46 protein-coding genes and 2 pseudogenes (1 of these 48 running past the window's edge) are annotated in these 55,082 nt (G+C 71.1%); 25 read left to right on the top strand and 23 right to left on the bottom strand.

What is annotated here, in order from left to right:
• The 5 genes from ACF07B_RS26620 to ACF07B_RS26600 form a co-directional block, all read left to right on the top strand.
• A partial coding sequence (locus ACF07B_RS26620) for an alpha-glucosidase C-terminal domain-containing protein (protein WP_392180777.1) occupies positions 1 to 330 on the top strand: 330 nt, incomplete at its 5' end.
• 654 nt (positions 331 to 984) lie between these two features.
• The gene (locus tag ACF07B_RS26615; RefSeq protein ID WP_392180776.1) at positions 985 to 1,590 is read left to right on the top strand and encodes a signal peptidase I; all 606 of its coding nucleotides are present in this window, start codon (positions 985 to 987) and stop codon (positions 1,588 to 1,590) included.
• Between the two features lie 127 nt (positions 1,591 to 1,717).
• Positions 1,718 to 2,266 (top strand): hypothetical protein, encoded by a 549-nt coding sequence (locus ACF07B_RS26610; RefSeq protein WP_369485676.1) that lies wholly within the window; start codon positions 1,718 to 1,720, stop codon positions 2,264 to 2,266.
• Positions 2,267 to 2,484: 218 nt separating this feature from the next.
• Positions 2,485 to 2,982, top strand: coding sequence for a hypothetical protein (locus tag ACF07B_RS26605; protein ID WP_392180775.1), 498 nt, complete (start codon positions 2,485 to 2,487; stop codon positions 2,980 to 2,982).
• Positions 2,983 to 3,130: 148 nt separating this feature from the next.
• Complete coding sequence (locus ACF07B_RS26600) at positions 3,131 to 3,790, top strand: hypothetical protein (protein WP_392180774.1); 660 nt, start codon at positions 3,131 to 3,133, stop codon at positions 3,788 to 3,790.
• Positions 3,791 to 3,994: 204 nt separating this feature from the next.
• On the opposite strand, the pseudogene ACF07B_RS26595 reads toward ACF07B_RS26600, so the two are convergent.
• Positions 3,995 to 4,252, bottom strand: a pseudogene (locus ACF07B_RS26595) (IS200/IS605 family accessory protein TnpB-related protein); the annotation flags it as partial.
• Between the two features lie 211 nt (positions 4,253 to 4,463).
• On the opposite strand from ACF07B_RS26595, the gene ACF07B_RS26590 reads away from it, so the two are divergent.
• Together ACF07B_RS26590 and glgB are read left to right on the top strand one after the other, a co-directional pair.
• Positions 4,464 to 5,870 (top strand): phosphotransferase, encoded by a 1,407-nt coding sequence (locus ACF07B_RS26590; RefSeq protein WP_392180773.1) that lies wholly within the window; start codon positions 4,464 to 4,466, stop codon positions 5,868 to 5,870.
• A 46-nt stretch (positions 5,871 to 5,916) separates the two neighbouring features.
• Complete coding sequence (glgB, locus tag ACF07B_RS26585; protein WP_392180772.1) at positions 5,917 to 8,409, top strand: 1,4-alpha-glucan branching enzyme; 2,493 nt, start codon at positions 5,917 to 5,919, stop codon at positions 8,407 to 8,409.
• A 58-nt stretch (positions 8,410 to 8,467) separates the two neighbouring features.
• On the opposite strand, the gene ACF07B_RS26580 is transcribed toward glgB, so the two are convergent.
• The 4 genes from ACF07B_RS26580 to tnpB all read right to left on the bottom strand — a co-directional run bounded on the left by ACF07B_RS26580 (position 8,468) and on the right by tnpB (position 13,234).
• On the bottom strand, positions 8,468 to 10,783 hold the full coding sequence (locus tag ACF07B_RS26580) for a HelD family protein (protein WP_392180788.1): 2,316 nt from the start codon (positions 10,781 to 10,783) through the stop codon (positions 8,468 to 8,470).
• A 131-nt stretch (positions 10,784 to 10,914) separates the two neighbouring features.
• Positions 10,915 to 11,247: a thioredoxin domain-containing protein gene (locus ACF07B_RS26575; protein ID WP_326785430.1), complete on the bottom strand. Its 333-nt coding sequence runs from the start codon at positions 11,245 to 11,247 to the stop codon at positions 10,915 to 10,917.
• Positions 11,244 to 11,672, bottom strand: coding sequence for a MerR family transcriptional regulator (locus tag ACF07B_RS26570; RefSeq protein WP_369485682.1), 429 nt, complete (start codon positions 11,670 to 11,672; stop codon positions 11,244 to 11,246). Before ACF07B_RS26570 ends, ACF07B_RS26575 begins: the two co-directional genes overlap by 4 nt.
• A gap of 203 nt (positions 11,673 to 11,875) precedes the next feature.
• Positions 11,876 to 13,234 (bottom strand): IS607 family element RNA-guided endonuclease TnpB, encoded by a 1,359-nt coding sequence (gene tnpB / locus ACF07B_RS26565; RefSeq protein ID WP_392180771.1) that lies wholly within the window; start codon positions 13,232 to 13,234, stop codon positions 11,876 to 11,878.
• Between the two features lie 437 nt (positions 13,235 to 13,671).
• Here tnpB and ACF07B_RS26560 point away from each other — a divergent pair, with 437 nt between their 5' ends.
• Both ACF07B_RS26560 and ACF07B_RS26555 read left to right on the top strand, forming a co-directional pair.
• On the top strand, positions 13,672 to 14,085 hold the full coding sequence (locus ACF07B_RS26560) for a hypothetical protein (RefSeq protein ID WP_392180770.1): 414 nt from the start codon (positions 13,672 to 13,674) through the stop codon (positions 14,083 to 14,085).
• 11 nt (positions 14,086 to 14,096) lie between these two features.
• Positions 14,097 to 14,303 carry a hypothetical protein gene (locus ACF07B_RS26555; RefSeq protein ID WP_392180769.1) on the top strand — a complete coding sequence of 69 codons (207 nt, stop codon included), beginning with the start codon at positions 14,097 to 14,099 and terminating at the stop codon, positions 14,301 to 14,303.
• Here the strand turns inward: ACF07B_RS26555 and ACF07B_RS26550 are convergent.
• Entirely contained in the window at positions 14,293 to 15,057 is a 765-nt protein-coding gene (locus ACF07B_RS26550) for a DUF2127 domain-containing protein (RefSeq protein ID WP_392180768.1), read from the bottom strand. The genes ACF07B_RS26555 and ACF07B_RS26550 overlap by 11 nt on opposite strands.
• 417 nt (positions 15,058 to 15,474) lie before the next feature.
• Positions 15,475 to 17,115 (bottom strand): annotated as a pseudogene (locus ACF07B_RS26545) (MFS transporter); the annotation flags it as partial.
• Positions 17,116 to 17,292: 177 nt separating this feature from the next.
• On the opposite strand from ACF07B_RS26545, the gene ACF07B_RS26540 reads away from it, so the two are divergent.
• Positions 17,293 to 17,910: a TetR/AcrR family transcriptional regulator gene (locus ACF07B_RS26540; RefSeq protein WP_326790790.1), complete on the top strand. Its 618-nt coding sequence runs from the start codon at positions 17,293 to 17,295 to the stop codon at positions 17,908 to 17,910.
• A 105-nt stretch (positions 17,911 to 18,015) separates the two neighbouring features.
• Here the strand turns inward: ACF07B_RS26540 and ACF07B_RS26535 are convergent, their stop codons facing one another.
• Positions 18,016 to 19,428: a cation:dicarboxylate symporter family transporter gene (locus ACF07B_RS26535; RefSeq protein WP_392180767.1), complete on the bottom strand. Its 1,413-nt coding sequence runs from the start codon at positions 19,426 to 19,428 to the stop codon at positions 18,016 to 18,018.
• A gap of 217 nt (positions 19,429 to 19,645) precedes the next feature.
• Here ACF07B_RS26535 and ACF07B_RS26530 point away from each other — a divergent pair, with 217 nt between their 5' ends.
• From ACF07B_RS26530 to ACF07B_RS26520, 3 genes are all read left to right on the top strand, one after another.
• The gene (locus tag ACF07B_RS26530; RefSeq protein WP_392180766.1) at positions 19,646 to 21,487 is read left to right on the top strand and encodes an ATP-binding protein; all 1,842 of its coding nucleotides are present in this window, start codon (positions 19,646 to 19,648) and stop codon (positions 21,485 to 21,487) included.
• The gene (locus ACF07B_RS26525; protein ID WP_392180765.1) at positions 21,484 to 22,161 is read left to right on the top strand and encodes a response regulator; all 678 of its coding nucleotides are present in this window, start codon (positions 21,484 to 21,486) and stop codon (positions 22,159 to 22,161) included. Before ACF07B_RS26530 ends, ACF07B_RS26525 begins: the two co-directional genes overlap by 4 nt.
• 208 nt (positions 22,162 to 22,369) lie before the next feature.
• Positions 22,370 to 23,083, top strand: coding sequence for a helix-turn-helix domain-containing protein (locus tag ACF07B_RS26520; protein WP_392180787.1), 714 nt, complete (start codon positions 22,370 to 22,372; stop codon positions 23,081 to 23,083).
• Positions 23,084 to 23,240: 157 nt separating this feature from the next.
• On the opposite strand, the gene ACF07B_RS26515 is transcribed toward ACF07B_RS26520, so the two are convergent.
• A complete protein-coding gene (locus ACF07B_RS26515; protein WP_362398552.1) occupies positions 23,241 to 24,266 on the bottom strand; it encodes an ATP-dependent 6-phosphofructokinase in 1,026 nt (341 codons plus the stop codon).
• A gap of 249 nt (positions 24,267 to 24,515) precedes the next feature.
• Here ACF07B_RS26515 and pta point away from each other — a divergent pair, with 249 nt between their 5' ends.
• The 3 genes from pta (at position 24,516) to pyk (ending at position 29,392) form a co-directional block, all read left to right on the top strand.
• The gene (gene pta / locus ACF07B_RS26510) at positions 24,516 to 26,606 is read left to right on the top strand and encodes a phosphate acetyltransferase (protein WP_369485328.1); all 2,091 of its coding nucleotides are present in this window, start codon (positions 24,516 to 24,518) and stop codon (positions 26,604 to 26,606) included.
• A complete protein-coding gene (locus tag ACF07B_RS26505) occupies positions 26,603 to 27,865 on the top strand; it encodes an acetate kinase (protein ID WP_392180764.1) in 1,263 nt (420 codons plus the stop codon). The genes pta and ACF07B_RS26505 overlap by 4 nt, the downstream gene beginning before the upstream one ends.
• Before the next feature lie 96 nt (positions 27,866 to 27,961).
• Positions 27,962 to 29,392, top strand: a complete 1,431-nt coding sequence (pyk, locus tag ACF07B_RS26500; protein WP_392180763.1) for a pyruvate kinase — start codon at positions 27,962 to 27,964, stop codon at positions 29,390 to 29,392.
• Positions 29,393 to 29,483: 91 nt separating this feature from the next.
• Here pyk and ACF07B_RS26495 read toward each other — a convergent pair whose 3' ends face one another.
• The 4 genes from ACF07B_RS26495 to ACF07B_RS26480 form a co-directional block, all read right to left on the bottom strand.
• Positions 29,484 to 30,800, bottom strand: a complete 1,317-nt coding sequence (locus ACF07B_RS26495) for a hypothetical protein (protein WP_392180762.1) — start codon at positions 30,798 to 30,800, stop codon at positions 29,484 to 29,486.
• Complete coding sequence (locus tag ACF07B_RS26490; protein WP_369485324.1) at positions 30,790 to 31,365, bottom strand: DUF6114 domain-containing protein; 576 nt, start codon at positions 31,363 to 31,365, stop codon at positions 30,790 to 30,792. The genes ACF07B_RS26495 and ACF07B_RS26490 overlap by 11 nt, the downstream gene beginning before the upstream one ends.
• Before the next feature lie 123 nt (positions 31,366 to 31,488).
• Positions 31,489 to 32,124 carry a DUF6230 family protein gene (locus ACF07B_RS26485; protein ID WP_362398823.1) on the bottom strand — a complete coding sequence of 212 codons (636 nt, stop codon included), beginning with the start codon at positions 32,122 to 32,124 and terminating at the stop codon, positions 31,489 to 31,491.
• 618 nt (positions 32,125 to 32,742) lie between these two features.
• Positions 32,743 to 33,717: a tetratricopeptide repeat protein gene (locus tag ACF07B_RS26480; protein ID WP_392180761.1), complete on the bottom strand. Its 975-nt coding sequence runs from the start codon at positions 33,715 to 33,717 to the stop codon at positions 32,743 to 32,745.
• A 245-nt stretch (positions 33,718 to 33,962) separates the two neighbouring features.
• Between ACF07B_RS26480 and ACF07B_RS26475 the strand changes: the two genes are divergently transcribed.
• Positions 33,963 to 34,625 carry a TetR/AcrR family transcriptional regulator gene (locus ACF07B_RS26475; RefSeq protein WP_369485318.1) on the top strand — a complete coding sequence of 221 codons (663 nt, stop codon included), beginning with the start codon at positions 33,963 to 33,965 and terminating at the stop codon, positions 34,623 to 34,625.
• A gap of 368 nt (positions 34,626 to 34,993) precedes the next feature.
• Here ACF07B_RS26475 and ACF07B_RS26470 read toward each other — a convergent pair whose 3' ends face one another.
• From ACF07B_RS26470 to ACF07B_RS26455, 4 genes are all read right to left on the bottom strand, one after another.
• Complete coding sequence (locus tag ACF07B_RS26470; RefSeq protein WP_369485316.1) at positions 34,994 to 36,694, bottom strand: methylmalonyl-CoA mutase; 1,701 nt, start codon at positions 36,692 to 36,694, stop codon at positions 34,994 to 34,996.
• Between the two features lie 74 nt (positions 36,695 to 36,768).
• A complete protein-coding gene (locus ACF07B_RS26465) occupies positions 36,769 to 37,107 on the bottom strand; it encodes a DUF3817 domain-containing protein (protein WP_362398577.1) in 339 nt (112 codons plus the stop codon).
• 111 nt (positions 37,108 to 37,218) lie between these two features.
• The gene (locus tag ACF07B_RS26460) at positions 37,219 to 37,728 is read right to left on the bottom strand and encodes a MarR family transcriptional regulator (RefSeq protein ID WP_328671469.1); all 510 of its coding nucleotides are present in this window, start codon (positions 37,726 to 37,728) and stop codon (positions 37,219 to 37,221) included.
• A gap of 459 nt (positions 37,729 to 38,187) precedes the next feature.
• Positions 38,188 to 39,693 carry an MFS transporter gene (locus ACF07B_RS26455; RefSeq protein WP_392180760.1) on the bottom strand — a complete coding sequence of 502 codons (1,506 nt, stop codon included), beginning with the start codon at positions 39,691 to 39,693 and terminating at the stop codon, positions 38,188 to 38,190.
• A gap of 73 nt (positions 39,694 to 39,766) precedes the next feature.
• Here ACF07B_RS26455 and ACF07B_RS26450 point away from each other — a divergent pair, with 73 nt between their 5' ends.
• Together ACF07B_RS26450 and ACF07B_RS26445 are read left to right on the top strand one after the other, a co-directional pair.
• Positions 39,767 to 40,750, top strand: coding sequence for a DUF5937 family protein (locus ACF07B_RS26450; protein ID WP_392180759.1), 984 nt, complete (start codon positions 39,767 to 39,769; stop codon positions 40,748 to 40,750).
• A gap of 153 nt (positions 40,751 to 40,903) precedes the next feature.
• Positions 40,904 to 41,902: a glycoside hydrolase family 6 protein gene (locus ACF07B_RS26445; protein ID WP_392180758.1), complete on the top strand. Its 999-nt coding sequence runs from the start codon at positions 40,904 to 40,906 to the stop codon at positions 41,900 to 41,902.
• Positions 41,903 to 41,942: 40 nt separating this feature from the next.
• On the opposite strand, the gene ACF07B_RS26440 is transcribed toward ACF07B_RS26445, so the two are convergent.
• The 4 genes from ACF07B_RS26440 to ACF07B_RS26425 form a co-directional block, all read right to left on the bottom strand.
• Positions 41,943 to 43,898, bottom strand: a complete 1,956-nt coding sequence (locus tag ACF07B_RS26440) for a galactose oxidase-like domain-containing protein (RefSeq protein WP_392180757.1) — start codon at positions 43,896 to 43,898, stop codon at positions 41,943 to 41,945.
• 3 nt (positions 43,899 to 43,901) lie between these two features.
• Entirely contained in the window at positions 43,902 to 45,716 is a 1,815-nt protein-coding gene (locus ACF07B_RS26435) for a glycosyltransferase family 2 protein (RefSeq protein WP_392180756.1), read from the bottom strand.
• 196 nt (positions 45,717 to 45,912) lie between these two features.
• Positions 45,913 to 46,206: an MTH1187 family thiamine-binding protein gene (locus tag ACF07B_RS26430; RefSeq protein WP_362398595.1), complete on the bottom strand. Its 294-nt coding sequence runs from the start codon at positions 46,204 to 46,206 to the stop codon at positions 45,913 to 45,915.
• Positions 46,203 to 46,547 (bottom strand): DUF3817 domain-containing protein, encoded by a 345-nt coding sequence (locus tag ACF07B_RS26425; RefSeq protein WP_384236784.1) that lies wholly within the window; start codon positions 46,545 to 46,547, stop codon positions 46,203 to 46,205. Before ACF07B_RS26425 ends, ACF07B_RS26430 begins: the two co-directional genes overlap by 4 nt.
• 211 nt (positions 46,548 to 46,758) lie before the next feature.
• Between ACF07B_RS26425 and ACF07B_RS26420 the strand changes: the two genes are divergently transcribed.
• The 4 genes from ACF07B_RS26420 to ACF07B_RS26405 all read left to right on the top strand — a co-directional run bounded on the left by ACF07B_RS26420 (position 46,759) and on the right by ACF07B_RS26405 (position 49,421).
• Positions 46,759 to 47,391, top strand: coding sequence for an AIM24 family protein (locus ACF07B_RS26420; protein ID WP_392180786.1), 633 nt, complete (start codon positions 46,759 to 46,761; stop codon positions 47,389 to 47,391).
• Between the two features lies 1 nt (position 47,392).
• Positions 47,393 to 48,043, top strand: coding sequence for an AIM24 family protein (locus ACF07B_RS26415; RefSeq protein WP_362398829.1), 651 nt, complete (start codon positions 47,393 to 47,395; stop codon positions 48,041 to 48,043).
• The gene (locus ACF07B_RS26410; RefSeq protein WP_326785459.1) at positions 48,040 to 48,840 is read left to right on the top strand and encodes an AIM24 family protein; all 801 of its coding nucleotides are present in this window, start codon (positions 48,040 to 48,042) and stop codon (positions 48,838 to 48,840) included. The genes ACF07B_RS26415 and ACF07B_RS26410 overlap by 4 nt, the downstream gene beginning before the upstream one ends.
• A gap of 104 nt (positions 48,841 to 48,944) precedes the next feature.
• Positions 48,945 to 49,421 carry a MarR family transcriptional regulator gene (locus ACF07B_RS26405; protein ID WP_362398601.1) on the top strand — a complete coding sequence of 159 codons (477 nt, stop codon included), beginning with the start codon at positions 48,945 to 48,947 and terminating at the stop codon, positions 49,419 to 49,421.
• 538 nt (positions 49,422 to 49,959) lie between these two features.
• Here the strand turns inward: ACF07B_RS26405 and meaB are convergent.
• Positions 49,960 to 50,916: a methylmalonyl Co-A mutase-associated GTPase MeaB gene (gene meaB / locus ACF07B_RS26400; RefSeq protein ID WP_369486350.1), complete on the bottom strand. Its 957-nt coding sequence runs from the start codon at positions 50,914 to 50,916 to the stop codon at positions 49,960 to 49,962.
• A gap of 40 nt (positions 50,917 to 50,956) precedes the next feature.
• Entirely contained in the window at positions 50,957 to 52,159 is a 1,203-nt protein-coding gene (locus ACF07B_RS26395; RefSeq protein WP_369486349.1) for an acetyl-CoA C-acetyltransferase, read from the bottom strand.
• A 147-nt stretch (positions 52,160 to 52,306) separates the two neighbouring features.
• Here ACF07B_RS26395 and mce point away from each other — a divergent pair, with 147 nt between their 5' ends.
• Positions 52,307 to 52,747: a methylmalonyl-CoA epimerase gene (mce, locus tag ACF07B_RS26390; protein WP_369486348.1), complete on the top strand. Its 441-nt coding sequence runs from the start codon at positions 52,307 to 52,309 to the stop codon at positions 52,745 to 52,747.
• A 243-nt stretch (positions 52,748 to 52,990) separates the two neighbouring features.
• A protein-coding gene (scy, locus tag ACF07B_RS26385) for a polarized growth protein Scy (protein ID WP_392180755.1) crosses the window boundary here: on the top strand, positions 52,991 to 55,082 show its 5' portion. The gene runs 1,757 nt beyond the window's last position; the window shows 2,092 of its 3,849 coding nt (coding positions 1-2,092); its start codon is at positions 52,991 to 52,993; the stop codon falls past the right edge of the window.

The following is a 55,082-nucleotide window of genomic DNA, read 5'->3' as shown; positions in this document are numbered from 1 at the left end:
CGCATGATCGAGATCCGCAAACAGAACAGGGCCTTCGGACTCGGCTCCTACACCGAACTCCCCTCCTCCAACCCCGCCGTCCTCGCCTTCCTGCGCGAAGCGCCGCCGGCCGAGGGCGAGGGTGAGGGGGACGACGACCTGGTGCTGTGCGTGCACAACTTCTCGCGCTTCGCCCAGCCCACCGAGCTCGACCTGCGCGAGTTCAACGGCAGGCACCCGGTCGAGCTGATCGGCGGCGTACGGTTCCCCGCCATCGGCGAACTGCCCTACCTGCTCACCCTCGCCGGTCACGGCTTCTACTGGTTCCGTCTCCGGAAGGAAGCCGTGTAGCGCGGCCACGGCAGCCGTCCAGGGCGCTGTCCGGAACCCAACCGGGTTCCGGACAGCGGCGGTTCAGTACCCATCAGATCCAGACACACCCTCCGGGAAGCCTCAATAGCACCCGTCTCGCCATCTTCAAACCATCCCGTTATCACGTTTTGATAACGCGGCCTCCACACTTCATCCACACACTTCCCACCGTGCACACACACCCCTAATCTGATCTTGGCCACCTCGACGGAGGCCACTCCCTGGGGGGGGAGTTCACGGCATGCGCGTAACGTGGGAGTGGATGAGAATGTCCAGGCCAGGCACCGTTTTATAGCGGCTCTCCCGCTCGGCGAACCGGCGCCCCGCGTCAGCGGGCGACCTCACGGCCGGCCGGCCGCCGACCCGACGTTGTGCGTGTCCTGTGAAGACCGCGGCGACGGGACGCCCCGGGAACCCGCTCTGTATCCCGGATAAAGGGCCCGTCCCGTCGCCGCCACGTTTCCGACCCGCACGCGGACACGGAATCCCGCGGTCTCCGCGGCTCCTCCCCCTGACCGGCGCGGGGGATTCGCACGCCCCCGGGCGAACTTCCCCCGCGCCACCCCCCGGTGGCTCGCCGGCCGCGCGTTCCGTCAAGCCCGTAGGCCCGAACTTGTCCGCAGGAGAGAACAGTTGAAGCTGGCAGTACGCAGTGCGACGGCGGAGCCCGCCGAGACGCCGGCCGCCCCGCGGCCGCCCCGGCGCCGGCACTGGGCCCAGCGGGTGCTCTCGGCCCTCCTGAGCCTGGTGGTCGTCCTGCTCACCGTCGGTTTCGCGGTGGCGGCCGTCTCGGTCAAGTCCGGCAAGTGGCAGGCCAGTTCGGTCCTCAGCGGCAGCATGGAACCGACTCTCCCGACCGGAAGCGTCGTCATCGCCCAGCGGAAGCCGGTGACGTCGCTGAAGGTCGGTGACATCGTTATCTTCCACCGCCCGGACGAGCCCGAACGCCAGGTCGTGCACCGGATCGTGAAGATCACGCCCTCCACGCGGGGCCCGGTCCTCGAAACCAAGGGCGACGCCAACCGGACCCAGGACCCCTGGCACGTCCGCCCCCAGGACGACACCGCGTGGATCGTCCGCCACGACGTGCCGTACGTCGGCTACGTCGTCACCTCGATCCACACCGAAACCGGCTTCAGGGTGCTGCTCGGCGCGGCCGCCGTGCTGATCGCGGGCGGCGCGGTCGTCCTGCTGTGGCGCCCGAGGAAGCCGCCCACCCCACAGACCACCACCCCCTAAGGGCGACGGGACTCCTTCCCGTGACACGACGCCGGGCAGCCCCCAGCCAGGGAGCCGCCGTGGGGGGCCGTGTCGTGCCCTGGGCGCAAGCCCGAACCCTCACCCATCCAAGAGAAGGGCCCACACCGTGGCCATTTCCACCAAGAAGAAGACGATCGCGGCCGCCGCGATCGCCGTCGGCAGCCTCGCCCTCATCGGCGCCGGCGCCGGCGCCACCTTCACCGACACGGTCACCGCGCAGACGGACCTGCGCTCCGGCCACGCCGACCTCAACATCGTCAAGGCCGAAGGCGCCACCTCGGCGTACGACGGTGTCGCCCCGCACGCCACCTACACCTGGGGCGGCACCTCTGCCTGGAACATCGTGTCCGGCAACTACGCCGTTCTCGAGGGCGAGCAGCTCCTGGGCTCCTCCACCAGCCGTCTGGTCACCAACTTCACGGTCGAGAACGACGGCACCGCCGGTGCGGGCGTCGCGTTCGACGTCGTGAAGAGCGGCGACCTGGGCGGCGCCCTGAACGTGAAGGTGACGCGCGTCGACGCCGCCACCGACTCGACCTGGCTGAACAAGGGCGCCAAGGCCACCTACAAGGTGGAGATCGAGGTCAAGAACCTCGACAACTCCTGGCAGAACCTGACCGGTTCGGTCGCCGTCAAGGTCACCGCCACCTCCTGATCCACCCCCGCGTGAGTGGGCCGGAGCGGTTCCGACCGCTTCCATCGGCCGGAACCTCCGGCCCACCCCGCAACACGCCCTGGTCCAGTGACCACCGACCCGCCACGGGATTGCCCTCCCGCGGCGGGTTCAGGCGCTGCGGCCACCCTACGGGCACACCGGCCGCCCCGGGCCGACGCCCCCGCACGCCGGAGCACCGCTCCCGAAAGGTCTCTCACATGGCCATTTCCAACAAGAAGAAGGCGATCGCCGTCGCCGCGATCCTTGCCGGCAGCATCGGCCTGGTGAGCATCGGCAGCAGCGCCGTGTTCACCGACACCGTGACCGCCGAGTCCACGGTCAAGGCCGGCACGGCGAAGATCGAGATCCAGGCGGACGGCTGGACGATCAGCGACGGCGGTCACGCGGCCACGCTCGACGAGCCGCTGCTGATCACGTCGTCGACGGACGAGATCGACGTCCCGCTCGACAACTCGAACCTCACCGTCTGGAACCGCGGCGACATTCCGGTGGCCTTCGCCCCGAGCGTGGCGCGTACCGGTGACCTCGACGTCCAGGTGTCGTTCGTCCGTACCGGCGGCGACACCGACGGGTCGGACGCGGTCGCGCCCGGCCACTACGTCCAGTACCGCGTCGTCATCAAGGCCACGAACCTCGGCAACGAGTCCTCGGGCAAGACGGCCAAGGTCACGTTCCGCGTGAACGCCACCGCCTGACCCGAGCGCGTCCCGGGCGAGCCCACAGCCCACCCGGTCCGGCCCGGCCTCGCGCCGGCCGGGCAGGGTGGGCCCGGGCGTTCACGCCATGGCGCCCCTCCACCGGGGCGTAGACCCGACCCAGCTCAATCAGAAGGGCGCTACACCCATGGCCATCTCCGACCGGAGAAAGATCGCGGCGGTACTCGTACTGGCCGCGGGCGGCATTGGCCTTGTCGGCGTGAGCAGCGGTGCCACGTTCACCAGCACCGTGACGGGGTCCTTCACGGTCGAGGCGGACTTCCCTCCCACCCCGACGGCCACGGCCACGGTCACGGCCGAGCCCACCGTGTCGGCTCCGGGGACTCCCACCGACCCGGGAACGGGAAGCACGGCCCCCTCGGACCCCGGTTCCGCCACTCCCACCCCGACTCCCACTCCCACGGCCACGAAGACCGCCAGGCTGACGACCGTCGCCCTGAACTCCAGCGACTGGTTCACGAGCGCCGCCCCGGTCTTCACGTACAAGAACAAGGAGATCGAGTTCACCGGTACGGCCGCCAAGATGATCGGTGGCTTCACGGCGCAGAACACCGGTGACATCGGCCTGTCGGTCACGGTCACCGTCAGCCTGCCCTCCGACCTCGTCGGGAAGGTCACGGCGGAGGTCCGGCTGGTCAAGGGCACGGCCGTGCTGAAGGCCGCGGCCGACCAGCACGGTGAGTCCGCGGGGTACGAGCTCTGGCTCACGCCCAAGAAGTCGGGCGACGGGATCTCCAAGGATCACGCGAAGGACATCCGTCTCACCTTCGCCCACACCACCGGCTGACCCGGACGCGTACTCCGGTCCCACGCGGTACGCGCGGGCGGGAGTGAACGTCGCAGGGGTGTCCAGGTCTGGTGTCACACACCGGAATTGGACACCCTTGTGCCGTGTCAGCGGGAAATCTCCTGGACCCGTTCGACCGAAAAGGCCCCGGGGCGGGGCGGTTTCCACGGCTGCGCCCGGGGCACCCATGCAGGAACACCGTTTCTAGGGACTGAGCGGGAGTGAGTCCTGTTGCCGGAACCCGTGCCCAGCCGAACACCCCGGACGGTGCCGGGCGTTCTGGTCACCCGCGTCCGCTCCGCGTCCGGGCGGCACGGATCGTGTCCGTGGTCCGGGAACGCGGGGGCGGATTTCCTCACGCCCCGGGGTTTCCGGTCCGGTCCGGACGGTCCGATGGCCCGCACGATCACCGTCATGCGGGGGCGGTGCCGTCCGACGCCTGATCGGATGTTCCAGGGCGCGACTCGCCCGATCCGCTCACCCCCACCCGGCCCCAAGAACCCGATCCCCTCACCGCACTCGACGACCACAAGCCACAGCGGTCACGCATTCGAGACAGGAACTCCCGTTCCCTCCCGAGCCTCGTACGAGCGAAGGCTCTGGAAACGCACTCGCGCGGGCACACGCTTACGCACAGGCACCCGTTGCCGCCCCCGGGGAAAGGACGCGACCCATGTCGGAAGCCGTCACACGCACCGCACCCACAGGTCCCGGCCTTCTGGCGTCCCTCGATCCGCTGCTGCGCACCTGGCTGCCGCGGCAGCGCTGGTTCGCCGGCAAGGGACGGCCCGTCACCGGCCTCTCGCTGGTCACCGCCACCGAGCTGCTCCCGGCGAACGGCCCGCTCGGCCTCCACCACCTGCTGGTGCGCGCCCACCAGCCGCCCGTGCCGGGCGCCCCGGCCGTCCCCGGCGACTGCTACCAGTTACTGATCGGCGTACGCGAGGCGCTGCCGCCCCGGCTGGCGCCGGCGCTGATCGGACACCTGACCGAGGGCCCGCTCTCCGGGCGCACCGTGTACGAGGCCCTCTACGACCCCCAGCCCGCCGATGTGCTCCTGGAAGCCCTGCGCTCCCGGGCCCGCATCGGCGCACTTCGTTTCGAGCGGGACACCGGGCAGGAGATACGGGCCGGTCTCGTACCGCGGATGATGACCGCCGAGCAGTCCAACTCGTCGGTGGTCTACGGGGACACGTTCATCCTCAAGCTGCTGCGCCGGGTCGTTCCCGGGATCAATCCCGACCTCGAACTGCCGCTGGCCCTGGCCCGCGAGGGCTGCGCGCGGGTACCGGCCCCCACCGCCTGGCTGCGGGCCGAGCTGTCCGGGCAGTCGTACGTCCTCGGTGTGCTCCAGCCGTTCGTGCAGGGCGCCTCGGACGGCTGGGAGCTGGCGCTGCGCGAGCTCGCCAAGGGCGAGGACTTCGCCGCCGAGGCGCGGGCACTGGGGCGCGCCACCGCCGAGGTGCACACGGCACTGGCCCGCGCGCTGCCCGTGGTGTCCCTGGGCCACGCCCAGGTGCGGCCGCTGGCCGACGCGATGGCCGAGCGGCTGAACGCCGCCGCGCAGGCGGTGCCCGTGTTACGGCCCCACGCACCCGGTCTGCGGACCGCGTTCGAGGCGCTGGCGGATCTGTCCGCCGAGGGCCACACGTGGACGGCCCAGCGCGTCCACGGCGATCTGCATCTCGGCCAGTGTCTGCGCTCCCCGGACGGGGAGTGGTCACTCATCGACTTCGAGGGCGAACCCTCGAAACCGCTCGCCGAGCGCCGTATGCCCCAGCCCCCGGCACGTGACATCGCCGGCATGCTCCGCTCCTTCGACTACGCGGCCCACTCCGTGCCCCGGACACCCGGTGCCACGGGGGCACCACCGGAGTCCGGCTGGGCCGACACCTGCCGGGCCGCCTACTGCACCGGATACGCCGAGGCCGGCGGCCTCGACCCGCGCACGGATCCCGTACTGCTGCGTGCCTTCGAGACGGACAAGGCCGTGTACGAGGTCGTGTACGAGGCCCGGCATCGCCCGGACTGGCTGCCGGTTCCGCTGGCGGCGGTACGGCGGCTGGCCACCACGCCCTGAACCCCTGTGCCCCGCCCCAGCTCAACCGCCCGAGGAGGCCCTGCCCGTGACGCCCCGCCCCCGGCCCGACGACACTCCGAAGAAGACCGGCGCGAAGAAGACCGGCGCGAAGAGGACCAGCGCGAAGAAACCGGCGCCCGAAGACAAGAAGCCCGCCGAGCTGCCGACGGCCGGGAGGACGGCGGACGAGACGCCGGCCGACGCGGGGGCCGCGAACGAAAGGGCGGCGGACGAAAAGGCGGTCAAGGTCCGGGACCCGGCCGGTCCCGTCCCAGCCCTTCCCGTCCCGGCCCTTCCCGTCCCAGCCGGTCCCGTCCCGGCCGGGAGCCATGGCCCCACCGGCGCGACGCCTCCCGCCGGAGTCGGCCCCGCGGACCGACAGCGGCTTCTCGACGGCACGCACCACGACCCGCACGGAGTGCTGGGCGCCCATCCGGCGCCCGGCGGCGTCGCGTTCCGGGCCTTTCGCCCGTACGCGCTCGGCGTCACCGTCGTCACCGGCGAACTGCGCGCGGAACTGCGCGACGACGGGGACGGCTTCTTCTCGGGACTGCTGCCGCTGCGCGCGGTCCCGGACTCCTACCGGCTGCTCGTGGCCTACGAGGGGACGGTGCTGGAGACCGAGGACGCGTACCGGTTCCTGCCCGCGATAGGTGAGCTGGACCTGCATCTGATCGGCGAGGGCCGGCACGAGGAGCTGTGGCGGGCGCTCGGCGCCGAGCCGATGGAGCATCAGGGCGTCGCCGGAACGCGGTTCACCGTGTGGGCCCCGAACGCGCGCGGTGTGCGGCTCGCCGGCGGCTTCAACTTCTGGGACGGCACGGGACATCCGATGCGGTCGCTGGGATCGACCGGGGTGTGGGAGCTGTTCGTTCCGGCGATCGGCGAGGGCGAGCTGTACAAGTTCGACATCGCCCGCCCGGACGGCTCCCGCACCCTGCGCGCGGACCCGATGGCCCGCCGCACCGAGACGCCGCCCGCCACGTCGTCGGTCGTCCACGCGTCCCACCACGAGTGGCACGACACGGAGTGGATGGCGCGGCGGGCCGACCGGCCGGTCCACGAGGCGCCGTTCTCGGTGTACGAGGTGCATCTGCCCTCCTGGCGACCGAGTCTGACCTATCGTCAGCTCGCCGATCAGCTTCCCGCCTACGTCAGGGACCTCGGCTTCACCCATGTCGAGCTGATGCCCGTCGCCGAGCACCCCTTCGGCGGCTCCTGGGGCTACCAGGTCACCGGGTTCTACGCGCCCACCGCGCGCCTGGGCACCCCCGACGACTTCAAGTACCTCGTCGACGCCCTCCACCGCGCCGGCGTCGGCGTCCTCATGGACTGGGTCCCAGCCCACTTCCCGCGCGACGAATGGGCCCTCGCGGAGTTCGACGGCCGCCCGCTCTACGAGCACGCCGACCCGCTCCGGGCCGACCACCCCGACTGGGGCACCCTGGAGTTCGACTACGGCCGCCGCGAGGTCCGCAACTTCCTCGTCGCCAACGCCACCTACTGGTGCGAGGAGTTCCACATCGACGGCCTGCGCGTCGACGCCGTCGCCTCCATGCTCTACCTCGACTACTCCCGTGAACCCGGCCAGTGGGTCCCCAACGAGCACGGCGGCCGCGAGAACCTGGACGCGGTGGCCTTCCTCCAGGAGATGAACGCCACCGTCTACCGCCGCAACCCCGGTGTGGTCACGGTCGCCGAGGAGTCCACCGCCTGGGACGGCGTCACCCGGGCCACCGACCACATCGGTCCCGGGGGCTTCGGCGGTCTGGGGTTCGGGCTGAAGTGGAACATGGGCTGGATGCACGACTCGCTGGACTATGTGTCCCACGACCCGGTGCACCGCAAGTACCACCACGACGAGATGACCTTCTCGATGGTGTACGCCTACAGCGAGAACTACGTCCTGCCGATCTCCCACGACGAGGTCGTGCACGGCAAACGCTCACTCGTCTCCAAGATGCCCGGCGACTGGTGGCAGCAGCGCGCCAACCTGCGCGCCTACCTCGCCTTCATGTGGGCCCACCCCGGCAAGCAACTCCTCTTCATGGGCCAGGAGTTCGCCCAGGGCGCCGAGTGGTCCGAGGCCCACGGCCCCGACTGGTGGCTGCTGGACCCCGCCTACGGCGCCGAACCCGACCACCGCGGGGTCCGGGACCTCGTCCGCGACCTCAACACCCGCTACCGCGGCGAGCCCGCGCTGTGGGAACGCGACACCGACCCGTCCGGCTTCGCCTGGATCACCGGAGACTCCGCCGACGACAACGTCTTCGCCTTCCTGCGGCACGCCGCCGACGGCACCCCGCTCCTCGCCGTCTCCCACCTCTCCCCCGCCGTCCGCCACGGCTACCGCCTCGGCGTCCCCGAGGACATCCCCGCCTGGCACGAGATCCTCAACACCGACACCGCCCGCTACGGCGGAAGCGACGTCACCAACCCCGACCCCGTCAAACCGGAGCCCACCGGCTGGCACGGCCGCGCGGCCAGCATCCAGCTGACCCTGCCACCCCTCGCGACGGTGTGGCTGCGGCCCGCCTAGCGGTGCGGCGGCCTGCCCGGTCCCCGGCGGCACCTCCGCCGGGGACCGGGCAGGGCCGTCACTCCAGGCCGGTGCCCCGCAGCGACGCGGGCAGTTCGCCGGTGTACAGCACGCCCAGCGTCTGGGTGGCCCGGGTCAGTGCCACGTACAGGTCGCTCGTCCCGTACGACGCGGGCTCGACCACCAGGACGGAGTCGAACTCCAGCCCCTTGGCCTGCCGGGGGTCGAGGAGCACCACCGTGCGGGTGAGGTCGGGCTCCTGGCCCGCCGACACCCCGTCCAGCCGGCCGGCGAGCGCGGGGTGCAGGGCCCGAGGCGCGATCACCGCGAGCCGGCCCTCGGCCGGGGTCAGCTCGGCGACGGCCTTGGCGACGGCACCGGGCAGGTCGTCCCCGGCCTCGCGCGCCCAGGGCCGTACCCCGGTGGACCGGACGGAACGCGGCGGCTCGAACCCGGGGCGTTCGGCCCGCACCACACCGGCGGCGACATCCATGATCTCGGACGGGGTGCGGTAGTTGACGCCGAGCCGGGTGTGCTCCCAGCGGTCCTCCACGTACGGGGAGAGGATCTCCTCCCACGATCCGACCCCCGCCGCCTCCGCGGTCTGCGCGGGATCGCCGACGAGTGTCATCGACCGCGTGGGGCTGCGGCGCATCAGCAGCCGCCACGCCATCGGCGACAGCTCCTGCGCCTCGTCCACGATGATGTGGCCGAAGGCCCACGTCCGGTCGGCGGCCGCCCGCTCCGCGGCGCTGCGGTGGTCGTCCTCCTCGTGCCGCTCCGCCATCCGCTCGGCGTCGATGATGTTGTGCGCGGACAGGATCTCGGAGTCCTCCTCGTCCTTGTCCTCGAACTCGTAGGTCCGCGAGGCGTAGGAGACGTCCAGCACGCCCTGTGCGTAGGCGATCTGGGTACGGCGTTCCTGGTCGGCCAGGGCCCGCGTGACCCGGTCGTCCTCGCCCAGCAGTTCGGCGGCCTCGTCGAGGAGGGGGACGTCCGCGGCGGTCCAGTCGGCGGCGCGGGCCGTCGGGCGGTGGATCGCCGCCGCGTCCTCGTCCGGGACATGGCCAAATGGGTCGGCCAGGAAGTCGGCGACCAGGCGCTGCGGGGTCAGCCTCGGCCACAGCTGGTCGACGGCCGACCAGACTTCGGGGTTCTCGGCGAGTTCGTCGCGGATCTGGGTGATGTCGCTCGGGTCCAGGAGGTTGGAGCCGTCGAAGGGGTCCGTGCCGATGCGTTCGGCCAGCATGTCGGTGAGCGTGTTGAGGATGTGGCCCTCGAAGTGCTCGCGCGCCACGTTGTGGGGCAGGCCGGCCTCGCGGGTGCGTTCCCGGGCGACCTGGACGAGGCCCGCGTCGAGCATCAGGACGTCCCGGTCGTGCTCGATGGCGATCACCGGGTCGGGCAGGGCCTGCCGGTCGCGGACGACTCCGGCGAGGACGTCGGCCATCCCGGCGCGGCCCTTCACGGCGGCCGCCTCCGGGGTGTCGACGGCGGTCGCGTGGACGCCGGGGAAGAGCTCACCGACGGTCGAGAGCAGCACGCCGGTCTCGCCGAGGGAGGGCAGCACCTCGCCGATGTAGCCGAGGAAGGCCGGGTTGGGGCCGACGATCAGGACGGCCCGCTTGGCGAGCAGTTCACGGTGTTCGTACAGCAGATACGCGGCGCGGTGCAGGGCGACGGCGGTCTTGCCGGTGCCGGGGCCGCCCTCGACGACCATGATGCCCCGGTGCGGCGCGCGGATGATCCGGTCCTGTTCGGCCTGGATCGTCTGCACGATGTCGCTCATGCGGCCGGTGCGGGCCGAGTTGAGCGCGGCGAGCAGCACGGCGTCACCCGTCGGGTCCTCGTGGCCGGTGCGTTCCCGGTCGCCGAGGTCGAGGATCTCGTCGTGCAGGTCGGTGACGTGCCGGCCCGCGGTGCCGATGTGCCGGCGGCGGCGCAGGCCCATCGGGGTGTGCCCGGTGGCCAGGTAGAAGGGGCGGGCGACCGGGGCCCGCCAGTCGATGAGGACCGGGGTGCGCTCGATGTCGTCGGCGCGGATGCCGATGCGGCCGATGTGGTGGCTGACGCCGGTGGCGGGGGCCCCTTCCCCGGGTGACAGGTCGATGCGGCCGAAGCAGAGCGAACCGTCCACGGCGTTCAGCGCGGCCAGCAGTCCCGAGCGTTCGGCGACCAGGATGTCCCGTTCGAGCCGGGCCTGCCTGGGGGTGTTGCCCTGGGCGAGCGCGTCCCCGACGGAGGCCTCGGTGGCATCGCGCAGGGCGTCCACATGCGCGTACAAACCGTCGATGAATTCCTGCTCACTTCGCAGTTCATCGTCGGGGAATTCTGTGTGCGATCCCTTGTTTGACAATTCCGCTCCCGCCCGGATACACTGCGCCTACTGAACTTCTTCACGACGTGATTCCTCGAAGTCGCGAATCATTGAATATACGCAGCGAAATCCCCCGGGCGCAATTGCCCAGGGGATTTTTTGTGCGCCGGGTGTTCTGCCGGGTGGGATCAGAGGACGTCGGCCAGCTCCTGGAGCAGCCGCCGCTTGGCCCGGGCGCCCACCATCGACTTCACGGGCTCACCGCCCCGGAAAACCATGAACGTCGGCATCGAGAGCACGCCGTACGCCAGCGTCGTCTCCGGATTGGTGTCGACGTCGAGCTGGACCACCTTGAACCGGTCGGCCTCCTCGAAAGCCAGCTCGCTGAGCACCGGCCCCATCTGCCGGCACGGCGGACACCAGTCGGCCGTGAACTCCACCAGCACGGGCAGATCCGAGCCGATCACCTCCGCCCCGAAGTCCGCGTCCGTCACCTCGGCCACGCCTGCCGCCCTGATCATCGCGTCCGCCCTCCCAGTTCGCATACGGGTTCCGGACCGCCCGGAACCTCCGCGTCGGCCGCCAGCTCGTCGCGGGCCCGCTCCGCCCGCGCGAGCTGCTCGCCGACCTGCGCGCGCACCGACCTCAGTTCGCCGATCAGCGCGTCGAGCTCGCCGAGCTTGCGCCGGTAGACGTCCAACGACGCCGGGCACGCGTCGCCCTCGGGATGTCCGGCCCGCAGACACTCCACGAACGGCCGCGTCTCCTCCAGGTCGAAGCCGAAGTCCTGGAGGGTCCTGATCTGCCGGAGCAGCCGCAGATCGTCGTCGTCGTACGTCCGGTACCCGTTCTCGCCCCGCCGCGCGGGCAGCAGCCCCCGCGACTCGTAGTACCGCAGGGTCCGCGTGGTCGTCCCGGCCCGTGCGGCCAGCTCGCCGATTCGCATGACCCCGACGGTAGTCCTTGACGCCGACGTCAAGGCAAGGGGCCGCGAGGGGCTGTCTCGACGGACGGCAGCGTGATGTGCGTGGTGTTTCTTTCGGTGCGCCCGGCCGGGCGGGCGGCGCGCCGGATCTCCCATGTCTCCGTTGCTTCAAGTCTCAGCGACTCTCGGCAATCCGGGCATTTCTGCCCGGATGGTCCGTCACATCACCAGAGCGTGAGGGCTTCGGCTTGAGTACGGTCTCCCGTTTCTGTCTGCCGCTGGTGCGGCAGGGTTGCGCCACCTGCCCGCCCCGTCCCTGCCTTGCGGCGGGAACGGGTGGTGCGGGTCTTGTGGTCGGCTCCACGGGGCTTCGACACCTTGACGGTGTCCTGGTCTCCGGCCACTCCGGTACCAGTTGTTGCTGTTGTTGCTGTTGCCGCGAGGGCGGCGAGGTTGCGGGCCGCGTTGTCGTCCCGGTCGAGGGCCAGGCCGCAGGCGTCGCATGTGTAGGTCCGTACGTGCAGCGGCAGTTTGGCTTTCACTACGCCGCACCCGGAACAGGGCTTGGAGGAGGGGAACCAGCGGTCGGCGGTCACGATGTTGCAGCCGTTCCGTTTGGTCTTGTAGGTGAGCTGGCGGCGGATCTCGCCGAATCCGGCGTCGGAGATCCGGCGGGCCAGGCGCCGGTTGCGGAGCATTCCGGCGACGTTGAGGTCTTCGATCACGACGGTGCCGTACTCGGCGGTCACGGCGGTGGTGAGTTTGTGCAGGGCGTCCGCAGGGAGGTTCGCCACCCGGTGGTGCACCTTGTTGCGGCGTGTGTTGGCCTTCTCCCACCGCTTCGAGGGCTTTCGGCCGGTGCGGCGGTCGGGGCCCTGACGGCGGGAAGTGGTGCGGGATGCCCGGTTCAGGTGCTTGAGTGCTGTGTCGAGGTGCCTGGGGTTGGCCATCTGACGGATTTCGCCGGTGCTGTCGGCCGTCACCGCGAGCGTCTTCAGGCCGAGGTCGATCCCGACCGCGACGCCGGGACGGGCCACGCGCCGGAACTCTCGCGCGGTCTCGACCTGGAAGGACACGAACCAGCGGCCGTGTTCATGGCGGACGGTCGCGGACAGGATGCGGGCCGTCCCGGCCTGGACACGGCCGAGGAGCTTGACGGTGGGTTCGTGGACGCGGATCGTGCCCAGCCGGGGCAGCGCGACGTGCCGGCCGCCGGGCTCGACACGGATCGTGCCGGTGGTGAACCGGCAGGACAGCCGGGCCTTGCGTTTCGACTTGAAGCGGGGCATCCCCGCCTGCTTGCCCCGTCGCTTGCCCTGCTTCGATTTGGCGTAGTTGTCGAACCCTGCGGCGGCGTTCGCCAGCCCGGTGGAGTAGGCCTCCTTGGAGTTGTCCTCCCACCACCCAGCGAACCTGGGGTCCGTATGCTTGGCGGCGTTGAACGCCTTGCGCAGCGCGGGCAGCGACCACGGCCGCCAATCCGTCAACTCCGACTCGGGAATCCCGTAGGTCTCCTCGGCGCGACGCTGCCACCACGATGCCGACACCCAGCCCACCGCCCAGTTGTACGCCGCCCGCGCCACAATGCGAGCGCAGCGCGGCCTCCTGCGTGGCGTTCGGGTCCAGCGCGAACCGGAACGCCTGCACCACGAACCCGGACTGCGGCCGGAACTTCCTCACCCGGCGCCCTCACTGATCGTCACGGCCACCGCACGGACAGCACGGATCTTCGCCGCACTCCGCCCACTCGGAAAGCTTCACACAATCAGATAAAGACTGACGAAGACAGATAACCACCGATGGAAAATGCGACTTTTGTTCGCCCCCTTCCGTCATCAATCGTGGCTCGTCGGCGCCGCCCTCCGGGGCGATTCATCTGATCGCCGACCGCAATGACGAGAAATCCCTGGAAAAGGCGCTGGGTTCGCGGACTTTCGACGTCGTCGTCGACCAGGTCTGCTACACACCGCGGCAGGCGGAGATCGCCCGTCGCGTCTTCGCGGGGCGCACGCGCCGGTATGTGATGACATCCACCGTCGAGGTGTACGAGTACGAGGACACGGCGGACCCAGTCGGCGAGGACGCCGTGGATCCCCGTACGGTCGCCGTCGATCTCGGTCTTCCCTGGGACGACACCGACTTCCTCGACGCGCACTACGGTGAGGGCAAGCGGCAGGCCGAGGCGGTGTTCGCGGCCGGTCCCGGCTTCCCGTACGTGGCCGTGCGCGTCGCCCATGTGCTGGGCGGGGACGACGACTTCACCGGCCGGCTGGAGCACTACGCCGACCGGATCCGTACCGGCCGGACGATCGCCGTACCGCCCGTGAACCACCCGGCGACCTATGTCCACGTCCAGGAGATCGCCGACTTCCTCTTCTGGACAGTGGGCGAGACCTTCACCGGCCGGTCAACGCGGCGTCCCACGGGCCGCTGACCACAAAGGAGTTGTGCGAGGCGATCACCGCGCACCTCCCGGACGGCAGGGCGGTCCTGGAGGCCGTCGAGGTGGGCGAGGTCTCCCCCTTCTCCTTCAGTCGTTCCTACGGCATGGACAACTCCCGGGCAAGCGAACTCGGTTTCCCCTTCGGCGACGCGCGGGCATGGCTGCCGGGCGCCGTGGCCGAGACCCTCGGAAACGCGCTCAGACCATGACCCCGGCCGACTCCTCCACCTCCAGCAGCGACGCGCTCTGCCGCTCCGCCTCGAACGCCTCGTGTCCGCCGCGCAGACCGAACAGCCTTTTGGCGAGGGCGATGTAGAGGACGGCGAGGATGTTCATGACCAGCGTCGCGATCTTCAGCCAGCTGACGTGCTCGGTGAGTTCGTAGATCTCCAGCGGGAGGAACGCGGCGGTGGCGACGACCGTGAGGTACTCCGCCCAGCGCTTGGCGTACCAGAGCCCGAACGCCTCGACGAGCTCGATCAGCGCGTACGCCACCAGCAGGGCCGCGACCAGCAGCAGCGTGGAGTGCTTGTAGCCGAAGGTCTTCTGGATGGTGCCGACGACCGGCGAGTGGTCGAGGTCGTAGTGGAAGTGCCGGAAGACCGGCCTGAGGACGTCGAGGTACTCGTCGAAGAGCCGGCGCACCGCGTCCTGGCTGTTGCTGAACTTCCACACGGCGGCCGCGACCAGCACGATGAACACCCCGCGCACGGCCCGCTCGATCGCCAGGAAGCGCAGGACGAACAGGTCGCGGAGCACCTTGCCGCGCGGCACGAGCGGCGCCTCGTCCGCGGGGCCCGAGCCGTGCGGATCGCCGAGCGCGAAGTCGCCGCAGCGCAGGCAGCGCCAGGCCTCGCCGAGACCCGTCTCGGCGCGCAGCCGCTCCCGCAGTACGCGCTCGTCGGGCGCGTACGTCACGTGGCCGCGCCGCGCACAGGTGCGCCGGTCCCAGTCGATCTTCATGCTCGGTGTCCTCCGCGAAAACGTGCCGTGCCGCGCCGGTCGGTCCGGCACGGCACGGTCATGCACGTTCTACGAGACGGCTGCCCGGGGGGTCACGGTTCCGCCCGGAGCACCACTGGCCCCCACGGCCCCACCACCACCCGCCGAGCCGCCCGCCTTCCCGGCCTCGGCATCGGCTCCGCCCTCGGGCTGAGCATCGGCCTCGGGCTCGGCGTCGGCACCGGCCTCGGGCTGGGCGTCGGCCTCGGCTCCGGCTCCGGCTCCGGCTCCGGCTCCGGCTCCGGCTCCGGCTCCGGCTCCGGCTCCAGGCTGGGCGTCGGCTTCGGCTTCGGGCTCGGCGTCGGCCTCGGGCTGGGCGTCGGCCTCGGCTTCAGGCTGGGCTTCGGCTGAGGGCTGGGCCTCGGCTCCGGCGTCGGGCTGGGCCGCGGTCTCGCCCTCCGTCCGGGCCTTGCGCGGGAGGAGTACCGCCACGAGCACCGTGCCCACGCCCAGGATCACCGCTCCGACGAGGCTGGTGTGCGCCACCGCGTCCGAGAAGGACGAGCCGACCGCGTCCGCCATCTGCCGTGCTCCGTCGGCGAGTTGTCCGGACTGGGCCTTCAACTGGGCCGCCTGCTCCGGGTTCGCGGCCTGCGTGGCCTGCTCGCCGAGCGCGCGGGCCTTGTCGCCGATGCCCTGGGCGACGGCGTACCCCGCGCCCACCGAGTCCTGCGCCGTGGTCAGGGCGCCTGCCGGGAGCTCGCTGCCCGCGGTCGCGTCGGAGAGGTGCGAGGAGTACGAACTCGCCAGCACCGAGCCGAGGATGGCGATGCCGAGCGAGCCGCCGAGCTCCAGCGAGGTGTCGTTCACCGCGCCGCCGACGCCCAGTTCGGCCTCGGGGAACGCGCCCATGATGACGTCGGTGCAGGGCGAGAGCGCCAGCCCGATGGCGAGGCCGAGCATGACGAGGGGCAGTACGAGGTCGCCGTACGCCGAGGAGGCGTCCACCCGGGTGAGCAGGGCCAGCGCCGCGGTGCCGCCGACCATGCCCGCGGTGACCGTGAACCTCATGCCGACGCGCGGAGTGAGGTAGCCGGTGAGCGCCGAGCCCACGAAGACGGCGCCGGCGAGCGGCAGCATCCGTACACCGGTGTCCAGCGCGTCGTAGCCGAGGACGAACTGGAGGTGCTGGGTGAGGTAGTAGAAGGCGCCGAAGACGGCCAGGAAGAAGAGGGCGACGGCGAGGTTCGAGCCGGCGAAGCGACGCTGGGCGAAGCGGCGTACGTCGACGACCGGACGCGGGTGGCGCAGCTCCCACAGCACGAAGAGGACCAGTCCGGCCCCGGCGACGACGGCTGCGGTCACGGCCTTGACGCCCCACCCGAAGTGCGGACCCTCGATGATCATGTAGACGAGCGAGCCGATCCAGACGACCGAGAGCAGTCCGCCGACGTAGTCGATGCGGTGGCGGTGCGCGGCCCTGGACGGCGGCACCAGGACGAGGGCGCCGATGATGGCGAGGGCGGCGACCGGCACGTTGATCAGGAACGTGGACGACCAGCCGTGGCGCTCCAGCAGGGCGCCGGCGACCAGCGGACCGGCGGCGATGGCGAGTCCGGCGGTGGCGGTCCACAGGACGATCGCCTTGGCCCGCTCGGCACGCGGGAAGGTCGCGGCGAGCAGGGAGAGCGTGGCGGGCATGATCAGCGCGGCGCCGACACCCATGACGGCACGGGCCGCGATGACCCCGGTGGAACTGCCGACGAGCGAACCGGCGACCGCGCCGCCGCCGAAGACGACGAGCCCGAGAAGGAGCGCGCCGCGGCGGCTGTACTTGTCCCCGATGGCGCCGAGCAGCAGCATCAGGGCGGCGTACGGGACGGTGTAGCCGTCGATGACCCATTGCAGGTCGGCGCTGGACAGGCCGAGGTCCCGGGTCATGTCGGGTGCCGCGACCGTGAGGGCGGTGTTCGCCATCACGATGATCAGCAGGCTCAGGCAGAGCACGAGCAGCGCCCACCACCGCCTGGCGTAGGGCCGGTCCATCCCCTCGACCGGTTCGTTCATGACGAGACGCATGGCTACGGTCGCCCTTCCTTCGTCGACGGGCACGGAGATCGTCCGCGCCAGATCTTGCACAGTGGAGTGCAACTGCACAACACTGTGCAAGATACGAGATTGCACAATGCTGTGCAAATGAAGGAGGTCCGGGGCCCTGTGACCGCAGGACGGAAGGCCGCCCGGAGGGCGGGCAGAATGGCAGCCATGACCACGGGTAACCCGAGCCGCGCCGATGTGAACCGCCGCCGCATCCTGGACGTCGCACTCGCCGAACTGCTGCGTGACCCCGACGCGTCCATGGACCAGATCGCGCGGGCGGCGGGGGTCGTACGGCGGACGGTCTACGGGCATTTCCCCAGCCGCGAGGCACTGGTCGGCACCCTGACCGACGAGGCCGTCGCGGCGGTCGCGGCGGCGCACGCGGCGGGCCGCGAAGGGGTCGCCGACCCGGCCGAGTCGCTGGCCCGCTCGACCCTGGCCGTCTGGGAGATCGCCGACCGCTACCGGCTGCTGGTCGCCCTCGCCCAGCGCAGCGTCACCATGCAGGGGATCCGCGAACGTCTGACGCCGGTCCGCGAGGCCTGCGCGGAGATTCTCCGGCGCGGCCTGGAGCAGGGCGTGTTCGCCTCGCCGCTGCCTCCGTACGCGCTGGCGTACGTGCACGAGCAGACCCTGTTCGCCCTCATGGAGGCGGTGAACGACGGGCTCCTGGCGGCGGAGGAGGCGGGCGGCTCCGCCACGGTCACCATGCTCACCGCGGCGGGCGTACCCGCCTCACGCGCCACCGAACTCGTGGCGAAACTGAGCGGCTGAGTCCCCGCGGGCGTCAGGAACCCGCGGGGACCCGGCCGTCCTCCGCCGCGCACCGGGCGGCCGGACCCGTGGGGGATGCCCGGCCGTCCGGCGTCATCGGGGCTCCTACGCCGTGGCCGGCGTCTTCTCCCCACCCTGTTCCGGCACGTCCGCGTGGACGTCGGCGGAGGCGTCGGCGTCGTCCAGCAGGGTTTTCTCGTCGAAGGGAAGCCGTCCGGCGAGGACCTCGGCCACCCGCTCCCTGTCGATCTCCTTCGTCCAGGTTCCGATCAGGACCGTGGCCACGGCGTTGCCGGCGAAGTTCGTGAGCGCGCGTGCCTCGCTCATGAAACGGTCGATGCCGACGATGAGGCCGACGCCGTCCACCAGGGCGGGCTTGTGCGACTGGAGGCCGCCGGCCAGCGTGGCGAGGCCCGCCCCGCTGACGCCGGCCGCGCCCTTCGAGGCGACCAGGAGGAAGAGCAGGAGGGGGATCTGCTCCCCGATCGCCATCGGCGTGCCCATCGCGTCGGCGATGTAGAGCGAGGCCATGGTCATGTAGATCATCGTGCCGTCGAGGTTGAAGGAGTAGCCGGTCGGGACGGTGATGCCGACGACCGGCTTGCCGACGCCCAGGTGCTCCATCTTCGCGATGAGCCGCGGCAGGGCGGACTCGGAGGAGGAGGTGGACAGGATCAGCAGGAACTCACGGCCCAGGTACTTGAAGAGCGTGAGGATGTTCAGGCCCGTCACCACCCGCAGCAGCGTGCCGAGCACGATGAAGACGAAGAGGAAGCAGGTCACGTAGAAGCCGAGCATCAGCACGGCGAGACTCTTGAGCGCGTCCAGGCCCGCGGAACCGACGACGGCGGCGATCGCGCCGAAGGCACCGAGCGGGGCCGCCCACATGACCATGGCGAGGATCCGGAACACGAGCCGCTGGATGTGCTCCACCCCGCGCAGGACCGGCTGCCCGGCCGCTCCCATGGCCTGGAGGGCGAACCCGGTCAGGAGCGCGACGAGCAGGGTCTGCAGGACCTGGCCCTCGGTGAACGCCGAGACCATCGTGGTCGGGATGATCGAGAGCACGAAGTCGACCGGCGGCAGCGCCTCCGCCGACACCTGACCCTGGCCGGCCTCCTTGACCGCGTCGGTCATCGCCAGGCTGCTGCCCGGCTCCAGGATGTTGCCGACGACCAGGCCGATGGCCAGCGCGACCAGCGACATGACCAGGAAGTAGCCGAGCGCGATACCGCCGACGGCGCCGACCTTGGCGGCCTTGCGGACCGAGCCGATGCCCAGCACGATCGTGCAGAAGATGATCGGGGAGATCATCATCTTGATCAGGTTCACGAAGCCCGTACCGATGGGCTTGAGCTCGACGGCGAAGTCGGGGGCGATCAGGCCCACCGCGATCCCGAGGGCCACGGCGCCGATCACGGCGATGTACAGATAGTGCGTGCGGTCCCGCTTGGCGGCGGGTGCGGCAGGTGCCGTTTGCGGCGTGCTGGCCACGGCTGCCCTCCTTGACGACGTCATCGGCATCATCCGGCGTGCGGCTCACGACCGGCGGACCGGGCGTGCGGCTCACGTCCGGGGGATCCGGAAGGCTTCGCTCCCGGGCTGAGGGGACTATCTCCCGGCGTGTGAGGGCGGTCACCCTTCCGTTCATTGAGTTCACGAGCGCCGCCGGAACCGCCCGGCCGGGTCCGTGGGCCCCGGAGAGCACCCGGCCGGGCGAGGCACACTGAACGGCATGCGTCTTCCCCGTGTCCCGCGACCGCGCAGCCTGGCCGGCCAGCTCTTCGGCATGCAGGCCGTGCTCATCGCGGTCCTCGTCGCCGGGTACGCGCTGTTCACCTACGTCAACGACCGCAGCCAGGCCGAGGAGGCCGCCGGCCGTCAGGCCATGGCGGTCGCGCGCTCGGTCGCGGACGCCCCGTCCGTCCACGCGGCCATCGGCACCGCGAACCCCACCGAGGACCTCCAGCCGTACGCCCTCCGCGTGCAGCGGGACACCGACGTCGACTTCGTGACGATCATGAATCCGCGGGGCATCCGCTGGACGCACCCCGAGGAGAAGCGGATAGGCAGGCACTTCCTCGGGACGATCGGCCCCGCGCTGAGGGGCGACTCCTTCACCGAGACGTACACGGGCAGCCTCGGCCCCTCCGTGCGCGCCGTCACCCCGATCCAGGTCGACGGGCGGACCATCGGCCTGGTCAGCGCCGGCATCAAGGTCGACGCGATCACCCGACGCGTCCAGAACCAGGTCACGCCCCTGATCGGGGTCGCGACCGGCGCGCTGCTGCTGGGCGCCATCGGCACGTACGTCATCAACGCCCGGCTGCGGCGCTCCACCCACGGCATGAACGCGGCCGAGCTGAGCCGGATGCACGACTACCACCAGGCCGCGCTGCACGCCGTACGCGAGGGGCTGCTGATGCTGGACGGACAGTTCCGGGTGGCGCTGATGAACGACGGCGGACGGGAGCTGCTCGGCATCACGAACGACGTGGTCGGCCGTTCGGTGGCCGAACTCGGGCTGCCCGCGCCGCTGACGGGCGCGCTGCTGTCCGCCGAGCCCCGCCTGGACGAGGTCCATCTGACGGACACCCGGGTGCTGGTCGTGAACACCTCCCCGGTGTCCGGCGGCGAACGCCGCGGCACGGTGGTCACCCTTCGTGACGTGACCGAACTCCAGTCGCTGACGGGAGAACTGGACTCGGAGCGCGGCTTCACCCAGGCGCTGCGCTCGCAGGCGCACGAGGCGGCGAACCGTCTGCACACGGTGGTCTCCCTCATCGAACTGGGCCGCGCCGAGGAGGCCGTCGACTTCGCCACCGCCGAACTGCAACTGGCGCAGGCGCTCACCGACGAGGTGATCTCCGCGGTCAGCGAACCGGTCCTCGCCGCGCTGCTGCTGGGCAAGGCGGCACAGGCGAACGAGCGCGGAGTGGAGCTCGTGGTCTCCGGGGACAGCGGCATCGACGACGGACTGCTCCCGGCCTCGCTCACCCCCCGCGACCTGGTCACCGTGCTCGGCAACCTGATCGACAACGCGATGGACGCGGCGCAGGGGACGGTGGGCGCCCGCGTCACGGTGACGGCGTTCACCGAGGAGTCGGCGCTGGTGCTGCGGGTCGCCGACACCGGAGCCGGGGTGGACCCCGCCCACGCCGAGCAGGTCTTCCGGCGCGGCTGGTCCACGAAACCGGCGGGTCCCGGCGGCCGGGGTCTCGGCCTGGCGCTGGCCCGCCAGACGGTGAGCCGGCACGCGGGCACGCTGGAGGTACGCGAAGGAAGCGACGGCGGAGCGGAGTTCGAGGCCCGCCTCCCGCTCCCCACCCCGGCCCGCACCCCGGACGACACCCCGGCCCTCGGCGCCGACCCGGCTGCGACCCGGCAACCCGGACGACCCGCCCCGGCCCGCACACCGGACGCGGGACCCACCGCGAACCGGCCCCAGGACCCCGGACCCGCCCCGGCCCGGACACCGGACGCCGGCCCCGGCTCGGAGCCGCCCGCGTGCCCCGCCCAGCGCACGCGGGCCGACGCGTCGCCGTCCGAGACCGTTCCGCCGGGAGGCCGCGCATGAGCGATCCGATCCGTGTGCTCGTCGTCGAGGACGATCCGGTGGCCGCCGACGCGCACGTCATGTACGTCGGCCGGGTGCCCGGCTTCACGGCGGTGGGCAAGGTCCACACAGGCGCGCAGGCGCGCCACGCGCTGGACCGCACGCCCGTGGACCTGCTGCTGCTCGACCTGCATCTGCCGGACACGCACGGCCTTCAGCTCGCGCGCTCCCTGCGCGCCGCCGGCCATCGCGCGGACGTCATCGCGGTGACCTCCGCGCGGGACCTGGCCGTCGTACGGGAGGGGGTCTCGCTCGGGGTCGTCCAGTACGTGCTGAAGCCGTTCACCTTCGCCACGCTGCGCGACCGGCTGATCCGGTACGCGGAGTTCCGCGCGGCGGCCGGCGAGGCGAGCGGCCAGGCCGAGGTGGACCGCGCGCTGGCCGCCCTGCGGGCTCCCGGCCCGGCCGCGCTGCCCAAGGGCCTGAGCGCGCCGACCCTGGAACGCGTGAGTGTCACCCTCAGGGACCACCCGGACGGTCTGACGGCGGCCAAGGCCGCCGAGGCCGTCGGCATCTCCCGGATCACGGCCCGGCGCTATCTGGAACACCTGGTGGAGGGCGGCCGGGCGGTACGCGCCCCGCGGTACGGGACGGTCGGACGGCCGGAGCTCCAGTACCGCTGGATCAAGGGCTGACCGCCGCGCCGGGCCGCCGCGGACGGATCCGGCACGGGCAGGGCCGAGGCACCGGCACCTCGGCGGAGGGCCGCCCTCGGCGGGGCGTGCGGGGCGAACGTCCCCGGCGGCACGGCGAATTCAGGGCCGCGGCCGAAACCGTATGTTCCTACAATCTGTGATTGTGGCCGAACAGACCGTAGTCACCGCTGCCCCGGGCCCATACCTTGTGCGCGTGCACCGACCGCAAGCCCAACAGCCCACCCCGCCCTTCAACGCCCCGGCCGCCCGAAGACTGCGGGCAGCGCTCGGAATGGGGCCCGAGCACGTCGCGTACGGCCTGAGAGCCTCGTACGGACTGCCGTACGCCACACCCGATCTGGTCATCGCCTGGGAGCGCGGGATCGCCGCGCCGAGCAGTCCCGAACTCACCGCTCTCGCGGGCGTGTTGTGGTGTTCCGCGAGTGAACTCATAGGCGCGCCGCGCACGTTGCGCGAACACCGCGTCGCCCGTGATCTCGCGCCGGAGGACGTGGCACACGCCGTCGGGATCGAACTCCTCGCCTACGAACGGATGGAGGAGTCCGGCACCTGGCGCGGAACCGAACGGCAGGCGACCGCGCTGGCCAAGGCGCTCGACCTCTCGCTGCCCGACTTCATCACGGTCACGGGCCGCGACGGCCGGCTCGCCGACCTGCTGCGCAGCGCCGTGACGACGCGCTGGCAGGCCTACGTCCGCCCGGTCGCGAAGGTGGTGCCGATGGAGCGCGGCGTCCTGGAGGTCGTGCTCCAGGAGCTGCACACCGACTACCAGGGGCGGATGGCCGCCAGTCTGAACTGGGGCGGCGGTTCGGCCGCCACCGGCTCCGGCGAGTCCGGCCAGGACTTCCTCGACCGGGTCGTCGACCATTTCTGGACAGCCGTCCGCGCGAGCGCCTACTGAGATCCCGGACCCACGGGGAGACCACGGCCCCGGGCGGAAGCCGCCGACGGGGCCGTGGTCCGACACCCGGCCGGGCGCCGGACGCCCTTCCGCCTCCGGGGCCCGGAGGCGGAAGGGCGTGGAGGCGCAGGGCGTGGCGTCGGAGAGACGCAGAGGCCTAGAAGACCGACTCCGCCTCGTCCATCCGGTCCTTCGGCACGGTCTTCAGCTCGGTGGTCGCGTCCGCGAGCGGAACCATCTCGATGTCCGTGCCCCGCAGCGCGGTCATCCTGCCGAAGTCGCCGCGGTGCGCGGCCTCGACGGCGTGCCAGCCGAACCGGGTGGCGAGGACACGGTCGTACGCGGTCGGCGAGCCGCCGCGCTGGACGTGGCCGAGGATGACCGGCTTGGCCTCCTTGCCGAGGCGGCGCTCCAGCTCGTACGCGAGGGCCGTACCGATGCCCTGGAAGCGTTCGTGGCCGAACTGGTCGATCTCGCCGTGGCCGTAGTCCATGGTGCCCTCGGCGGGGTGGGCGCCCTCGGCGACACAGATGACGGCGAACCGCTTGCCGCGCGCGAAGCGCTCCTCGACCATCGCGACCAGGTCCGACGGGTCGAAGGCGCGCTCGGGCAGGCAGATGCCGTGGGCGCCGGCCGCCATGCCGGACTCCAGGGCGATCCAGCCCGCGTGCCGGCCCATGACCTCGACGACCATCACCCGCTGGTGGGACTCGGCCGTCGTCTTGAGACGGTCCATGGCCTCCGTGGCGACGCCGACGGCGGTGTCGAAGCCGAAGGTGCGGTCCGTCGCGGAGATGTCGTTGTCGATGGTCTTGGGCACGCCGACCACCGGCAGCCCCGCGTCCGACAGCATCCGGGCCGCCGTGAGCGTGCCCTCGCCGCCGATCGGGATCAGCGCGTCGATGCCGAACTCGCGGGCCATGTCCTGGGCGTTGTCGCACGCCTCGCGGAGCCGGTCGCGCTGGAGCCGGGAGGAGCCGAGGATGGTTCCGCCGCGGGCGAGGATGCCGCTGACGGCGTTCAGGTCGAGGGTGCGGTAGTGGCCGTCGAGGAGCCCGGCGTAGCCGTCCTCGAAGCCGATGACCTCGTCCCCGAAGTTGGTGACCGCTCGGTGCACGACCGACCGGATCACTGCGTTCAGGCCAGGACAGTCGCCGCCTGCCGTGAGAACTCCGATGCGCATCGTGCTGTGTCTCCTGCTCCCTGCCGGTTCGTGTGAGCCGCTTCGATTGTTTCACGGCCCGGGGTGGCCCGCCGATTCCGTCCCCCGCCCACCGCGCGGCCCGGACGCCCCTCCCTCCTGACCGGCGCGTTTCTCCTGGCGGGCGTCGTAGCCAGCGCCGGAGGTATTGTCAAGAGGGTTCTGCTCACGTTGGTGGGCCCTTTTTCGAGCCCAGACACGGCCTGGCGACGAAACGGATGGAGAGCACGCGTGACGCGCAGCGTGTACGTGACCGGGATCGACCGAGGTGACGGCCGTCAGGTCGTCGAACTGGGGGTCATGGAGCTGCTGACCCGCCAGGTCGACCGGGTGGGGGTGTTCCGTCCGCTCGTGCACGACGGTCCGGACCGGCTCTTCGAGCTGCTGCGGGCCCGTTACCGGCTGACGCAGGACCCGGCGACGGTGTACGGCATGGACTACCACGAGGCGTCCGCGCTCCAGGCCGAGCAGGGCACCGACGAGCTGGTGTCCACGCTCGTCGACCGGTTCCACCTGGTCGCCCGCGACTACGACGTCGTCCTCGTCCTCGGCACCGACTTCGCCGGCACGCAGGTGCCCGACGAGCTGGCGCTCAACGCCCGTCTGGCCAACGAGTTCGCCGCGTCCGTGCTCCCGGTCGTCGGCGGCCGGGGCCAGAGCGCCGAGTCGGTGCGCGCCGAGACCCGCAACGCCTATCGCGCGTACGACGGGCTCGGGTGCGACGTCCTCGCCATGGTCGTGAACCGGGTGGACCCCGAGGACCGCACGGCGATCGTGGAACGGCTCGACTCCCGGCTCCCGGTGCCGTGTTACGTCCTTCCGGACGAGCCCGCGCTGTCCGCCCCCACGGTCGCGCAGATCACCCACGCGCTCGGCGGCACGGTGCTCCTCGGCGACGACGCGGGGCTCGCCCGTGACGCGCTCGACTTCGTCTTCGGCGGAGCGATGCTGCCGAACTTCCTCAAGGCGCTGACCCCGGGATGTCTCGTGGTCACTCCGGGGGACCGGGCCGACCTGGTGATCGGCACGCTGGCAGCGCACAGCGCCGGCACCCCGCCCATAGCCGGCATCCTGCTCACCCTGGACGAACGGCCCAGCAGCGAGATCCTCACGCTCGCGGCCCGTCTCGCGCCCGGCACCCCGGTCGTCTCGGTGGCCGGGAACTCCTTCCCCACCGCGGAGGCGCTCTTCGCCATGGAGGGCAAGCTGAACGCGGCCACGCCCCGCAAGGCGGAGACCGCGCTCGGCCTGTTCGAGCGGCATGTGGACACCGCCGACCTGCTGAAGCGGGTCTCGGCGCCCAGCAGCGACCGGCTCACCCCGATGATGTTCGAGCACCAGCTCCTGGAGCAGGCCCGCTCCGACCGGCGTCGCGTCGTGCTGCCCGAGGGCACCGAGGAGCGCGTCCTGCACGCCGCCGAGGTGCTGCTGCGCCGGGGCGTGTGCGATCTGACCCTGCTCGGCCCGGTCGACCAGATCCGCAAGAAGGCGGCCGACCTCGGCATCGACATCAGCGCCACCGAGCTCGTCGACCCGCAGACGTCACCGCTGCGGGACTCCTTCGCCGAGAAGTACGCCGAACTGCGGGCCCACAAGGGGGTCACGGTCGAGCTGGCCTACGACGTCGTCGCCGACGTGAACTACTTCGGGACGCTCATGGTGCAGGAGGGCCTCGCGGACGGGATGGTGTCGGGGGCCGTGCACTCGACGGCGGCGACGATCCGGCCCGCGTTCGAGATCATCAGGACCAGGCCCGAGTCGCGGATCGTCTCGTCCGTCTTCTTCATGTGCCTGGCCGACAAGGTCCTGGTCTACGGCGACTGCGCGGTCAACCCCGACCCGGACGCCGAGCAGCTGTGTGACATCGCCATCTCCTCGGCCGCCACCGCGCGGCAGTTCGGTGTCGAGCCGCGGATCGCGATGCTGTCGTACTCCACGGGCACCTCGGGTTCGGGCGCCGACGTCGACAAGGTGCGCGAGGCGACCGAGCTGGTGCGCGCGCGCCGGAGCGACCTGCGGATCGAGGGGCCGATCCAGTACGACGCCGCCGTCGAGCCGTCGGTCGCGGCGACCAAGCTGCCGGGCTCGAAGGTCGCCGGGCAGGCGTCCGTGCTGATCTTCCCCGACCTCAACACCGGCAACAACACCTACAAGGCCGTGCAGCGTTCGGCCGGCGCGATCGCCGTCGGCCCGGTGCTCCAGGGTCTGCGCAAGCCCGTCAACGACCTGTCCCGCGGCGCGCTCGTCCAGGACATCGTCAACACGGTCGCCATCACGGCGATCCAGTCCCAGACCCCCGACCAGAAGGCTGCCCGTCCGTGAGCGACCACCCTTCCCCCCCGGCCGCCGCGCCGACGGAGCCCGCCGCCCCGCCGGCCGTGCGGGTCCTCGTCCTCAACTCCGGCTCGTCGTCGGTGAAGTACCAGTTGCTCGACATGCGCGACGGCGCACGGCTGGCCGCCGGTCTGGTGGAACGCATCGGCGAGGGAACCTCCCTGCTGCGGCACACCACGCGGGCGACGGGCGAGACCCGCGAGAGGGCCGACACGTTCGCCGACCACGACGCCGCGCTGAAGGCGATGGCGGAGGAACTGGCGGTGGACGGACTCGGCCTGGACTCCCCCGAGCTGGCCGCCATCGGCCACCGGGTGGTGCACGGCGGACAGGCCTTCACCGAGCCGACGGTCATCGACGACACGGTGCTCGCCGAGATCGAGCGGCTGATCCCGGTCGCTCCGCTGCACAACCCGGCGAACCTCACCGGCATCCGCACCGCGATGGCACTGCGCCCCGACCTCCCCCAGGTCGCCGTCTTCGACACCGCGTTCCACACGACGATGCCGGAGGCGGCCGCGCGCTACGCGATCGACGTGGAGACCGCCGACAAGCACCGCATCCGCCGGTACGGCTTCCACGGCACCTCGCACGCCTACGTCTCCCGCACGACCGCCGAACTCCTCGGCAAGGCGCCCGAGGAGGTCAACGTCATCGTGCTGCACCTGGGCAACGGGGCCTCGGCGTCCGCGGTGAGGGGCGGGCGGTGCGTGGACACCTCGATGGGGCTCACCCCGCTGGAGGGGCTGGTGATGGGAACGCGGTCCGGCGACGTGGACCCGGCCGTCATCTTCCATCTGGAGCGCGTCGGCGACATGTCGACGGACGAGATCGACACTCTTCTCAACAAGAAGAGCGGTCTGATCGGCCTGTGCGGCGACAACGACATGCGGGAGATCCGCCGCCGCGTCGACGAGGGCGACGAGCGGGCCCGGCTCGCCTTCGACATCTACATCCACCGCCTGAAGAAATACATCGGCGCCTACTACGCGGTCCTCGGCCGGGTGGACGCCGTCGCCTTCACCGCCGGAGTGGGCGAGAACGCCGCCCCGGTGCGCGAGGCCTCGATCAGAGGACTGGAGGAACTGGGGCTCGCGGTCGACGGCGAACTGAACGCCGTGCGCGGCGGTGAGCCCCGGCTCATCTCGCCGCCGTACGCGCGCGTCGCGGTCGCCGTCGTGCCGACGGACGAGGAACTGGAGATCGCCACACAGACGTACGCGCTGGTCGGAAAGGGCAACGCCTGAGCGGGCCGGAAAGCCACGCCTGAGCACCCGCCCGCCCATTTGTATCTTCCGCCAGACGGAATATTCCGTTGCGAAACAAACCGATAGGATCGCCCCATGCGCCGTTCGAAAATCGTCTGTACTCTCGGCCCCGCGGTCGACTCCCACGAGAAGCTGGTCGCGCTGATCCAGGCCGGCATGAACGTGGCCCGTTTCAACTTCAGCCACGGATCCCACAGCGAGCACCAGGGCCGGTACGACCGTGTCCGGGCCGCCTCGGCCGAGACCGGTATCGCCATCGGTGTCCTGGCCGACCTCCAGGGCCCCAAGATCCGCCTGGAGACCTTCGCCGAAGGCCCCGTCGAGCTGGAGCGTGGCGACGAGTTCGTCATCACGGCCGAGGACGTGCCCGGTGACAAGCACATCTGCGGCACGACCTACAAGGGTCTGCCCGGTGACGTCTCCAAGGGCGACCAGATCCTCATCAACGACGGCAACGTCGAGCTGCGCGTCGTCGAGATCGACGGGCCGCGCGTCAAGACGGTCGTCATCGAGGGCGGCGTGATCTCCGACCACAAGGGCATCAACCTGCCCGGCGCGGCCGTGAACGTGCCCGCCCTGTCGGAGAAGGACGTCGAGGACCTGCGCTTCGCCCTGCGGATGGGCTGCGACATGGTCGCCCTGTCCTTCGTGCGCGACGCCAACGACGTGAACGACGTCCACAAGGTGATGGACGAGGAGGGCCGCCGCGTCCCCGTCATCGCCAAGGTGGAGAAGCCGCAGGCGGTCGACAACATGGAGGGCGTCGTCGCGGCGTTCGACGCCGTCATGGTGGCCCGTGGCGACCTGGCCGTCGAGTATCCGCTGGAGCGGGTCCCGATGGTGCAGAAGCGCCTCGTGGAGCTGTGCCGCCGCAACGCCAAGCCGGTGATCGTGGCGACCCAGATGATGGAGTCGATGATCACCAACTCCCGTCCGACGCGCGCCGAGGCCTCCGACGTGGCCAACGCGATCCTGGACGGCGCGGACGCGGTCATGCTGTCCGCCGAGTCCAGCGTGGGCGCGTACCCGGTCGAGACCGTGAAGACGATGTCGAAGATCGTCTCCGCGGCCGAGGAGGAGCTCCTCTCCAAGGGCCTCCAGCCGCTGGTCCCGGGCAAGAAGCCGCGCACGCAGGGCGGTTCGGTCGCCCGCGCCGCCTGCGAGATCGCCGACTTCCTCGGCGGCAAGGGCCTGGTGGCCTTCACCAAGTCCGGTGACACCGCCCGCCGGCTCTCGCGCTACCGCGCCGCCCAGCCGATCCTGGCCTTCACCACGGACGAGGGCACCCGCAACCAGCTCACGCTGAGCTGGGGCGTCGAGTCGCACGTCGTGCCGTTCGTGAACAGCACCGACGAGATGGTCGAGCTGGTCGACCGCGAGCTGCAGAAGCTCAAGCGGTTCAACGAGGGCGACGTCGTCGTGATGACCGCCGGTTCGCCCCCCGGCGTCCCCGGCACCACCAACATGGTCCGGGTGCACCACCTGGGCGAGGCCGGCCACGCCTGATCCCCGCCCGCTGTACGCCGCTGAGGGCGCCCCCTGTGAACAGGGGGCGCCCTCAGCGTGTTGTGCGGCTCCCGGACGGGCTCTGGACGACTCAGCCGGTCGTGTACTGGTGGAGTCCGGGGACGTGCAGGGTGCCGCCGAACTGGCCGGCCTGAACCACCTTCACCTTGGTGAAGTAGATCAGCGGGATGTTCAGCGGCGGAGGGTTGTCCGGGTCGAACGTGATCGGGATCAGCCCGAGCAGGTTCCCGGAGATGCTCTCCGTGTACATGATCGTCTTGCCGTCGCGGATGGTGGACGTCGAACCCGCCTCGGCCTGTACGTGGTACGTCTTGCCGGACTGCTTGTCCTGCACCGTCTGGTGCAGGTCCCCGATGTCGGTGCCGTCGGATATGACGTACTTCAGGACCTTCTTGACGGTCCCGTCGGCGGTCCTCACCTTGACTATGCCCTGGTAGTCGGCGCCCTTGAGCAGCAGCGAACTGGCGTTGAGGTACCAGGGGTCGGTCGGCAGGGCGACCTGGTTGTCCACGCCGCCCTCGTCGTCGGTGGCGACCGGGCAGTCCGCGGCGTCCGTGGTGGCGCTCGCGGAGGGGCTGGGCGACGCGGTGGCCTCGGCGGCCTTGTCCTCGACCGTCTCTGTGGTGTCCGAGGCGGCCTTCGAGGCCGTGTCCGTGACCTTGTCGGTGGTGTCCTCGACCGTCTCGGTGACCTTGTCGGTCGTGTCCTTGACGGTGTCCGCGGCGCCCTTGCCGTCCGACGTGTCCGAGCCGGTGCTCGCGCTCGCGCTCGCCGAGGCGGACGGCGCCGGGGTGGAGCTCGCCGTCTCGTCGGGCGTGAGGATGTCCTTGATGGCGTCGCCGACGCCCAGCGGGTCGAGCGGGTTCTTGCTGCTCGCGGTCGCCGAGGGGGCCGGCGTGGAGGCGCTGTCCGCCGCCTTGTCCGCCGCCTTCTCCTGCGTGCTCGCGGAGGCGGACGGGGACGCGGCGGGCTCGGCCTTGTCGTCGGAACCTGAATCCGACGAAGAGTCCGTGTCCTTGTCCGCCGGGTCCGACGACGCGGAGGGGGTCGGCGTGGCCGGGTCCGAGGACGCGCTCGCGCTCGCGCTCGGCGAGGCGGAGGGCGACGCCGTGTCCGACGCCTCCTCACCGGTGACGGCCTCGACGCACGCCTGGTACTCCTCGGCCGTGAGGCTCTTGGAGGTGGAGTGGTCGTCGGCCTGGGCGAGCGTCGGGGTGAACCCCATGCCCATGAGTACCGCCGTCGGCATCGCCGCGATGGCTATCACCTTGCCGGCGGGCATCTGGAACCTGGTGAACAGCGGCTTCCTCGGGGCCGCGTGGCGCGGCCCGGTTCTCACACGGGACTCGTCCACATCAGTCCCGTGGGTCACCTCGTCAGCCGGCACTGTGCCTCCCGTTCGCCCCGTTGGTCGGGCTCGTTCCTGACAGATCGTTCGGGTCGCCGGCGCCGTCCGCGACCTCGTGCCCGATGGGCTCGGCGGCCGAGCCGTCCGGCGTGTCCTGCTTGGCGAGGGAACCCGACGTGGCGTAACCCTCCTCGGGCTCTCCGGGAACCCAGGAGACCGCCATGGCGCCGCCGAGCAGCGCGAACAGGAAGCCGATCAGGAAGCCGCCCAGGTTGGCCACCGGGATGGACACCAGGGCGAGGAGGATCGCGGCGACACCCGCGAACGTCCGTACGTGCTTCTGGAACCAGAGGCTGATCCCGAGCACGACGAGGAGTACGCCGATGATCAGGGACCCGGCACCGGCGGTGGTGGACATCGCCAGCGTCAGGTGGCCGAGGTGAAGGTGCGCGTACGGGAAGTAGGCGATAGGGAAACCGCCGAACACGATGTACAGACCCGCCCAGAACGGGCGGTCGCCCCTCCAGCTACGGAAGTTCCGCCGGAACACCTGAAGGTAGTGCTCATCGTGCTGGCCGGGCGCGGCAGGGGTCTCGGCGCTCATGGAAACAGCTCCCTGGAACGGCATTGCTGTGAGAAGTACGCGTTGGGTGCTCCGCGTACGACGGGCGGAGCGGCGGGGCGGGCGAAGCGGCCTGAGCCTCCTCGCCCACCCCTGGGGCAGTGCTCAGTAGCACTCGTGGGTGCCCGCGGACACCGACATCTTCAGACCGCTGAGCTTGAACGTGCCGGCGGTGGTCGCCCACGCCGTCTGCTTCACGTCGGTCAGCGTGGCCGACTCGGCCTGCTGGGCGAACCCGTAGGGGTTGGCCTGCTCGCCGCCGCCCTTCATGCCCGGACCCTTGTTGGCGTCCTTGGCGGCAACACCGATGTCGATGTTCTTGAACGTCGCGTCGGCGCCGAGGTCCTCGACATCGATGTAGAGGTTGTCGGCGTGCACCGGCGTACCGCCGCCACCGGCCTTCAGCACGAGGCTGACGGAACCGAGCACCGGAATGTTCGGGGTGACGACCGACTGACACATGCTCGTGATGTCGGCGCTCTTGAACGCCGACACCGCGACGGGGTGCAGCGCCGACTTACCGTCAAGGCCGGTGCCCTGGTCGAGGGCCCCGTACTGCGAGAAGCCCTGACCCTCGAGCTTGTCAGCGGACACCTTGAAGGACTGACCGGAGACGCTGAACGAAGCGGCGAGAGCACCCTGCGCGAGGGCGACACCTATCGCTGCCGTGGCTGCCACGCTGGGCACCATGACGACGGCGAACCGCTTCCATCTGGTCCCGCCACGCACCTGGGACATAATTTTTCCTCCTTCTCGGACGTACATCTCCTGGCCCTGACTGCCACGTTGCGGCGGCTCAGCCGGGCAGGGATGGGAGAAGTGCTACGTCCTCGGGAAGGAGAGCGCCTGTACCCGATGGTGCGACTGCACCCGAATCACCGGCGATCACCCCCGAGCGACAACCACTGGTCGCGCCTGAACACATCACGCACAACCTGCTGGACAGGCTCCGCCGGACGGCGAAGACCCCCCTGCCCAAGAACCGATCGCACTGCTGTCGGCCCTACTCGGTGGGGACCCAGAAAGTCCGCGGACCCGATTGGCTGTCGGGGTGCGGGAATGGACCGAGCGTCGCCGATCGTGGTGCATTCTGGCCGCGTGCACAAGGGGGTTCGTTACTGGCTAGTAACGGCGGGATAACCGAAGAACGACCCGTCGGTATCGGGTGGCGACTCAGTGTGGCACCACCAGGGGTGACACAGCGGTCAAATTCCGGACGGAATCAGACAGTTCAACGCTCTCGACTTACTACGAGTAACAGCGGCCGCGTTTACCAAGTTTTGGTAAAGCGCGGCCACATGCGTCCCTGTCGGCCAATCTTTCACCCGGACATCACAAGCCCTGGCGTTTACGGACTGGTCAGAACAGCGCCCTGGCGAGGGCCCTGCGCGCCGCGATCACGCGGGGGTCGTCGGCACCGACGACCTCGAAGAGCTCCAACAGCCGCACGCGTACGGCGTCCCGGTCGTCGCCCGCCGTGCGCCGCACCGTGTCGATGAGCCGCCCGAAGGCGTCCTCCACGTGGCCGCCGACGAGGTCCAGGTCGGCCCCCGCGATCTGCGCCGCCACGTCACCGGGCTTCTCGGCGGCGTCCTGGCGCACCCGCTGCGGGTCGAGACTCTGCACCCGCTGGAGCAACTCGGCCTGGGCCAGGCCCAGTTTGGCCTCCGTGTTGCCCGGGTCGTCGGCCAGCACGTTCTTGTACGCCTGGACGGCACCGCCGAAGTCGCCCGCGTCCAGCGCCTGCACGGCGGCCTCCAGCAGAGCGTCGTACGGTCCGGCCGGCACCTCCCGTGCCGCGGGGGACTCGCTCGCCCCGGCGTCGGCGTCGACCGTCAGGCCGGTCAGGCCGAAGCGCTGCTCGGCGACCTGGACGAGCTGGTCGAGGGTCCCGCGGATCTGCGCCTCGGCGGCGGCTCCCTGGAAGAGCGGCAGGGCCTGTCCGGCCACCACCGCGAAAACGGCCGGAATCCCCTGGACCCCGAACTGCTGCATCAGCATCTGATTGGCGTCGACGTCGATCTTGGCGAGCACGAAGCGCCCGTTGTACTCGACGGCCAGCCGCTCCAGGAGCGGGCTGAGCTGCTTGCAGGGCTCGCACCACTCGGCCCAGAAGTCGATGACGACGGGTACCTCGGTGGAGCGTTGCAGGACATCCTGCTCGAATCCTGCCTCGTCGACGTCGATGACGAGGCTCGCGGGAGTCACGGCCCCGCCTCCGCCCTGCCTGGCGGTTTCGGCTCGCGCCTGCTCCGCCTTCGACTTGGCCTCCTGGGCCGCCTTCACCGCGGCGAGGTCGACGACTCCGCTCATGGACATGTTCCGTGGCTGCATGAGTACATCCTCCCCCTTCCTCGCGCACGTGTGAAAAGCGTCGTGAAAGCCAGGCTGTGTCAGGCCTGTTCGGCGCCGGGTCCCCACCTGGCGCCTGTGCGGTTGTCGCCGCGGTCGAGCTTTCGCTACGAGTCGTAGCGTAACTGCACGGGAGCGGGCCCGCGTACCGTCTTCCGGTGATCTCCCTCACGGCTTCACACAACCGCCGGATATCGACGGTGATGCGGCCGGATATGGTCACCGACATGCAATGTCGCTCCCAGGCCGCCCGGACGGGCCGTCCCCGCAGCGCCGCCGCCGACGCCGCGATCCTGGAGGCGACTCGTACGGCGCTGGTCGAACTCGGCTGGTCCAAACTGACGTTGGGATACGTGGCGACCCTCGCCGGAGTCGCCAAGACGACCCTCTACCGTCGCTGGGCGGGCAAGAACGAACTGGTCGTCGACGCGGTGGCCGAGCTCTTCGACGAGCTGGAGCTCCCCGACCGGGGCAGTCTGGCCGCCGACATCGAGGGTGTGGTGCTCCAGTTCGCGGCGATCCTGGACCGCCCGGAGGCGAAGACGGCGCTGATGGCCGTGGTCGCGGAGTCCACCCGTGACGAACCGCTGCGCGAGCGCATCCGCACGTCCATCGTCGACCGGCAGAAGCGCCTGGTGATGGAGGGCCGTGCCCGCGCCCAGGAGCGCGGCGAGCTTCCCCCGGAGTCGGACCCGGCCGCCGCCGACCGCACCGCCGCCCTGATCTTCGACGTGGTCGCCGGGGCCGTCGTCCATCGCACCCTGGTCAGCGCGGAGCCCGCGGACGAGGAGTGGGTGCGCTCGTTCACCCGGGTCCTGCTCTTCGGCCTGACAGGAGCGGCGGCCGACGAACCGGCGCCTCCCTCGACGGAGGGCCCGGCCGGAGTCTGACGGGGCGGTGCGGGTGCGTTGCGGGTCGGGGCCGTGCCGGTGCATCAGCCCGTCGCCGTTGGGTGAGGTGTGGCCGTCGGTGGCGACGGGCATCGATGTACCGGCACGGCCCCTCGCGCCGCATGCCGACTGCGGGTGCGTCGTGGTGGCCGCAGCACATTTCAGCCCCGGCCAGGGAAATCCAGCCCCTCCGGCGATTGAGGAGCGGGGGTCCGGGGGCGGAGCCCCTGGGTACGGGACGGGTAGGGGCGGAGGGGGCGAGAAGAGGCACCTGGCGCCGGGCAGGCCTCGGGGGCGGAGCGAGAGCCCGGAGCCCCGGGCCGGCCCGGATGCCGGGCAGGCAGGGGCCCCGGGCTGCCCGGGGTGGGTCAGAAGCCGGCCGGCTCCGTGTACACGCCCCACTCGTCGCGCAGGACACCGCAGATCTCGCCCAGCGTCGCCTCGGCGCGGACCGCCTCCAGCATGGGGGCGATCATGTTGGAACCGTCGCGCGCGGCGGCGAGCATGGCGTCCAGCGCACCGCGCACGGCCGCCTCGTCGCGGTCTCCCTTGCGCGAGGCCAGCACCCGCACCTGCTCGCGCTCCACCTCGTGGCTGACCCGGAGGATCTCCAGGTCGCCGGTCACGGACCCGTGGTGGACGTTGACGCCGACGACCCGCTTGTCGCCCTTCTCGACCGAGCGCTGGTACTGGAACGCCGACTCGGCGATCTCGCCGGTGAACCAGCCGTCCTCGATCCCGCGCAGGATGCCGGAGGTGATGGGACCGATGGGGTGCTTCCCGTCGGGGTGCGCCCGCAGCCCGCGCTCCCGGATCTGCTCGAAGATCTTCTCCGCGTCGGCCTCGATCCGGTCGGTGAGCTGCTCGACGTACCAGGAACCGCCCAGCGGGTCGGCGACGTTGGCGACGCCGGTCTCCTCCATGAGCACCTGCTGCGTCCGCAGGGCGATCTCCGCGGCCTGCTCGGAGGGCAGGGCGAGCGTCTCGTCCAGCGCGTTGGTGTGCAGCGAGTTCGTGCCGCCGAGGACCGCCGCGAGCGCCTCCACGGCGGTGCGCACGACGTTGTTGTACGGCTGCTGGGCCGTCAGCGAGACGCCGGCGGTCTGCGTGTGGAAGCGCAGCCACTGCGCCTTCTCGGAGGTGGCGCCGTACACGTCCCGCATCCAGCGGGCCCAGATCCGGCGGGCCGCGCGGAACTTGGCGATCTCCTCGAAGAAGTCGACGTGCGCGTCGAAGAAGAACGACAGACCGGGGGCGAAGACGTTCACGTCGAGCCCGCGGGACAGGCCCAGTTCCACATAGCCGAAGCCGTCCGCCAACGTGTAGGCGAGCTCCTGCGCGGCCGTGGAGCCGGCTTCCCGGATGTGGTAACCGGAGACGGACAGCGGCTTGTACGCGGGGATCTTCTCGGCGCAGTGCTCCATCAGGTCGCCGATGAGGCGCAGGTGCGGCTCGGGCTGGAAGAGCCACTCCTTCTGCGCGATGTACTCCTTGAAGATGTCGGTCTGGAGCGTGCCGTTCAGCACGGCGGGGTCGATGCCCTGGCGCTCGGCGGCGACCAGGTACATGCAGAAGACCGGCACCGCGGGACCGCTGATCGTCATCGACGTGGTGACGTCACCAAGCGGAATGTCCTGGAAGAGGACCTCCATGTCGGCCGCCGAGTCGATCGCGACACCGCAGTGCCCGACCTCGCCGAGCGAACGGGCGTCGTCCGAGTCGCGGCCCATCAGCGTGGGCATGTCGAAGGCCACGGAGAGGCCCCCGCCGCCGTTGGCGAGGATCTTCTTGTAGCGCTCGTTGGTCTGCTCGGCGTTGCCGAATCCGGCGAACTGCCGGATGGTCCACGTGCGTCCTCGGTAGCCGGTCGCGTACAGCCCGCGTGTGAAGGGGTACTCCCCGGGCCAGCCGATCTGCTCGAAGCCCTCGTAGTTGTCCCCGGGCCGGGGACCGTACACCGGCTCCACGGAATCACCGGAGAGCGTGGTGAAGTCGGCCTCGCGCTTGCGCGAAGCGTCGTAACGGGCCTGCCAGCGTCGGCGGCCTTCCTCGATGGCGTGAGCGTCCATACCTCGAATTTACTAGGACGTCCTAGTAAATGTCGATGGCAAACCGCCGTGCGATAGCGCACGGCGGTCGCGGATCAGGCCTTGGCGACCGCGGGAGTACCCTCCGCGACCTTGGATTCCAGCTCGTGACTGATGCTGCGCTCCACGAAGAAGGCGGCCGTCGGAATCGTGCCCGCCACCAGCACCCAGAGCTGCTTGCCGACCGGCCACTTCGCCTTGGAACCCAGGTCGAAGGCGAAGATCAGGTAGACGACGTACAGCCAGCCGTGCGCGATGGCGACGACTCGGGTGAAGTCGGCGGCTCCGTCCAGGCCCATGGCGTACTTGGCGATCATGCTGAGGCACAGCAGAACCAGCAGGACGCCGGTGACGTAGGCCATGACACGGTAGCGGGTCAACACGCTCTTCTTCATGGCACGAGGGTAGCCACCCTTTTCGGCCGATCTTCACGCGCCCCCACGCCACGCCGCCCGGCGCTCCCGGGCGCACGCCCGTCGCGGTGCCCGCGGCGGGCCCGCCGGCGGCTACGCCTCGTCGAAGTCGTGCGCGGCGACCCGCAGCGGCCGCAGCATGGCGAAGATCTCCGCGCACTCCTCGGCGTCGTAGGCCCCGAGACCGAAGTCCATCGCCATCAGATCGCGGGTGGCCGCGTCGCAGACCTCACGGCCCTTGTCCGTGATGGAGGCGAGGGTGCCCCGGCCGTCGTTCGGGTTCGGCCGCTTGTCGACGAGCCCGGACCGCACCAGCCGGTCCACCGTGTTCGTGACGGACGTCGGGTGCACCATAAGCCGCTCGCCGATCTTGGACATCGGCAGCTCGCCTGCCTTGGAGAAGGTGAGGAGCACCAGCGCCTCGTAGCGCGCGAAGGTCAGTCCGTACGGCTTGACGACCGCGTCCACCTCGGCGAGCAGGATCTGGTGCGCGCGCATGATCGAGGTGATGGCGGACATGGACGGCACGGCACCCCAGCGCTGCCGCCAGTGTTCGTCGGCGCGGGCGATGGGATCGAAGGCAAGGCTGAGCGGCTTCGGCACGGCAACGACCTTACCGGCCGGTCACATCGTGGTCAGCCCCGTCTCGCTTTTCGGTATCCGCCCCCGCGCGAGCGGGGTCCGGCACGGTCCCCGGGCCCCCGCCACCAGGGCCCGCGAGTCGGTCCGGGGCACGTCCGGAGCCTGTTCGAGGGGAGGCTCCACGACGCCCTCCGCATCCCACGCGACGGCAGAGCCCGCGAGCGCTCCGGGACCCGTTCGGCCGACTTCGGGAGGGTGGGTTGGTGGGTCAGGTACCGGTTCCGCCGGCTTCGAGAGGGGGCAGGGGGCGGTTCCGCCGGCTTCGGGAGGGTGGGTTGGTGGGTCACGGGCCGGCTCCGCCGACTTCCGGAGGCGGGTGGGTCGGGGGCTGGCTCCGCCGACTTCGGGAGGCGGGTCGGGGCGAGTCCGGCCGGTGCTCCCATCGCCTACCGGGTCCTCCGTTCGCCGCTGCCCGGTGGCCTATCCGTTCCCGTCGACCGGTTCCGTGCCGTGTCCGGTACGCCGGGCCGCCACCGCCAGGGCCACACAGGCCGCGGTCCCGAGGACACCCGCGCCCACGACGGTCGCCCTCACCCCGGCGAACTCCGCCACCACGCCCGACAAGGCCATCCCCACGCCCTGAACGGTCATCAGACCGGCCGTGTTCAACGTCATGGCCCGCCCGAGCAGTTCGTCCGGCACCGCCCGCACGAACCACTGGTCGAGGCCGAGGGTGTACGCCGATCCGGCGCCCGCGAGCACCAGCAGGACCAGCGTCCAGCCCAGACCGGGCCGCAGCGCGTACGCGGCGTAGGGCAGCAGCGTGACGCAGACCAGCGGGAGCGTGAGCCGGCCCCGGGTCACCGGCCGCAACCGCGAACCCGCGAACAGTTCCCCCGCGATCGTGCCGACCGGCAGCGCGCACATCAGCAGGCCGAGCCCGGCCGTACCGGCCCCGAGCCCTTCGGCGTACGGCGCCGCCAGCGCCTCCGGGGCGACGACGAACATCGGCGGAACCCAGAACAGCAGGAGCAGCACGAGGATCCGCCGGTCCGCCAGCACCTGACGGGCGCCGCGCAGGGAGTCGCGGACGAGCGCCTGCCCCCGGTGCGCCCGCGCGGGCCGCCGCCGGGTGCCGAGGCGCAGCAGCGCCGCCGAGGCGAGGAAGGTGCAGACCGTGACGAGGAGCGCGTGGCGCGGGGAGACGACGGTGAGCAGCAGGCCGCCCGTCCCGAAACCGGCGAGCAGCGCGCTCTGCGACAGGATCCGCAGCAGGGACCGGCCGAGCACGAACAGCTCCCCGTCGCCGAGGACGTCCGCGAGGGTCGCCGTCCGGGTCCCCTGGAAGACCGGGGCGACCAGGGCGAGCGCGGCCCGCATCGCGAGCAGCACCGCGACGGGCGCGCCCGGCAGCACCATCACGGCCACGCAGCCCGCGCAGACCAGATCGCACACCACCAGGACCCGGCGGGCCGGGAAACGGTCCGCGACACCCGCGAGCAGGGTCCCGCCGATCAGGTAGGGCAGAAAGCCGAGCGCGAACGTCAGGGCGCTCAGCAGCGGGGAGCCCGTCAGGCCGTAGACGAGGACGGAGAGCGCGATCTCGCTGACGACGAGCCCGAGCAGCGAGAAGGCGTGCGCCACGAAGACGGCACGGAACTCGGGCACGGCGAACACGGGGCCGTACCCGGTCCGCGCGGCGCCGGGCGCCACAGGGCTCTCGGCGACGGACGCCTCCACGCCCTGGACGCGCGCCGGGGGGCTCTCCGCGTTCTCCGCGTCGGGCGCCGCGAAGCTCACCGCGTTCTCCGCGACGCGCGCCACGGGGCTCCCCCTGTCGGGCCCGGTGGCGTTCTCCGGGGCCGGCCCGGTGGCGTTCTCCGAGGTGGGCCCGGCGATGCCCTCCGGGGCCGGCCCGGCGGCGTCCTCCGGGGCGGGCGCTGGTGCGGGCACCCGCGTCGTTGGCTTCGTCTCTGCTTCCGGCATGGGCGACAGCGTGCCCCCGCCCCGCTCCGGCCCGTAGAGTTTCGGCGTCAGCCGAATCTTGTGGGGTCCTTTCATGCCGTCGCTGCTGCACTTCGGGGAGGACGACCTCCTCAACTGCCGGTTCGCGGTGTCGCCCCTGTGGGAGACACAAGTGGCGGTCCGCACGCTCAGCCGGCCAGCGCGGCACGGCTACCACACACCCTGGCTGCGCCGCATGCGCGCGGCGGCCGCCGGACTCGACCTCGGCCCGCTGTGGCTGCTGATGCCGCCGCGCGGCTACTCCCCCGACTGGTTCGGCCCGCCCCCGCTCGGCCCGGCGGCGAGCTTCGAGGAGGAGATCGCCGCCGTCCGCACAGCCGACCCGGACGTGGCCCGCCAGGAGACCGCGCGCTCGCTCGCCGACACCCCCGGTGCCCTCACCTCGGCGCGCGGCCGGGCCATGCTGGCCGACCCCGCCCGTATGGTGAGCGACCTGACCGGCCTGCTGGAGCAGGCCTGGCACACGCTCATCGAACCGGACTGGCCACGGTTGCGCGCCCTGCTGGAGGCCGACGTCGCCTTCCACTCACGGCGGCTCGGCGAGGTCGGCCTCGGCGGACTCCTCCCGGAGATCGACCGGCGGTTCGGCTGGTCCTCCCGCACCCTGACCGTCGAGGTCGGGGGCCGGCACGAACGGCACCTGGCCGGCCAGGGCCTGGTCCTCATGCCGAGCGTGTTCGCGTGGCCGGACGTGATCAGCGGCTTCGAACCGCCCTGGCAGCCGACACTCGTCTACCCCGCGCGCGGTATCGGCGGTCTGTGGGCGGAGCCGGCGGACCGCACCCCCGACGTGCTCGTACGGCTTCTCGGGCGCGGCCGGGCCGCCGTGCTCACCGCCCTCGACGAACCGGCCGGCACGACCTCGCTCGCGCGTCGGCTGCGCCTCGCTCCGTCGTCGGTCTCCGCGCATCTCACCGCCCTGCGCGACGCGGGCCTGCTCGTCTCACGCCGGTACGGGCACCAGGTGCTGTACGAGCGGACGCCCCTCGGGATCGCGTTGGCGTCGGGCGGCGGCTGACCGACCAGGACACCGGGAACAGCGGGGACGCCGGGGAGATCGCGGCCACGGGTGGCCCACCGCGCCATGCCGCTTCTCCCGCGTAGATACCGCCGCAATGCCCCCTTGTGCCACGATTGGTGACTGGTTGTCACCCTCGTACAAGGGAGCAGCATGCCCCGGCTGATCCACGCCCTCGCGGCGCTCGCGGTGCTCGGGCTCACGGCGGGCTGCGCGCCCTCGCCCGAGGCGGGCCGGGCCTCGGTCGCCGGTGGCGCCTCGCAGCAGGCCGGCCCCGCCCCCCGCTCACCCTTCTGGGTCGACCCGCGGGGCCCGGCGGCCCGGCAGATCGAGCTGTGGCGCCGGCAGGGCCGTGCCGGGGACGCCGCGCTGCTGAAGCGGATCGCGGACGAGCCCGTCGCCCTGTGGCCGGCCGGCGAACTCGACCCGGGTCCGGCCGTCCGGTCGGCGACCGCGTCCGCGGCCCGGGAGGGGCGGACGGCGCTCTTCGTGGCGTACGACATCCCGCACCGCGACTGCGGCCAGCACTCGGCGGGCGGGGCGGCGGACGCGGACGCCTACCGGCGGTGGATCGGCAGGTTCGCCGACGCCCTCGGTGACGGCCGGGCCCTGGTGATCCTCGAACCGGACGCGGTCGCCCACGTCGTGGACGGCTGCACGCCCGGCGAGTACCACGACGAGCGCGAGCGGCTGCTGAGCGAGGCGATCGTCCGGCTGAAGCGCCAGCCGCGCACCAAGGTGTACCTGGACGCCGGAAATCCCGGCTGGATCCCCGACCCGGAGAAGCTGGTCGGGCCCCTGGAACGCGCCGGCATCGCGCACGCCGACGGCTTCTCGCTCAACGTCGCCAACTTCCAGACGGACACCGTCAGCAAGGAGTACGGCGTGCGCCTCTCCGGCAGGCTCGGCGGCAAGCACTTCGTGGTCGACACCAGCCGCAACGGCAACGGCCCGCTGGAGGGGGTCTGGTGCAACCCGCCGGGCCGGGCGCTGGGCACCCCGCCGACCACGGCCACCGGCGAACCCGCCCTCGACGCCTACCTGTGGATCAAGCGGCCCGGCGAGTCGGACGGGGAGTGCGGGGGCGGACCCCCGGCCGGCCGGTGGTGGCCGGACTACGCCCTGGAGCTGACGCGCGGCTCCGCCGGCTGACGGCCGCGACGGTCCCGCGCCGGACGCCCGGTGCCCGGCGTCACCTCACGTGGATCCACTTCGCCTCGGACGGTGTGCCCTGCGCGTCGGTCACGAAGAGCATGTACCAGCCGGGCGGCACCAGCGCCGGGTCCCTCGGTACGTCGACGGTGACCGAGTCCGCCGTCCTGGTCAGCCCCAGTTCGATCGACCGCTGCTCGACGTCCGTGGTGTGGGTGACGGCGCTCGGCCGCATCAGCCGGGCCTTGACGACGCGCTCCGGGTGGCCGGTGACGAACGTCGCCCGGTGGTTCACGTCGAGTTCCTCGGGGCCGGCGCCCAGTACCGGGCGGTTCGCGCGGTTGCGGTGCAGGGCCGGCGGGGTGAAGACCTCCATGCGCTGCTCGAAGTGGCCCAGCTTGGTGTTCCGCTGGTCGTCGAAGAGCGGGTCCGAACCGAAGGTGACGACACGGCCGTCGGGCAGGAGCAGCGCCTCGGAGTGGTAGTTGCGGCCCACGCGGGGGGAGGCGGCCTCGTGGAAGGCGTTGGTCCGGGGGTCGTAGAACTGCGCCTTGAGGATGTTGCTGGCGCCGCGGCCGCGGTAGTCCCGGGAGCCGTTCGTGGTGAACACGGTGTCGTCCGGCATGATCACGCTGTTCAGATAGCGCGTGCCCTGGGGCAGGTCGGGGCCGTCCTCGAAGGCGGGGCTGTCCTTCTTGAGGTCGACGATGGCGGTGCGCGCGGTGGACTTCCTGGACTCGCCGACGCCTCCGCCGCCGAGGATCATCACCTTCTGCTCCTGAGCGGGCGGGAGCAGGACCGACGCGGAGGTCTCCGTCCGGTCGGCGTCCCGCAGGCCGGGGACCTTCTGGAAGGTGTTGGTCCGCGGGTCCCACAGGCCGGGGTCGCGGCCCTGGTCGGCCGGTCCGTACCCGGCGTTGGAGGCCGGGTAGAAGAGTTTGCCGCCCTTGGTGAGGAAGAGGGCCGGATAGGTGGGGAAGTAGCGCTGGGGCCCGGGGCTCCAGCTCTTCGTCACCGGGTCGTAGATCTCGGTGTCACCCGGGTCGATGACCCCGACGTCGTCGAGTCCGGAGACGGCGAGGACGCGTCCGTCGTCGAGTCCCACGAGGGTCGGATACCAGCGGGCCTTGTCCATCGGGTCGACGGGGATGTACCGCTCGGCCCTCGGGTCGAACTCGTAGGCGGCCCTGATGCCCTGGAAGTCCTGCTTCTCCAGGGTGATCTTCTCCGAGAGACCGTAGGTGTTGTGGGCGTCCTCGCCGCGCAGGCCGACGATCTCGTACTGGGCCTGCCGGTCCGTGACCGACCCCGGTCCCTTCTCCCGCGCCTCCACGAAGACGCGGGCCTCTCCGGCGGTGACCTCGGTCCGCCAGGGCTGCATGGCGCCGTTGCGGTCGTAGGTGATGATCTGGTTCCGCTTCGCCCGGGGGACCGTCACGTCGACCCTGCTGACGTAGTCGACGCCGGCGGGCGAGCGGAAGACGGTGCCCTTCCTGAGGACGATGGCCTTGTCCGGGTTCTCGTTCTTCACGCGCATGCCGCCGCCGGCCCGGACGACCTCGCCGTCCAGCTTCTCGTAGCGGGCGGTGCCGCCGGCCACGAGCATCCTGCCGTCGGGGAGCTGGGCGTGTCCGGAGCAGAAGAAGTCGTCCGGGGTGGGGATCTTCTTGAAGGTGTCCGTCCTCGGATCCCACAGGACCGTGTCGAAGGACCCCTGGTCGAACTTCTTCTGCTCGTTGCCCGAGCCGGCGACGATGAGCACCTTCCCGGTGTGCAGCAGGGCCGCGTGGATCGCGTTGGTGCGGTACTCCGCGGGGATCTCGACACCGCTCCAGGAGCCGTACTTCGCCGTGTAGGCGGGCCGGGAGATCGTGTACTCGTGGTAGGTCTCACCGGCGAGGCCGAGCGCGGCCGGGGCGTTGAGTCCCGCGAGGACGGCGAGGCCCGTGATGCCGAGCAGCGTCTTCTTCGTCTTCTTCGAGGGCCGGGGGGCCATGGCCTAGGTGCCTCCTGTCGTGGAGCCGGTGACCGTGACGGGGGTGGCCGCCGGCGATTCCCGGCTGTCGGGAACGCGGACGGCGGGGGGCGCCACGGGCCGGGTCCCGCGCTCCCCGGCAAGGGTGCGGATCCAGACCACGACCGGGGCGAGGGAGATCCCCAGGGCCAGCAGCGCCCAGATCCGCATGCCCGCGTGGGTGTGGCCGAGGACGGCCGAGGCGCCGAGCGAGACGGCGAGCAGCGCGGCCCAGCCGAGATGGACACGGAACGTCGGCAGCCGGTCGGGGCTCGCGTCGTGGCCCTTCGGGGTGACGACGAAACGGCTGGGGCGCCGTACGACCGCCTCGCTCAGCGCCTTCAGATAGATGGGGGCGGACAGTGCCGACATCGCCATGCCGGCCAGGCCGCCGGATCCCTCGGGTTCGTGCGGTGAGACGTTGTGCCGCCGGTTCCACAGGTACAGGCAGACCTGGAGGGCGGCGGCGTCGCTGTAGAGCATCAGCCACACGGAGGCGCTGACCTGCGTCCCGGACGCCCCGAACCACAGGAACAGCAGGCAGCTGACGATGCCCAGGAGCCAGTTGACGGCGGTCATCGGGTAGTAGAGGAGCATCAGCGTGTACGACAGGAGCCGGCCGGGAGGCATGGTGACCAGCGCCTTCCCGTACTGCTTGATCAGGGTCTCGCAGGTGCCGCGCGACCAGCGCATCTGCTGGGTGAAGAAGTCCGTCCAGGAGGAGGGCCCCTCACCGACGGCGAGCACGTCCGGCGTGTAGACGGACCGCCAGTGCAGGCCCGTCCGGGGGTTGCGGTGCCGGTGCAGTTCGAACCCGGTGGCCATGTCCTCGGTGATGGAGTCGTACAGCCCGCCGATCTGCTTGAGGGCCGCGATCCGGACGACGTTGTTGGTGCCGACGAACATGGGCGAGCCGTAGCGGTTGCCGGCGCGCTGGATGAGGGCGTGGAAGAGGAACTGCTGGGACTCGGCGGCCTTGGTGACGGGGTTCTCGTAGTTCCCGTACACCTGGGGGCCGACGACGAACGCGACGTCGGGGTCCCGGAAGTAGCCCATCATGCGTTCGAGGAATCCGGGCAGCGGGACGTGATCGGTGTCGACGGAGGCGAAGAAATCGTAGGCGTGCCCGTAGAGGGCGAGCCACGCGTTGTAGTTGCCGTGTTTGGTACGGGCCTTGTGGCTTCCCTCGGGGCGGTTCCACTCGGGCACGCCGGACCGGGTGAAGTGCCGGACGCCGAGCTCGGCGCACAGGGCTCTGGCCTGGTCGTCGTCGCCCTCGTCGAGCAGCCAGACGTCGAGCGGACCGGAGTGGGTGAGCCGGACCGCGCCTTCGAGGGTCGCGCGGACCGTGGCGAGGGGTTCCTTTCCCGGGACGTAGGTGGTGAGGAAGGCGACCCGGGTCCCCTGCGCGGGAACGACGGGTACGGGGTCGCGGGCGACCAGCGTCGCGTGGGCGATGCTCAGGACGTTGACGACCATGAAGAGTTCGATCAGGCCGATGACGACGAGCATCGTGGTGTCGAGGGCGTTCCGCCATGGCTCGCCGTCTTCGCGCTGCACCCAGTGGGTGGGCCACACGAGGTAGACGAGGAGCGCGCCGGTGAGGACCGGGGCGAGGGTCATCAGCAGGATGGCGGCTATTCGGTGCGGCTCGCGCGACAGGAGCTTGGTGTACTGCACCCGGTAGCCGGGGCCGGACGGCTGGGTCAGGGGTCCGGCGAGTCGGCTGTAGGTGTCGTAGTCGTAGCCCGCGGGCCGCACATCACCCTCCCGTGGTTCAGCGAGTCCAGTGATCGCCATGGCTGATACCCACACATAAGGGGAGTTTTCGCGACGCGTCGAGCGGGGCGGGTCCGAAGGGGTGCGGCGGCGGGCGGGCGGGTGGTCTTTCGACCCGCCGGGCGGACATGCGTGAACCCCGGCCCTGGGGACCGGGGTTCACTGCGCGGGGCACGCGTCCGCGGCTGTGCCGATATGCCGACATACCGTCATGGCGTCATGCCGACAGGTGCCGCTCCACCGTCTCCACCTTGGAGGTGAGACCGTCCGTCACGCCGGGACGGATGTCCGCCTTGAGGACGACCGAGACGCGGGGCGCGCGGGCCTCGACGGCGGCGACGGCACGCTTGACGACGGCCATCACCTCGTCCCACTCGCCTTCGATCGAGGTGAACATCGCGTCGGTGCGGTTGGGCAGCCCCGACTCACGGACCACGCGGACGGCGTCGGCGACGTACTCCCCCACGTCCTCGCCGACACCCAGCGGCGTCACGGAGAAGGCGACGATCATGCCTTCACGGCTCCTTCGGCGAACGTGCGGGAGGCGACGACCGCGTCCTCGGTCTCGCGCTTGAGCTTGCGCTCGGCGAAGAAGCCGCCGGTGGGCAGGACGGAGAGGGCGAAGTAGAGGGCGGCGATGCCGACGCCCCACCGGGCGCGGTACCAGGCGAAGGCCCAGAAGATCACGTACAGGATGAAGAGGACGCCGTGGACCGCGCCCATCACGGGGACGGCGTTGAAGTCCGTGGTCCGCTTCAGCACCGAGCAGACGAGCAGCAGCAGGAAGGAAACGGCTTCGGGGGCCGAGACCAGACGGAGCCGGCGGAGTGCGGTGGCGGTCTTTATGTCCACGGGTCACCTTCGATGGGATCGCTGTCGGGGGAGACGCTTCCTTGTGAACGCAAGCACAAGCGTCCCGGTCATTGTGGCATCCGACGGGCGGGATCCCGGGTCCGGGGCCCGGACGACACCGCGGGGCACCCCTAGGGGGCGGATCAGGGACGGGATCCACCCGGGGGCTCTGTCGGCGGTCCGGCACTGCGGCTACCGTCTCAGCGTGGCGATGTTTCGACTTCAGGGCAGCAAGGTGCTGGCCGTCGACATGACCGGGGACGCCGTGAAAGCGAAGAACGGCTCCATGGTCGCGTACGACGGCCAGATGGCCTTCAAGAAGCTCAGCGGGGGCGGTGAGGGGATCCGGGGAATGGTGACCCGGCGCCTCACCGGCGAGCAGATGACGGTGATGGAGGTGAAGGGGCACGGCACCTGCTGGTTCGCGGACCGGGCCTCGGAGATCAACATGGTGTCCCTTCAGGGGGACAAGCTGTACGTGGAGTCGAGCAATCTGCTCGCCACGGACACGGGGCTGCGCACGGGTACGACGTTCACGGGGCTGCGCGGCGCCTCGCAGGGCAACGGTCTGTTCACGACGACCGTCGAGGGCCACGGCCAGGCGGCGATCACGTCGGACGGGCCCGCGGTGGTGCTGCGGGTCAGTTCCCAGTACCCGCTGACGGTCGACCCCGGCGCGTACATCGCCCACCAGGGCAATGTGCGGCAGTCGTTGCAGTCCGGTGTGACGTTCCGCACCCTCCTCGGTGAGGGCGGAGGCGAGGCGTTCCAGATGCGCTTCGAGGGCGACGGGCTGGTCTACGTCCAGCCCAGTGAGCGCAACACGATCGCGGGGGATGTCTGAGATGGCGTTCCGCGAGGTGAACTCGAAGGTGGTCGAGGCGACGGTGCTGCCGGGGCAGCGGCTGTTCAGCCAGCGCGGCGCGATGCTCGCGTACAAGGGCGACGTGTCGTTCACCCCCAACATCCAGGGCGGGCAGGGCGGGGTGATGTCGATGATCGGCCGCCGCCTGGCCAACGAGGCGACTCCCCTCATGACCGTGGAGGGTTCGGGCACGGTGCTCTTCGGGCACGGCGGCCACCATGTCCAGGTGATCAGCCTCACCGGGGACACCCTGTATGTCGAGGCGGACCGGCTGCTGGCCTTCGACGGGACACTCCAGCAGGGCACGATGTTCCTGGGCTCACAGGGCGGCGTCATGGGCATGGTGCGGGGCCAGGTGACGGGTCAGGGGCTGTTCACGACCACGCTCAAGGGCCACGGGGCGGTGGCCGTGATGGCGCACGGCGGGGTCTTCGAGATCCCGATCACCCCGCAGCGCGCGGTGCACGTCGACCCGCAGGCGTATGTGGCGCACCACGGCGACGTACGCAACAAGCTGTCCACGGCGCTTGGCTGGCGCGACATGGTGGGACGCGGTTCGGGCGAGGCGTTCCAGCTGGAGCTGAGCGGCAGCGGTTCGGTGTACGTCCAGGCCTCGGAGGAGAAGCTGTGAGCGGGTACGGAACCCCCGGCGGTCCGGTGATCCACGATCCGATGTCGCTGCCGGTCGACGACAACGTCAACAACTACACCTTCTGCGTGGAGCTCAAGGGGAGCCAGTGGTTCCTGCAGAAGGGCAAGATGATCGCCTACTACGGATCGATGGAGTTCAACGGCATCGGGCACGGCCGACTTGACCGTCTTGTCCGTACGTCGTTCCATTCGCCACTGCACGCGAGCGACTGGGTCGTGGCACAGGGCTCGGGCAAGATGCTGCTCGCCGACCGGGCCTTCGACGTGAATTCGTACGATCTCGACGACGGCAACTTGACCATTCGCTCTGGCAACTTGCTCGCTTTTCAGCCAAGTCTCGCGCTCAAGCAGTCGATCGTGCCGGGCTTTCTGACACTGATCGGAACCGGCAAGTTCGTGGCCGCGTCCAACGGTCCGGTGGTGTTCATGGAACCCCCGATCCGGGTGGACCCGCAGGCCCTCGTCGGATGGGCGGACTGCCCCTCCCCCTGCCACCACTACGACCATGCGTACATGACAGGCGTGATGGGCGGTCTACGTGCGATGACGGGCCTCGGAGGGGCCTCCGGCGAGGAGCACCAGTTCGAGTTCGTGGGGGCGGGCACGGTGCTGCTCCAGTCCACCGAGATCCTGATGGCCGAGCAGGCCACGGGGGCGGTCCCGCAGCAGGCGGGAGTGCCCGGCGCGGGAGGGGTGCCCGGTCAGCACGGGGGGCAAGCCGGCGCACCGCGCCTTCCCGGACAGCTGGGGGACCTCCAGCGTCGCTTCGGGCTGTGAGCGGTAGTCTGCGGAGTGTGACATCGAACGCACGTCGAACACGTGCGCACAGTCACATAACCCCTCACTAGTTCGCCTTTCAACATTTTAGGTAGACTTCATTTATGGAGACCGAGACGGCCACGCGCTGGCTGACCGATGCGGAGCAGTGCGCCTGGCGCACCCACCTGGAGGTCAACAGGCTGTTGACGTACCAGCTTGAGAGGGACCTCCAGCCGTTCGGGCTGACGATGAACGACTACGAGATCCTGGTGAACCTCTCCGAGTCGGAGGGCGTGCGGATGCGGATGAGCGACCTGGCGTCCGCCACCCTCCAGTCCAAGAGCCGGCTCTCGCACCAGATCACGCGCATGGAGAACGCGGATCTTGTGCGCCGGGAGAACTGCGAGTCCGACCGGCGAGGGCTGTACGCGGTCCTCACCGAGCACGGCATGGAGACGATGCAGAAGGTCTCGCCGCATCATGTGGCGTCCGTGCGGCGGCACTTCATCGACCTGCTGTCACCCGAGGCGCTGGAGGACCTGCACAAGTCCCTGCGCCCGATCGCCGAACACCTGCTGGGACAGCGCGGCAAACCGTAGGACCCCGGGGCGCCGCGTCAGCGGCGTGATCCCGGTGGCAGGCCTCGGCCGGGCAGTCGCGCGCCGCCCGTCACCACGGGCCGCGCGCCGCAGGCCGCACGGACCCCGCGTCCACATCCGGACGCGGGGTCCGTGCGTTCCCGCACAGACGGAACCGCCGCCGTCCCGCCGCCCCGCGGCCAGCGCTCGGCACCGCCTCCGGCGCTCGTCCCTCCGGCGCACCGGCGGGTGTCGGCAGAGCCGCGCGTGCCGCCGCACCCCGAAGCGTCCCTCGGGGTACCGGCGTGAAGCCGGCGCCTCCGCGGCGCTCGCCGCGTGAGCACACCCGCCCGTGTCATCGCACCCCTGGACGGGTCACGGGTGGTCGCCGCGGCTCCCGTGAGGGTCCCGGCGCACCACACCGCGCCGTGCCGCTGCGGCAAGGGTGGGTTCTCCTGTTGCGCGCCGCATCGTGCCGGAAACGCGTCGAGCCGACCCGGCACAGGAGAGTGCGGGTCGGCTCCGGAGCGGGTGTCCCGGCGCCTCGCGCCGGTCCGGTTCAGCTCTCCGTCAGGCCCTGGATCAGGGTGTCGGCGGCTTCGTAGGGGTCCAGTTCGCCCGCGACGATGCGCTCGGCGAGGGCGCTGAGACGGCGGTCGCCGTGGAGGTCGCCGATCCGCCGGCGCAGCGCGGTGACGGCGATCGTCTCGACCTCCTGGGACGCCCGGGCGAGCCGGCGCTCGGCCAGGACGCCGTGCTCCTCCATCCACGCCCGGTGCTTCTCCAGCGCCTCGACGACCTCGTCGATGCCCTCCCCGCGCGCGGCCACGGTCTTGACGATCGGCGGGCGCCAGGCCCCCGGGCCCCGGGACTCACCGAGGCTGAGCATGTGGTTGAGCTCGCGGGCGGTCGCGTCGGCGCCGTCGCGGTCGGCCTTGTTGACGACGTACACGTCGCCGATCTCCAGGATTCCGGCCTTGGCCGCCTGGATGCCGTCGCCCATGCCGGGGGCGAGGAGGACGACGGAGGTGTCGGCCTGGGAGGCGATCTCCACCTCCGACTGGCCGACGCCCACCGTCTCCACCAGGATCACGTCGCAGCCCGCCGCGTCCAGGACCCGGATGGCCTGGGGGGCCGACCAGGCCAGTCCGCCCAGGTGACCGCGCGTCGCCATCGAGCGGATGTAGACGCCCGGGTCCGAGGCGTGGTCGGACATCCGGACGCGGTCGCCGAGCAGCGCGCCGCCGGAGAACGGCGAGGACGGGTCGACGGCCAGTACGCCGACCCGCTTGCCCTGCCGCCGGTAGGCCTTCACCAGCGCCGACGTCGACGTCGACTTGCCGACGCCGGGCGAACCGGTGAGCCCCACCACGTACGCGTTGCCGGTCAGCGGGGCCAGCGCGGCCATGACCTCACGGAGCTGCGGTGCGGCTCCCTCCACGAGGGAGATCAGCCTGGCCACCGCCCGCGGCCGTCCTTCCCTGGCCTGGGTCACCAGCGAGGAGACGTCCTGCATCACAGCTCCGTTCACGAGAGGTCGGTCGGTCGAACGCGGGTCAGGCCTTGGCCACCCGCACGATCAGAGCATCGCCCTGACCGCCGCCGCCGCACAGGGCGGCCGCGCCCACACCGCCGCCGCGCCGCTTCAGTTCGAGGGCCAGGTGCAGCACGAGCCGGGCGCCGGACATGCCGATCGGGTGACCGAGGGCGATGGCGCCGCCGTTGACGTTCACCTTTTCCGTGGACACCCCGAGGTCCTTCATTGACTGGACCGCGACGGCCGCGAAGGCCTCGTTGATCTCGATCAGGTCGAGGTCCTCGACCTCCAGGCCCTCCTTCTTCAGGGCGTGCAGGATCGCGTTCGAGGGCTGCGACTGGAGGGAGTTGTCCGGGCCCGCCACGTTGCCGTGGGCGCCGATCTCCGCGATCCAGTCCAGACCGAGCTCCAGCGCCTTGGCCTTGCTCATCACGACCACGGCGGCCGCGCCGTCCGAGATCTGGGAGGCGCTGCCGGCGGTGATGGTGCCGTCCTTGGCGAAGGCGGGGCGCAGCCTGCCGAGCGACTCGGCGGTCGTCTCGGCGCGGATGCCCTCGTCCTTGCTGAAGACGACGGGCTCGCCCTTGCGCTGCGGGATCTCGATCGGTGTGATCTCCGCCTCGAAGACGCCGTTCTTCTGAGCGGCGGCCGCGCGCTGGTGGGAGAGGGCGGCGATCTCGTCCTGCACCGGGCGCTGGATGCCGAGACGGGTGTTGTGCTTCTCCGTGGACTCGCCCATGGCGATGTTCTCGAAGGCGTCCGTCAGACCGTCATGGGCCATGGCGTCGAGCATCTCGATGGCGCCGTACTTGTAGCCCTCGCGGGACTTCGGGAGCAGGTGCGGGGCGTTCGTCATGGACTCCTGGCCGCCGGCGACCACGATGTCGAACTCGCCGGCGCGGATCAGCTGGTCCGCGAGGGCGATGGCGTCGAGGCCGGAGAGGCACACCTTGTTGATGGTGAGCGCCGGGACGTTCATGGGGATGCCCGCCTTGACGGCGGCCTGGCGTGCCGGGATCTGCCCTGCCCCGGCCTGGAGCACCTGGCCCATGATCACGTACTGCACCTGGTCGCCGCCGATGCCCGCACGGTCGAGGGCGGCCTTGATCGCGAAGCCACCGAGGTCGGCCCCGGAGAAGGACTTCAGCGAGCCCAGCAACCGTCCCATGGGCGTTCGGGCGCCCGCGACGATCACCGAGGTACTGCTGTTCGTTCCAGACATGAGGTGCGATCCCCTTACCGGCTGCACAGCCGAGGAGTGAACGAGGGTTTACTGAGAATGTACTGAGCGGTAGGCCACCCGTCATCCGGCCCGCAGTGTGATCGCGCGCACGTTGCGTAACCACGCCGGGAGCGCTGCACTGACTCCATGCTGACGCGAATCGACCACATCGGGATCGCCTGTTTCGACCTCGACGCCACTGTCGAGTTCTACCGTGCGACGTACGGCTTCGAAGTCTTCCACTCCGAGATCAATGAGGAGCAGGGCGTCCGGGAGGCCATGCTCAAGATCAACGAGACGTCCGACGGCGGCGCCTCCTACCTCCAACTGCTGGAACCCACCCGCGAGGACTCCGCCGTGGGCAAATGGCTGGCCAAGAACGGCGAGGGCGTGCACCACATCGCCTTCGGCACGGCGGACGTCGACGGTGACGCCGCGGACATCCGGAACAAGGGCGTCCGGGTGCTCTACGACGAGCCCCGGACCGGGTCCATGGGGTCCCGGATCACGTTTCTGCACCCCAAGGATTGCCACGGCGTCCTGACAGAACTGGTCACTTCGGCGGCGGTTGAGTCACCTGAGCACTGACCTCCGTATATCTGGGCCGGTAGGGTTGGGCTCGGCCGTCGCCTTTCGCGGGGGACGGCCGCGGTCCTGACGCCTTCCGGCGAGCGGGACCAAGGGCCGGGGTCCAGGTTTCGGGGGGCGAGCGTCGGGGCAGCAGCCCGTGCTCCGCCGTTGATCTGACACCATTCCCCGGGGGCCCCGTTCGGCGGAAGAACGGTGCTCGTTCGGAATTACTTGCGACCAGGGGACGGATGGGACCGCGCAGTGCGGGGCTACGAACGCCAGGAGCGAGAGCCGGCGGCTGACGTCGACCACCTCTCTCGGTTCGAGGCCGAGATGGAACGGCTGAAGACCGAGCGGGAGAAGGCCGTCCAGCACGCCGAGGACCGCGGCTATCAGGTCGAGGTGCTGCGCGCCAAGCTGCACGAGGCGCGCCGCAGTCTGGCGACCCGTCCTGCCTACGACGGGGCCGACATCGGCTACCAGGCCGAGCAGATGCTCCGTAATGCCCAGATGCAGGCCGACCAGCTGCGCGTCGACGCCGAGCGCGAGATCAGCCAGGCACGGGCGCAGACCCAGCGTCTCCTGCAGGAGCACGCCGAGCATTCGGCCCGGCTCCAGGCGGAGCTGCACCAGGAGGCCGTCACCCGGCGTCAGCAGCTCGACCAGGAGCTGGCGGAACGCCGCCAGACCGTCGAGTCGCACGTCAACGAGAACGTGGCGTGGGCGGAACAGCTCCGCGCCCGCTCCGAGTCCCAGGCCCGCCGGCTGCTGGACGAGTCGCGCGCCGAGGCCGAGCAGGCGCTCGCCGCGGCCCGCGCCGAGGCCGAGCGGGTCGCCGCCGAAGCCCGCCAGCGGCTCACCACCGACGCCGAGGCGGCCCGCGCGGAGGCCGAGGCGCTGCTGCGCCGTGCCCGCACGGACGCCGAGCGGCTGCTGAACGCCGCCTCGACCCAGGCCCAGGAGGCCACCGACCACGCCGAGCAGCTGCGCAGCTCCACGGCGAGCGAGTCGGACAACGCCCGCCGTCAGGCCACCGAGCTGAGCCGGACCGCCGAGCAGCGGATGAGCGCCGCCGAGGCGGCGCTGCGCGAGGCGCAGGCCGAGGCCGACAAGGTCCTGAACGAGGCCAAGGAAGCCGCGGCGAAGACGATCGCGAGCGCCGAGTCGGTCAACGAACAGCGCACCCGTACGGCGAAGGAGCAGGTCGCCCGGCTGGTCAACGAGGCCAGCCAGGAGGCCGAGACCACCAAGTCCGAGGCCGAGCAGATCGTCGCGGACGCCCGCAGCAAGGCCGAGACGATCGTCGCGGAGGCCGAGGAGAGCGCGCGCAGCCTCACCGCCGAGGAGACAGCCTCCCAGCTCGCCAAGGCGGCCCGGACCGCCGAGGACGTCCTGAACAAGGCGTCCGAGGAGGCCAAGCGGACCACGAAGGCGGCGTCCGAGGAGGCCGAGCGGATCCGCACCGAGGCGGAGACCGAGGCCGACCGGCTGCGCGCCGAGGCGCACGACATCGCCGAGCAGCTCAAGGGCACGGCGAAGGACGACACCAAGGAGTACCGCGCCAAGACGGTCGAGCTCCAGGAGGAGGCGCGGCGGCTGCGCGGGGACGCGGAGCAGCTGCGTTCGGACGCGGTCGCCGAGGGTGAGCGCATCCGCGCCGAGGCCCGGCGCGAGGCCGTCCAGCAGATCGAGGAGGGCGCGCGGACCGCCGAGGAAGTGCTCGCCAAGGCGAAGGCGGACGCGGACGAGCTGCGCCAGGCCGCCACGGCGGACAGCGAGAAGGTCCGCACCGAGGCCATCGAGCGCGCCACGACGCTGCGCCGGCAGGCCGAGGAGACGCTGGAGCGGACCCGTGCGGAGGCCGAGCGGAACCGCGCGGACGCCGTCGAGCAGGCCGAGACGATCGCGGCCGACGCGGAGCGGGCCGCCGAGCGGCAGCGCGAGGAGACCGAGCGGGCCATAGAGGCCCGTCAGGCCGAGGCCGCCGAGGGGCTGGCCCGGCTGCACACGGAGGCCGAGGAGCGTCTGGCCGCCGCCGAGCAGGCGCTGACCGACGCGCGCGGCGAGGCCGAGCGGATCCGCCGCGAGGCCGCCGAGGAGATCGACCGGCTGCGTTCGGAGTCCGCCGAGCGGATCCGTACGCTCCAGGCTCAGGCCGCGACGGAGGCCGACCGGCTGCGCGACGAGGCCGCGGCGGACGCTTCGACGTCCCGTGCCGAGGGCGAGGCCATCGCCGTACGGCTGCGTTCGGACGCGGCGGCGGAGGCCGAGCGGCTCAAGTCGGAGGCACAGGACAGCGCCGACCGGGTGCGGAGCGAGGCACAGGCAGCGGCCGAGCGCCTGGCGGCCGAGG

The sequence above is a fragment of the Streptomyces sp. NPDC015532 genome (genome assembly GCF_043078065.1).
Lineage (GTDB): Bacteria > Actinomycetota > Actinomycetes > Streptomycetales > Streptomycetaceae > Streptomyces.
The sequence above is the reverse complement of the archived record's forward strand: the minus strand, read 5'-3'. Positions and strand labels throughout refer to the sequence as shown.

What these genes read in the sequence shown, in the direction of transcription:
- ACF07B_RS26605 (WP_392180775.1), top strand. Translation starts at nt 2,485, where the DNA reads ATGGCCATTTCCAACAAGAAGAAGGCGATCGCCGTCGCCGCGATCCTT.
- ACF07B_RS26600 (WP_392180774.1), top strand. Translation starts at nt 3,131, where the DNA reads ATGGCCATCTCCGACCGGAGAAAGATCGCGGCGGTACTCGTACTGGCC.
- ACF07B_RS26590 (WP_392180773.1), top strand. Translation starts at nt 4,464, where the DNA reads ATGTCGGAAGCCGTCACACGCACCGCACCCACAGGTCCCGGCCTTCTG.
- ACF07B_RS26575 (WP_326785430.1), bottom strand. Translation starts at nt 11,247, where the DNA reads ATGATCAGGGCGGCAGGCGTGGCCGAGGTGACGGACGCGGACTTCGGG.
- ACF07B_RS26570 (WP_369485682.1), bottom strand. Translation starts at nt 11,672, where the DNA reads ATGCGAATCGGCGAGCTGGCCGCACGGGCCGGGACGACCACGCGGACC.
- ACF07B_RS26550 (WP_392180768.1), bottom strand. Translation starts at nt 15,057, where the DNA reads ATGAAGATCGACTGGGACCGGCGCACCTGTGCGCGGCGCGGCCACGTG.
- ACF07B_RS26540 (WP_326790790.1), top strand. Translation starts at nt 17,293, where the DNA reads ATGGCAGCCATGACCACGGGTAACCCGAGCCGCGCCGATGTGAACCGC.
- ACF07B_RS26535 (WP_392180767.1), bottom strand. Translation starts at nt 19,428, where the DNA reads ATGACGTCGTCAAGGAGGGCAGCCGTGGCCAGCACGCCGCAAACGGCA.
- ACF07B_RS26530 (WP_392180766.1), top strand. Translation starts at nt 19,646, where the DNA reads ATGCGTCTTCCCCGTGTCCCGCGACCGCGCAGCCTGGCCGGCCAGCTC.
- ACF07B_RS26525 (WP_392180765.1), top strand. Translation starts at nt 21,484, where the DNA reads ATGAGCGATCCGATCCGTGTGCTCGTCGTCGAGGACGATCCGGTGGCC.
- ACF07B_RS26515 (WP_362398552.1), bottom strand. Translation starts at nt 24,266, where the DNA reads ATGCGCATCGGAGTTCTCACGGCAGGCGGCGACTGTCCTGGCCTGAAC.
- pyk (WP_392180763.1), top strand. Translation starts at nt 27,962, where the DNA reads ATGCGCCGTTCGAAAATCGTCTGTACTCTCGGCCCCGCGGTCGACTCC.
- ACF07B_RS26490 (WP_369485324.1), bottom strand. Translation starts at nt 31,365, where the DNA reads ATGAGCGCCGAGACCCCTGCCGCGCCCGGCCAGCACGATGAGCACTAC.
- ACF07B_RS26480 (WP_392180761.1), bottom strand. Translation starts at nt 33,717, where the DNA reads ATGCAGCCACGGAACATGTCCATGAGCGGAGTCGTCGACCTCGCCGCG.
- ACF07B_RS26475 (WP_369485318.1), top strand. Translation starts at nt 33,963, where the DNA reads ATGCAATGTCGCTCCCAGGCCGCCCGGACGGGCCGTCCCCGCAGCGCC.
- ACF07B_RS26470 (WP_369485316.1), bottom strand. Translation starts at nt 36,694, where the DNA reads ATGGACGCTCACGCCATCGAGGAAGGCCGCCGACGCTGGCAGGCCCGT.
- ACF07B_RS26465 (WP_362398577.1), bottom strand. Translation starts at nt 37,107, where the DNA reads ATGAAGAAGAGCGTGTTGACCCGCTACCGTGTCATGGCCTACGTCACC.
- ACF07B_RS26455 (WP_392180760.1), bottom strand. Translation starts at nt 39,693, where the DNA reads ATGCCGGAAGCAGAGACGAAGCCAACGACGCGGGTGCCCGCACCAGCG.
- ACF07B_RS26450 (WP_392180759.1), top strand. Translation starts at nt 39,767, where the DNA reads ATGCCGTCGCTGCTGCACTTCGGGGAGGACGACCTCCTCAACTGCCGG.
- ACF07B_RS26445 (WP_392180758.1), top strand. Translation starts at nt 40,904, where the DNA reads ATGCCCCGGCTGATCCACGCCCTCGCGGCGCTCGCGGTGCTCGGGCTC.
- ACF07B_RS26440 (WP_392180757.1), bottom strand. Translation starts at nt 43,898, where the DNA reads ATGGCCCCCCGGCCCTCGAAGAAGACGAAGAAGACGCTGCTCGGCATC.
- ACF07B_RS26435 (WP_392180756.1), bottom strand. Translation starts at nt 45,716, where the DNA reads ATGGCGATCACTGGACTCGCTGAACCACGGGAGGGTGATGTGCGGCCC.
- ACF07B_RS26430 (WP_362398595.1), bottom strand. Translation starts at nt 46,206, where the DNA reads ATGATCGTCGCCTTCTCCGTGACGCCGCTGGGTGTCGGCGAGGACGTG.
- ACF07B_RS26420 (WP_392180786.1), top strand. Translation starts at nt 46,759, where the DNA reads ATGTTTCGACTTCAGGGCAGCAAGGTGCTGGCCGTCGACATGACCGGG.
- ACF07B_RS26415 (WP_362398829.1), top strand. Translation starts at nt 47,393, where the DNA reads ATGGCGTTCCGCGAGGTGAACTCGAAGGTGGTCGAGGCGACGGTGCTG.
- ACF07B_RS26405 (WP_362398601.1), top strand. Translation starts at nt 48,945, where the DNA reads ATGGAGACCGAGACGGCCACGCGCTGGCTGACCGATGCGGAGCAGTGC.
- meaB (WP_369486350.1), bottom strand. Translation starts at nt 50,916, where the DNA reads ATGCAGGACGTCTCCTCGCTGGTGACCCAGGCCAGGGAAGGACGGCCG.
- ACF07B_RS26395 (WP_369486349.1), bottom strand. Translation starts at nt 52,159, where the DNA reads ATGTCTGGAACGAACAGCAGTACCTCGGTGATCGTCGCGGGCGCCCGA.
- mce (WP_369486348.1), top strand. Translation starts at nt 52,307, where the DNA reads ATGCTGACGCGAATCGACCACATCGGGATCGCCTGTTTCGACCTCGAC.